Annotated in this window: 47 protein-coding genes, 1 tRNA gene and 1 pseudogene (2 of these 49 cut by a window edge); 25 read left to right on the plus strand and 24 right to left on the minus strand. The window is 54.5% G+C overall.

From position 1 onward, the window contains the following. From JFN91_RS12035 to holA, 9 genes are all read left to right on the plus strand, one after another. Positions 1–848: the 3' portion of a response regulator gene (locus JFN91_RS12035; RefSeq protein ID WP_199389430.1), read on the plus strand. 328 nt of this gene lie to the left of the window's left edge; only the last 848 of its 1,176 coding nucleotides appear in the window; its start codon lies off the left edge, out of view; it ends in the stop codon at positions 846–848. 31 nt (positions 849–879) lie between these two features. Continuing rightward, positions 880–2,868 carry a HEAT repeat domain-containing protein gene (locus JFN91_RS12040; RefSeq protein ID WP_328746908.1) on the plus strand — a complete coding sequence of 663 codons (1,989 nt, stop codon included), beginning with the start codon at positions 880–882 and terminating at the stop codon, positions 2,866–2,868. Then, positions 2,868–3,737: a CheR family methyltransferase gene (locus JFN91_RS12045; RefSeq protein WP_199389432.1), complete on the plus strand. Its 870-nt coding sequence runs from the start codon at positions 2,868–2,870 to the stop codon at positions 3,735–3,737. The genes JFN91_RS12040 and JFN91_RS12045 overlap by 1 nt, the downstream gene beginning before the upstream one ends. Beyond that, the gene (locus JFN91_RS12050) at positions 3,734–4,801 is read left to right on the plus strand and encodes a protein-glutamate methylesterase/protein-glutamine glutaminase (protein WP_199389433.1); all 1,068 of its coding nucleotides are present in this window, start codon (positions 3,734–3,736) and stop codon (positions 4,799–4,801) included. The genes JFN91_RS12045 and JFN91_RS12050 overlap by 4 nt, the downstream gene beginning before the upstream one ends. A 27-nt stretch (positions 4,802–4,828) precedes the next feature. Beyond that, a complete protein-coding gene (locus tag JFN91_RS12055) occupies positions 4,829–5,647 on the plus strand; it encodes a GAF domain-containing protein (protein WP_199389434.1) in 819 nt (272 codons plus the stop codon). Between the two features lie 29 nt (positions 5,648–5,676). Next, entirely contained in the window at positions 5,677–6,054 is a 378-nt protein-coding gene (locus JFN91_RS12060; RefSeq protein ID WP_183345812.1) for a response regulator, read from the plus strand. 241 nt (positions 6,055–6,295) lie between these two features. Then, positions 6,296–8,770: a leucine--tRNA ligase gene (gene leuS / locus JFN91_RS12065; protein ID WP_199389435.1), complete on the plus strand. Its 2,475-nt coding sequence runs from the start codon at positions 6,296–6,298 to the stop codon at positions 8,768–8,770. Positions 8,771–8,784: 14 nt separating this feature from the next. Beyond that, positions 8,785–9,309 carry an LPS assembly lipoprotein LptE gene (gene lptE, locus JFN91_RS12070; protein ID WP_199389436.1) on the plus strand — a complete coding sequence of 175 codons (525 nt, stop codon included), beginning with the start codon at positions 8,785–8,787 and terminating at the stop codon, positions 9,307–9,309. Positions 9,310–9,389: 80 nt separating this feature from the next. Continuing rightward, positions 9,390–10,379 (plus strand): DNA polymerase III subunit delta, encoded by a 990-nt coding sequence (gene holA / locus JFN91_RS12075; RefSeq protein ID WP_199389437.1) that lies wholly within the window; start codon positions 9,390–9,392, stop codon positions 10,377–10,379. A 129-nt stretch (positions 10,380–10,508) separates the two neighbouring features. Here the strand turns inward: holA and rpsT are convergent, their stop codons facing one another. Beyond that, positions 10,509–10,772: a 30S ribosomal protein S20 gene (gene rpsT, locus JFN91_RS12080; RefSeq protein WP_199389438.1), complete on the minus strand. Its 264-nt coding sequence runs from the start codon at positions 10,770–10,772 to the stop codon at positions 10,509–10,511. 368 nt (positions 10,773–11,140) lie between these two features. Here rpsT and JFN91_RS12085 point away from each other — a divergent pair, with 368 nt between their 5' ends. Further along, positions 11,141–11,770, plus strand: a complete 630-nt coding sequence (locus tag JFN91_RS12085) for a class I SAM-dependent DNA methyltransferase (RefSeq protein ID WP_199389439.1) — start codon at positions 11,141–11,143, stop codon at positions 11,768–11,770. Positions 11,771–11,920: 150 nt separating this feature from the next. Here the strand turns inward: JFN91_RS12085 and JFN91_RS12090 are convergent, their stop codons facing one another. The 4 genes from JFN91_RS12090 to JFN91_RS22035 form a co-directional block, all read right to left on the minus strand. Beyond that, a complete protein-coding gene (locus JFN91_RS12090) occupies positions 11,921–13,312 on the minus strand; it encodes a cytochrome C (RefSeq protein WP_199389440.1) in 1,392 nt (463 codons plus the stop codon). Positions 13,313–13,574: 262 nt separating this feature from the next. Next, on the minus strand, positions 13,575–15,035 hold the full coding sequence (locus tag JFN91_RS12095) for a tetrathionate reductase family octaheme c-type cytochrome (protein ID WP_199389441.1): 1,461 nt from the start codon (positions 15,033–15,035) through the stop codon (positions 13,575–13,577). A gap of 144 nt (positions 15,036–15,179) precedes the next feature. Next, positions 15,180–15,509, minus strand: a complete 330-nt coding sequence (locus JFN91_RS12100; RefSeq protein ID WP_183345828.1) for a hypothetical protein — start codon at positions 15,507–15,509, stop codon at positions 15,180–15,182. A gap of 80 nt (positions 15,510–15,589) precedes the next feature. After that, positions 15,590–17,626: a DUF3373 domain-containing protein gene (locus tag JFN91_RS22035; RefSeq protein WP_236015105.1), complete on the minus strand. Its 2,037-nt coding sequence runs from the start codon at positions 17,624–17,626 to the stop codon at positions 15,590–15,592. 458 nt (positions 17,627–18,084) lie between these two features. Here JFN91_RS22035 and miaB point away from each other — a divergent pair, with 458 nt between their 5' ends. The 8 genes from miaB (at position 18,085) to JFN91_RS12150 (ending at position 26,111) form a co-directional block, all read left to right on the plus strand. Further along, on the plus strand, positions 18,085–19,410 hold the full coding sequence (gene miaB / locus JFN91_RS12115; RefSeq protein WP_199389442.1) for a tRNA (N6-isopentenyl adenosine(37)-C2)-methylthiotransferase MiaB: 1,326 nt from the start codon (positions 18,085–18,087) through the stop codon (positions 19,408–19,410). Further along, the gene (locus tag JFN91_RS12120) at positions 19,403–19,936 is read left to right on the plus strand and encodes a bifunctional nuclease domain-containing protein (protein WP_236015106.1); all 534 of its coding nucleotides are present in this window, start codon (positions 19,403–19,405) and stop codon (positions 19,934–19,936) included. The genes miaB and JFN91_RS12120 overlap by 8 nt, the downstream gene beginning before the upstream one ends. A 181-nt stretch (positions 19,937–20,117) precedes the next feature. Further along, the gene (locus JFN91_RS12125) at positions 20,118–21,188 is read left to right on the plus strand and encodes a M42 family metallopeptidase (RefSeq protein WP_199389443.1); all 1,071 of its coding nucleotides are present in this window, start codon (positions 20,118–20,120) and stop codon (positions 21,186–21,188) included. Positions 21,189–21,527: 339 nt separating this feature from the next. Next, on the plus strand, positions 21,528–22,997 hold the full coding sequence (gene guaB / locus JFN91_RS12130) for an IMP dehydrogenase (RefSeq protein ID WP_199389444.1): 1,470 nt from the start codon (positions 21,528–21,530) through the stop codon (positions 22,995–22,997). A 136-nt stretch (positions 22,998–23,133) separates the two neighbouring features. Then, complete coding sequence (gene guaA / locus JFN91_RS12135) at positions 23,134–24,684, plus strand: glutamine-hydrolyzing GMP synthase (protein WP_199389445.1); 1,551 nt, start codon at positions 23,134–23,136, stop codon at positions 24,682–24,684. Between the two features lie 164 nt (positions 24,685–24,848). Beyond that, positions 24,849–25,511, plus strand: a complete 663-nt coding sequence (locus JFN91_RS12140; RefSeq protein ID WP_199389446.1) for an HAD family hydrolase — start codon at positions 24,849–24,851, stop codon at positions 25,509–25,511. Between the two features lie 82 nt (positions 25,512–25,593). Next, entirely contained in the window at positions 25,594–25,884 is a 291-nt protein-coding gene (gene flgM / locus JFN91_RS12145) for a flagellar biosynthesis anti-sigma factor FlgM (protein ID WP_199389447.1), read from the plus strand. A 152-nt stretch (positions 25,885–26,036) separates the two neighbouring features. After that, a tRNA-Gly gene (locus tag JFN91_RS12150) sits at positions 26,037–26,111 on the plus strand. A gap of 1,019 nt (positions 26,112–27,130) precedes the next feature. Here the strand turns inward: JFN91_RS12150 and JFN91_RS12155 are convergent. The 5 genes and pseudogenes from JFN91_RS12155 to JFN91_RS12175 form a co-directional block, all read right to left on the minus strand. Continuing rightward, positions 27,131–27,496: pseudogene (locus JFN91_RS12155) on the minus strand (JAB domain-containing protein); the annotation flags it as partial. Positions 27,497–27,660: 164 nt separating this feature from the next. Then, on the minus strand, positions 27,661–28,005 hold the full coding sequence (locus JFN91_RS12160; RefSeq protein WP_199389449.1) for a hypothetical protein: 345 nt from the start codon (positions 28,003–28,005) through the stop codon (positions 27,661–27,663). Positions 28,006–28,320: 315 nt separating this feature from the next. Continuing rightward, complete coding sequence (locus JFN91_RS12165) at positions 28,321–29,229, minus strand: ArdC family protein (protein ID WP_199389450.1); 909 nt, start codon at positions 29,227–29,229, stop codon at positions 28,321–28,323. A 538-nt stretch (positions 29,230–29,767) separates the two neighbouring features. Continuing rightward, entirely contained in the window at positions 29,768–30,139 is a 372-nt protein-coding gene (locus JFN91_RS12170) for a BRO-N domain-containing protein (RefSeq protein ID WP_199389451.1), read from the minus strand. 1 nt (position 30,140) lies between these two features. Beyond that, complete coding sequence (locus JFN91_RS12175) at positions 30,141–30,320, minus strand: helix-turn-helix transcriptional regulator (RefSeq protein WP_199389452.1); 180 nt, start codon at positions 30,318–30,320, stop codon at positions 30,141–30,143. 570 nt (positions 30,321–30,890) lie between these two features. Here JFN91_RS12175 and JFN91_RS12180 point away from each other — a divergent pair. From JFN91_RS12180 to JFN91_RS12200, 5 genes are all read left to right on the plus strand, one after another. Then, positions 30,891–31,799 (plus strand): restriction endonuclease, encoded by a 909-nt coding sequence (locus JFN91_RS12180; protein ID WP_199389453.1) that lies wholly within the window; start codon positions 30,891–30,893, stop codon positions 31,797–31,799. 92 nt (positions 31,800–31,891) lie between these two features. Then, on the plus strand, positions 31,892–32,458 hold the full coding sequence (locus JFN91_RS12185; RefSeq protein WP_199389454.1) for a hypothetical protein: 567 nt from the start codon (positions 31,892–31,894) through the stop codon (positions 32,456–32,458). Beyond that, a complete protein-coding gene (locus JFN91_RS12190) occupies positions 32,436–33,029 on the plus strand; it encodes a hypothetical protein (protein ID WP_199389455.1) in 594 nt (197 codons plus the stop codon). The genes JFN91_RS12185 and JFN91_RS12190 overlap by 23 nt, the downstream gene beginning before the upstream one ends. A 385-nt stretch (positions 33,030–33,414) precedes the next feature. Next, the gene (locus JFN91_RS12195) at positions 33,415–34,239 is read left to right on the plus strand and encodes a trypsin-like peptidase domain-containing protein (protein ID WP_199389456.1); all 825 of its coding nucleotides are present in this window, start codon (positions 33,415–33,417) and stop codon (positions 34,237–34,239) included. A gap of 115 nt (positions 34,240–34,354) precedes the next feature. Continuing rightward, on the plus strand, positions 34,355–35,437 hold the full coding sequence (locus JFN91_RS12200) for a PIN domain-containing protein (protein ID WP_199389457.1): 1,083 nt from the start codon (positions 34,355–34,357) through the stop codon (positions 35,435–35,437). A gap of 382 nt (positions 35,438–35,819) precedes the next feature. On the opposite strand, the gene JFN91_RS12205 is transcribed toward JFN91_RS12200, so the two are convergent. The 11 genes from JFN91_RS12205 to JFN91_RS12255 all read right to left on the minus strand — a co-directional run bounded on the left by JFN91_RS12205 (position 35,820) and on the right by JFN91_RS12255 (position 52,795). Further along, positions 35,820–37,541: an ATP-binding protein gene (locus tag JFN91_RS12205; RefSeq protein ID WP_199389458.1), complete on the minus strand. Its 1,722-nt coding sequence runs from the start codon at positions 37,539–37,541 to the stop codon at positions 35,820–35,822. Then, on the minus strand, positions 37,538–38,758 hold the full coding sequence (locus tag JFN91_RS12210) for an SIR2 family protein (protein WP_199389459.1): 1,221 nt from the start codon (positions 38,756–38,758) through the stop codon (positions 37,538–37,540). Before JFN91_RS12210 ends, JFN91_RS12205 begins: the two co-directional genes overlap by 4 nt. A 66-nt stretch (positions 38,759–38,824) precedes the next feature. Further along, a complete protein-coding gene (locus JFN91_RS12215; protein ID WP_199389460.1) occupies positions 38,825–41,812 on the minus strand; it encodes a type I restriction endonuclease subunit R in 2,988 nt (995 codons plus the stop codon). Between the two features lie 2 nt (positions 41,813–41,814). Beyond that, a complete protein-coding gene (locus JFN91_RS12220) occupies positions 41,815–42,972 on the minus strand; it encodes a restriction endonuclease subunit S (RefSeq protein ID WP_199389461.1) in 1,158 nt (385 codons plus the stop codon). Further along, positions 42,969–44,462, minus strand: a complete 1,494-nt coding sequence (locus JFN91_RS12225) for a type I restriction-modification system subunit M (protein WP_199389462.1) — start codon at positions 44,460–44,462, stop codon at positions 42,969–42,971. Before JFN91_RS12225 ends, JFN91_RS12220 begins: the two co-directional genes overlap by 4 nt. After that, positions 44,463–44,930: a HEPN family nuclease gene (locus tag JFN91_RS12230; RefSeq protein ID WP_199389463.1), complete on the minus strand. Its 468-nt coding sequence runs from the start codon at positions 44,928–44,930 to the stop codon at positions 44,463–44,465. After that, the gene (locus JFN91_RS12235) at positions 44,927–46,417 is read right to left on the minus strand and encodes a type I restriction-modification system subunit M (RefSeq protein WP_199389464.1); all 1,491 of its coding nucleotides are present in this window, start codon (positions 46,415–46,417) and stop codon (positions 44,927–44,929) included. The genes JFN91_RS12230 and JFN91_RS12235 overlap by 4 nt, the downstream gene beginning before the upstream one ends. Before the next feature lie 166 nt (positions 46,418–46,583). Beyond that, positions 46,584–47,357: a radical SAM protein gene (locus JFN91_RS12240; RefSeq protein ID WP_199389465.1), complete on the minus strand. Its 774-nt coding sequence runs from the start codon at positions 47,355–47,357 to the stop codon at positions 46,584–46,586. 58 nt (positions 47,358–47,415) lie between these two features. Then, positions 47,416–49,284 (minus strand): hypothetical protein, encoded by a 1,869-nt coding sequence (locus JFN91_RS12245; protein ID WP_199389466.1) that lies wholly within the window; start codon positions 49,282–49,284, stop codon positions 47,416–47,418. 902 nt (positions 49,285–50,186) lie between these two features. Beyond that, entirely contained in the window at positions 50,187–51,530 is a 1,344-nt protein-coding gene (locus JFN91_RS12250) for a hypothetical protein (RefSeq protein ID WP_199389467.1), read from the minus strand. After that, complete coding sequence (locus JFN91_RS12255) at positions 51,527–52,795, minus strand: tyrosine-type recombinase/integrase (protein WP_199389468.1); 1,269 nt, start codon at positions 52,793–52,795, stop codon at positions 51,527–51,529. Before JFN91_RS12255 ends, JFN91_RS12250 begins: the two co-directional genes overlap by 4 nt. A 993-nt stretch (positions 52,796–53,788) precedes the next feature. On the opposite strand from JFN91_RS12255, the gene JFN91_RS12260 reads away from it, so the two are divergent. Next, positions 53,789–54,073, plus strand: coding sequence for a helix-turn-helix domain-containing protein (locus JFN91_RS12260; protein ID WP_199389469.1), 285 nt, complete (start codon positions 53,789–53,791; stop codon positions 54,071–54,073). 122 nt (positions 54,074–54,195) lie between these two features. On the opposite strand, the gene JFN91_RS12265 is transcribed toward JFN91_RS12260, so the two are convergent. Beyond that, entirely contained in the window at positions 54,196–54,963 is a 768-nt protein-coding gene (locus tag JFN91_RS12265) for a hypothetical protein (protein ID WP_199389470.1), read from the minus strand. Beyond that, positions 54,960–55,640: a M15 family metallopeptidase gene (locus JFN91_RS12270; RefSeq protein ID WP_199389471.1), complete on the minus strand. Its 681-nt coding sequence runs from the start codon at positions 55,638–55,640 to the stop codon at positions 54,960–54,962. Before JFN91_RS12270 ends, JFN91_RS12265 begins: the two co-directional genes overlap by 4 nt. 252 nt (positions 55,641–55,892) lie before the next feature. Between JFN91_RS12270 and JFN91_RS12275 the strand changes: the two genes are divergently transcribed. After that, positions 55,893–57,170: an Hsp70 family protein gene (locus tag JFN91_RS12275; protein ID WP_199389472.1), complete on the plus strand. Its 1,278-nt coding sequence runs from the start codon at positions 55,893–55,895 to the stop codon at positions 57,168–57,170. Positions 57,171–57,207: 37 nt separating this feature from the next. Here the strand turns inward: JFN91_RS12275 and JFN91_RS12280 are convergent, their stop codons facing one another. Continuing rightward, positions 57,208–57,671, minus strand: the 3' portion of a protein-coding gene (locus tag JFN91_RS12280; protein WP_236015107.1) for a transposase. 373 nt of this gene lie beyond the right edge of the window; the window shows 464 of its 837 coding nt (coding positions 374–837); its start codon lies off the right edge, out of view; the stop codon is at positions 57,208–57,210.

Consider the following 57,671-nt stretch of genomic DNA (forward strand, 5'->3'; position numbering starts at 1 on the left):
AGGTCTGCGAGCGGGTACGCCAGGACCCCGCGCTCGCCAAGACCAAGATCGTGCTCATCGCCTCGATCTACGACAAGACCCGCTACAAGCGCTCCCCGAACTCGCTGTACGGGGCCGACGACTACATCGAGAAGCACCACATTCCGGACTCCCTGGTCTCGATGATCTACCGTCTCACCTCGGGTGATGTTCCCCCGGTGGTGAGTCCGACCGAAAGCGAACTGGCCGCCCAGGAGGAGAGCCGCAGCGAGATCAGGCAGGTGGAGGTCGAAGAGACCTCGATGCCGCAAGCCGCCGCACCCGTACCTGCGGCGCCGGAAGCACCTGCGGCACCTGCGGCGTCGGCACCCGAAGTCACCCCGGCAGCGGCACCTGCGGCGCCCGTTGTCGCCGCGCCGGAAGCCCCGCCTGAAGCCGCGCCCGAGGCACCGGCAGCGGTCCCCGCGCCCCCCGAGGTTCCCGTTATCGAGGCAGCCGAGCCTCCTGTCGTCGAGGCGCCCGCCGCCCCGGCCATGGCGGCACCCGAGCTGCCTGTCGTGGCGCCGGCCGCTCCCAGCGCCCCGGCAGCCGCCGAGCCCGCCGCGGCTTCGGCCCAGCTTCCCGAGGAACAGGTAAAAGCACGGCGCCTGGCCAGGATCATCGTCTCCGACATCGTCCTTTACAACCAGGCGAAAGTGGAGCAGGGGGTGCGCGAGGGGAGCTTCTACGAACTGCTGGCCGACGACATACGCGAAGGAGAATACCTGTACCAGCAGAGGGTGTCGCAGCAGGTGCGCGATACCACCTCCTTCTTGAAAGATGCCTTCGACGAACTGATCGCGAAGAAACGAGCCGAACTGAGCCTTTAGGAGAGAGACCCTGTCCAACGATCTGCTTGAAATCTCGGAGAGACTTGCCGACACCGACGAGGAGCAACGGCGCCTTGCGGTAATGTCCCTGCGCCGCCGTCCCTTCCCCGAGGTCATGGAACTGCTGTTCCGTGCCATGGGGGACGAGAGCTGGCGGGTGCGCAAGGAGGCGGTCAGCGTGGTCCTGCAGGCGCAGCCGCTGCAGGTTGCGGAACTCGAAGCCCTGATCGCACTATTGCGCTCCGCCGACAACGCCGGGCTGCGCAACTCCGCCGTCGAGTCGCTGGAACGGATCGGCGTGCCCGCCGTGGAGCCGCTCTGCGCCCACCTGGGCGATCCCGACCATGACCTGCGCAAGTTCATCATCGACATCCTGGGCAACATCCGCTGCGCCACCTGCCTGCCGCTTCTGGTGCAGGCGCTCGACGACGAGGACATGAACGTACGGGTGGCCGCCGCCGAGAACCTCGGCAAGATCGGCGACGCCCAGGCGCTGCCGCACCTTTTGAAAGTGCTGGACGGAGGCGAGGTCTGGCTGAAGTTCACCGTGCTGGACGCCCTCTCCTCGATCGGGGCGCCGGTGCCGCTTGCCAAGCTCGAACCGCTGCTGCAGGAAGGTCTCCTGCGCCGCGCCACCTACGACTGCCTGGGCATCCTGGGGGACCGCAAGTGCCTCCACCTGCTCTTGGAAGGGCTGCACGACAAGGCGAAGAACGCCCGCGAGGCGGCCGCCATCGCCCTGATGCGCCAGCGCGGGCGTCTGAGCCTGCAGGAACAGGAAGAACTGGTGGACCGTCCGCTCCGTGACCTGGCCGGCAGCGCGACCGCCAAGAAGCTGATCGACTCGCTGCACGGCGAGGAGCCGGTGATGATCTCGGCGCTGGCGCAGCTTTGCGGCATCATGGGGGACGAGCGTGCCGCGCTGCCACTGGTGCGCGTGGCACGCGCCGACCGCCTGAGAGGGGTCTGCCTGGAGGCGCTGCGCCGTATCGGCGAGCCGGTGATGCCGCTGCTCCTGGAGCACTTCCCGTTTGCCATCGCCGCCGAACGCGCGGTCGTCGTCCATCTCATCGCCGAAACCGGGCGCCCCGGCAGCGACGACCTCCTCTTTGCCGCCCTCGAGGACGAGGGGGCGGAGGTGAGGCGTTGCGCCGCAGTCGCCCTGGGGCGGCTGGCGCCGCAAGGGGCCGCGCCGCGGGTGGCGCGCCTTTTGGACGATGAAGAGCCGCAGGTGTGCGAAGGGGCCCTGGACGGGCTGCAGCACCTTGCCGCCAGGGATGCCGAAGGCGTCAGTGCCATCTGTTCCGAGCTCTTGCGCAAACGCGATGCGCGCAAGCGGCGCGACGCCGCCATCATCCTCGGTGCCCTCGCCGACGGAGAGCGGCTCGCCCGGCTGGTGAAGGACGAGGATGCCACCGTGCGCCGCGCCGCGGTCGCCTCGCTGGCGCGCGTGGACCTGCCCCAGGCCCTGGGGGCACTGACCCTGTCGCTGTCCGACGAGGAGCCGGAGGTGCGCGCCGCTGCCGCGCAGGCCCTTGCCGAAAAGGGAGGGCACGAGGTGCTGGCGCCGCTGTGCCTGGCTCTGTCCGATGATGATCCCTGGGTGCAGACCGCGGCCCTCAAGGGGCTCACCGCCGTAGGTGACCCCGAGGCGCTGCCGGGGGTGACCGCCCTGCTGGAGCAGGCGCAGGGGCCGGTGCTCATCGCCGCCCTGTCCACCCTGGCCGCCCTGGGCGGCGCGCAGGCGCTCGGCCCGGTACGGCAGGCGCTGTACCACGACGACGAGGAAGTGGTAGAAGCCGCCATCGGCATCCTTGCCGCTCACGGCACGGACTGGATCGCGGAGCACGGCCAGGCGCTTTTGGAGCACCGGCACTGGATGGTGCGGCGTTCCTTCGTGCGCGCCCTCGCCCAGCTGCAGGGGGGCGATGCGTTGACGGTATTGGATCAGGCGTTGGCCCGGGAGTCGGACCCGCTGGTCAAAGGCGAGATCGTTGAACTGCTCGACAGGCTGCGCTAATGCCATATTTCGAACCTGAATTGCAACTGACGGAAGAAGAATTCCGCCTGATAAGGGACCTGATTTACAACCACTGCGGCCTCTTCTTCGACGACGACAGCAAGTACCTGCTGGACCGCCGACTCGGGCAGCGCGTGGCCCATCACAACCTGTCGGGCTTTCGTGAGTACTACCAGTTCCTGAAGTACGATCGCAGGAGGGACCAGGAGATCGCCGACATCATGGATCTCCTCACCACCAACGAGACCTACTTCTTCCGCGAGGCGTTTCAGCTGCGCGCCTTCACCGACGAGATCGTTCCCGAGGTGATGAAGCTCAAGCAGCGCGAACGTACCCTGCGTATCTGGAGTGCGGGGTGTTCCACCGGCGAGGAGCCCTACACCATCGCCATGCTCCTCCTGGAGATGGGGTGCCTCCACGGCTGGCGGGTGGAGATCGTCGGCTCCGACATCAGCCAGCGCGTGGTGCAGCACGCCCGCAAGGGGATCTACACCAAGGCGTCCTTCCGCGCCACCGACGAGCGCTATCTGAAGCGGTTCTTCACCGAGACCGACGAGGGATACCGCATCTGCGACGAGGTGCGCGAGCTGGTCACCATCAGCCAGATGAACCTGTTCGACGCCAACCGGCTGGCGTTGTTGGGCAAGATGGACGTCATCTTCTGCCGCAACGTGATCATCTATTTCGACCAGGCCTCGAAGAAGCGGGTGATCGAGTCGTTCTACAACACGCTGCGCGGCGGGGGCTACCTCCTTTTGGGGCACTCGGAGTCCCTGATGAACCTGTCCACGGCCTTTGCGCTAAGGCACCTGAAAAACGACATGGTCTACCAGAAAACGGATACGACCGGCGGCGGAGTGGCCTCGTGAAAAAGATACGGGTAGTAGTCGTAGACGATTCGGCCTATAATCGGCGCGCCATCACCAGGATGCTGGAAGAGCTTCCGGGGGTCCAGGTGGTCGGCTACGCCACCAACGGCGAGGAGGGGATCCGCAGGGTGATCGATCTCACCCCGGACCTGGTGACGCTCGACCTCGAGATGCCGCGCATGGACGGCTTCACCATGCTGCGTATCCTGATGGCGACTACGCCGGTCCCGGTGATCGTGATCAGCTCCACCTCCGGCGACGAGAAGGTGTTCAAGGCGCTGGAGCTGGGTGCCGTCGACTTCATCGCCAAGCCGACCAGCGTCATCTCCGACGAACTGCTGAAGATCCAGCAGGACCTGCACCAGAAGGTCCAGGCGGTCTTCAAGCTGAACATGGCCCGGGTGCAGAAACGGACCGAGCCGGCCCCACCTGCGGCCGAGGTTGCCGTCCCCACGGCTCCCGCCGGGACCGCGAGCACCATAGACATCGTCGCCATAGGCTCCTCTACGGGCGGCCCGCCGGCCCTGCAGCGCATCTTCTCCTCCTTCAAGGATGCGCCTCCCTTCGCCATGGTGATTTCCCAGCACATGCCGGCCGGGTTCACCACCGCCTTCGCCGAGAGGCTGAACCGCAGCACCGGCTTCGAGGTGCGCGAGGCGAAGGACGGTGACGAGGTGCTCCCGGGACGTGCGCTCATCGCCCCCGGCGGGCACAACCTGGTCTTCGCCAGGCTGGGCGACAAGGTGGTGGCGCGCATCGTGCCTCCCGGCCCCAAGGACCGTTACATCCCGTCGGTGGACGTCATGTTCCGCTCCTGCGCCGAGCTCTACAAGAACCGGATGCTGGCCGTGGTACTGACCGGTATGGGCAACGACGGCGCCCTCGGGGTGCGCGAGGCGAAGAAGGTGGGTGCCCAGGTGGTGGCCGAGTCCGAGGACTCCGCCGTGGTTTTCGGCATGCCGCGCGAGGCGATCGCCACGGGCGTGGTGGACCGGGTGGTGCCCATGGACGGCATGGTGCGTGAAATAGTGCTTCGTTGCGGCCTCTTGCCGCGATTCGCTTGATCAACTAGACGTAAATTCGGGGTGCGCATGCAAAAGGACGATGAACGGCTGGTTCATAGCAGGGGCGAGGAGTTCCTGCAGGTTTTCAAAAAAGGGGCGGAGTTCACCCAGGAACTTTTGAGGGAGAACGAGCGTCTGAGGTTCCGGCTGCTGGAACTGGAGAAATCCCAGATGTCGGGTGAGCCGGCGCCGGCCGCCGAGCTGAAGAAGCTCAACGAGCGGATCGCCGATCTGGAGCAGGAAAAGCAGGAGATCCTGGACCGCATCAAGCACGTCGAGGAAGAAAACCAGGATTTTGCCGCACGCTACCTGGAGATCGAGGATGAGAACAACAACCTCGCCAATCTCTACATCGCGAGCTACCAGCTCCACTCCACGCTCGACTTCAAGGAAGTGCTCCAGATCATCACGGAGATCATCATCAACCTGATCGGTGCCGAGGAGTTCGCCATCATGCTGCTCGACGAGAAGAGCGACGAGCTGCAGGCCGTCTCCACGGAGGGGATAGAGCGCAGCGAGATCCCGTCGTTCCGTCTCGGCAAGGGGATCATCGGGAGCGTGGCGCAGTCCGGCGAGAATCATTTCGCCAGCGACTTCGACAGCTACGAGCGTGACTTCAGCGCCCCGATGGTCTGCATCCCGCTCAAGATCAAGGAGCACGTCATCGGCGTGCTGGCCATCTACAAGCTGTTGATGCAGAAAAAGGAATTTGCCGCCGTGGATTACGAGCTTTTCACCCTGCTGGCCGGCCATGCCGCCACCGCCATCTTCAGCTCGCGTCTCTACAGCGATTCCGAGCGCAAGTTGTCGACCATCCAAGGGTTTATCGATCTATTGACGAAATAGCCAGCAGTGCAATGGGGGATACAGTTCAGATGTCAGATTACAACGTATTGATAGTTGAAGATTCACCCACCATGAGGCAGCTCATCGCCTTTGCGCTGAAGCGGATCCGGGGGGTGCGCATAGTCGAGGCCAACGACGGTGTCGACGGGTTGAAGAAACTTTCCTCGGAGCGTTTCGACCTGATCCTGACCGACATCAACATGCCGATCATGGACGGTCTGAAGTTGGTGAGTCTGGTGCGTAACGACGCCAACTACAAGACCATACCCATTGTGGTCATCACCACCGAGGGGGCCCAGGAAGACCGTGAGCGTGCCCTTGCGCTGGGAGCCAACGACTACATCACCAAGCCGATCCAGCCGACCAAGATTCTGGATGTAGCCAAGAACCTGCTCCGGATCGTCTAACCGGTTGCACCGGTCCACGCATCCCCCCGTCCCGCTCCTCCGCGAAGAGGGCGGGGAGGGGAGTGCCCTCGGCACCGTCCACCGTTGTCACGCCCGAGGTGTCGCCGCGTCCCCCGGTTTCGCCGGTCCACACGGCCACCGGCTCCACCGGGTCCACCGGGTCCACCAAGTTTTCGCAACCAGAGGTTGCCGACTATAAAATATTGCGCGTCCCGTCAGGGGCGCTGGAAGGCGGGGTTTAATGGAAGAAAAATACCTTCCCTCAGCAGTCGAGGGCAAATGGCAGCAGTACTGGGCTACCCACAACAGCTTCAAGGCAACCGTAGACGCCAACAAGAAGAAGTACTACCTCCTGGAGATGTTCCCCTATCCCTCCGGCAAGATCCACATGGGTCACGTCAGGAACTACTCCATCGGCGACGTCATTGCCCGCTTCAAGAGGATGCAGGGCTACAACGTGCTGCACCCGATGGGTTGGGACGCCTTCGGCATGCCGGCTGAAAACGCCGCCATCCAGAACAAGAGCCACCCCGCCAAGTGGACCTACGAGAACATCGCCTACATGCGCGGCCAGTTGAAGCGCCTGGGCCTTTCCTACGACTGGGACCGCGAGCTCGCCACCTGCGACCTCGACTACTACAAGTGGGAGCAGAAAATCTTCCTGGAGATGTACAAGAAGGGGCTCGCCTACAAGAAGTCCTCCGCCGTCAACTGGTGCCCCAAGTGCGAAACGGTGCTCGCCAACGAGCAGGTCGAGGACGGCTGCTGCTGGCGCTGCGACTCCCTGGTCGAGCAGAAGGAGCTGGAACAGTGGTCCTTCCGCATCACCAACTACGCCCAGGAACTTCTGGATGACACCTACAAGCTGACCGGCTGGCCCGAGCGCGTGCTCACCATGCAGCGCAACTGGATCGGCCGCTCGGTCGGCTGCGAGATCGACTTCCCGCTCGAGAACGGCCTCACCAAGATCAAGGTCTTCACCACCCGTCAGGACACCCTGTTCGGCGCCACCTTCATGTCGCTGGCCGCCGAGCACCCGCTCGCCCTCGACCTCGCGACTGCCGGCCAGCGTGCCGCCGTGGAAGCCTTCATCGACAAGGTGAAAAAGACCGACCGCATCAAGCGCTCCGCTGAGGACCAGGAGAAGGAAGGCGTCTTCACCGGCTCCTACTGCATCAACCCGGTCACCAACGTCAAGATGCCCATCTACCTGGCCAACTTCGTCCTCATGGGCTACGGCACCGGCGCCGTCATGGCCGTACCGACCCACGACCAGCGCGACTTCGAGTTCGCCAAGAAGTACGACCTGCCGCTCAAGGTGGTGATCCAGCCCGAAGGTGAGGCCCTCGATCCGGCCACCATGATCGAGGCCTACACCGCCGAAGGGACCATGGTCAACTCCGGCCGCTTCGACGGTATGGGCAACGACGACGCCAAGGAAGCCATCGCGGACTTCCTCGAGAAGGAAGGGATCGGCAAGAAGACTGTCAACTTCCGCCTGCGCGACTGGGGTATCTCCCGCCAGCGTTACTGGGGCAACCCGATCCCGGTCATCAACTGCGACCTGTGCGGCGTCGTCCCCGTTCCCGAAGCGGAGCTCCCGGTCGTGCTCCCGATGGACGCCGAGTTCACCGGTGAGGGGGGCAACCCGCTGGCCCGCGTGGACAGCTTCACCACCTGCACCTGTCCGCAGTGCGGCGAGGCCGCGCGCCGCGAGACCGACACCATGGATACCTTCGTGCAGTCCTCCTGGTACTTCCTGCGCTACTGCTCGCCGAAATTCACCGCGGGCCCGCTGGACCGCGAGCAGGTCGAGCACTGGATGCCGGTGGATCAGTACATCGGCGGCATCGAGCATGCCGTCCTGCACCTGCTCTACGCCCGTTTCTTCACCAAGGTGCTCAGGGACCTGGGCTACTGCAATGTCGACGAGCCGTTCTCCAACCTGCTCACCCAGGGGATGGTGATCAAGGACGGCGCCAAGATGTCCAAGTCCAAGGGGAACGTGGTCGATCCCAACGCCCTCATCGAGCGCTACGGTGCCGATACCGCAAGGCTCTTCTCCCTGTTTGCCGCGCCGCCGGAGAAGGACCTCGACTGGAGCGACCAGGGCGTGGACGGCAGCTACCGCTTCCTGAACCGCGTCTGGCGCCTGGTCTACGACGTGCTCCCCGCAGTCAAGGGCGTCGGTGCCGTGCAGCCCGACCAGCTCTCCGCGGAAGGGAAGAAGCTGCGCCGCGCGGTGCACAAGACCATCAAGAAGGTCTCCGAGGACATCGAGGACCGCTTCCACTTCAACACCGCCATTGCCGCGGTAATGGAGCTGGTCAACGCCATCCAGGGCTTTGCCGCCAAGGACGCCCCGGAAAACGTGGCCGTGGTGCGCGAGGCGGTGGAGTCGGTGGTGCGCCTGCTGGCTCCCTTCGTCCCGCACTTCGCCGAGGAACTCTGGACCGAACTCGGCCATGAGGTTGCCCTGGAGCAGGCCGGCTGGCCCGGCTACGACGCCGATGCCGTGGTCGACGAGGAAATCACCGTCGTCATCCAGGTCAACGGCAAGCTGAGAAGCAAGCTCACCGTCGCCCCTGACGCCAAGGAGGACGATGTCCGCGCCGCCGCACTGGCCGACGACAAGATCATCCCCTACCTGGAAGGGAAGAACGTCAAGAAGGTGGTCTACGTCCCGGGCAAGCTGGTCAGCATCGTCGTCGCCTAGGCGTGAGGAGAACAATGACAGCCACCAGGCTCTTCACAATGCTCCGTTGGCTCACCCTGCTCGCCGCACTATTCGCCGGCGGTTGCAGTTACAGTCCGGTGATCCAGCATGGCCCCCTGGCCGGCGCCAACGGCGTCAACGTGGTGCTCTTCGCCAACAAGAGCTACCGCGCCGGCGTGGAGGCGGTCTTGGCCCAAGAGATGATCAACGAGTTCAACTTCCGGACCGGCGGCAAGGTGCTTCCCGGGGATCGGGCGGACTACGAGCTGTCCGGGGTAGTGCTCTCCTACAACAGCGTCCCGGTCTCCTATACCGCGGCCGATGTCATCAGGGAGTACAACGCCATCCTCTCGGTGCAGGCCACCCTGCGCGACCAGAAGTCGCATCGGGTAGTCTGGAAGGGGGATGTCACCGAGCAGCAGGTCTATCCCGTCAACGCCAACATCGCCCTGCAGCAGGATGCCGAGGAAGCCGCCATCGAGAAGATCAGCCGGCGCGTTTCCGAGCGGATCTGGCAGAAGCTCGGCGAGCGTTTCTAGGGACCGACGACAACTGCGAAGACCGACGCCGCCCATTCAGCATCAGGCTGGGTGGGCGGTTTTTTTGAGATGAGGTAGAGATGAAACCGGAAGAGTTCAACAAGGCGGTGGAAAAGGGAGAGCTGGCATCGCTGTACCTTCTGTACGGCGATGAACCGTACCTCGTGGAGCGGGCGGTCAAGAAGCTGATGGACCGGGCTGTCGATCCCGGCTTTCGCGATTTCAACCTCGACATCTTCTACGGCAACGAATGCAAGGGAGAGGAGGTTTTCAGCGCCGCTCAGACGCTCCCCATGTTTGCCGACCGCCGCGTCGTGCTGGTGAAGAAGGGGGGCGATCTTTCCGCCCACGCCATGGAAGTGCTCCTGCCGTACCTGCAGGATCCCTCGCCCGGCACCTGTCTCATCCTGCAGGCCGAGAAGGTCGACGGCCGCAAGAAGTTCTACGCCGACTTCAAGAAGCGCGGCGAAGCCGTCGAGTTCAAGCGCCCCTACGAGAACCAGCTCGGCCCCTACGTCCGCGACGAGGTGCGCGCCGCCGGCAAGAAGATCGAGCCTGCCGCGGCCGAACTGCTCGCCTACCTGGTGGGCAACAACCTGCAGGAACTCGTTTCCCAGATCGAGAAGCTCTGTATCTACTGCGGCAAGAAGGAAACGGTAGCCGTTGCCGACGTCAAAGCCATCGTATCCGACACCAAGGTGGAAAGCGTCTTCGAGTTCACCGATGCCCTGGGCAGTAAGGACCTCCCCCGCGCCTTGAAGATGCTCACCGCGCTCTTGCAGGACGGCGAGGTTCCCCTGCGCATGCTGGGAGCCGTGGCGCGGCATTTCCGCCAGCTCTGGCAGGTGCGGGAGCTTCTGGACAGGAAGGTGCCCCAGTCCGAGCTCGCCAAGGCGTCCGGGATCAATCCGTACTTCCTGGGCAAGGTGACGGCGCAGGCGCGCAACTACACGACAGCGGAGCTGCAGCGGATTTTCGAGCGGATGTTGGAGTTGGACCTGGCCTTCAAGTCCGGCGGGTTGGAAGAGCCACTCTTCGAGCGTTTCGTGATGGAGGCGTGCCGGCGCTAGGAGTCCTCTCCCCCGGAGGGGGAGGGGTTAGGGAGGGGGCTTTTTCTGCAGAAGCGAGAAAGCAGAAACTAGAAAAGGGAATTCCCGGCGGGAATTCCCTTTTTTGCTTTCATGTAATCCGCTACCGGACTAGGCCAGGGTGTTGACCAGTTTGGTGAGGCGGGAAACGTTCCTGGAAGCGTTGGAGGAGTGGATGATCCCCTTGGTTGCAGCGCCGTCGATGACCGGGATAGCAGCAGCCAGAGCAGCCTTTGCAGCATCCTGATCCTTGGTGGCAACCGCTTCGCGGACGCGCTTGATGAAAGTGCGCAGGGTAGAACGCTCGTGTTTGTTGCGCTCAGTCCTCTTTGCGGTCTGCTTGATCCTCTTCATTGCCGATTTATGATTTGCCAAACTGCACCTCCGGTATTTTAAATGTAGCTTTTAGGTTTTTGGAAAGAGGAATTATATATCACCCGGGCGGCGCAGAGTCAAGCACAAATCCGCCCGCAGCCGAAAAATACTTCCCGCCACGCGAACAGGCGACCATACCATTCTTTGAGAGCTAAAGCCAGCAAAAAACACCCGTCCAAGCACCCCGCATCACCCCGTCACCCCGTCACCCCGCAACCCGCAACCCGCAGTCCCAGTCCCAGTCCCAGTCCCCATTCTTCCCATTCTTCCCGAGTCCACCGAGTCCACTGTCTACTTGACATTCGACTATTCGAATACTAAGCTGCCCTACCACCAGGGCGTCGCCCTGCACAACCGGAGGTAACAACATGCCCCCAGAAAACAAGCGTGACTTCGATGCAGTAGCCAACCAATGGGACCAGGAGCCGCGTCGTCTAAAGCTGGCCCAGGAGGTCGCGGCCGCAATGCGCGATACCCTCCCCCTGAACCCCGGCATGAAGGCCCTGGACTACGGCTGTGGCAGCGGTCTGGTCACCCTTGGGCTGCAGCCTTACGTCGGCCACATCACCGGTGCCGACAGCTCTGCCGGTATGCTGGACGTCCTCAACCGCAAGATCCAGGCGCAAGGCCTGGCAAACGTAGGCACCCTGTTCCTCGACCTAGAGCACCAGCACCTGCAAGGAGGCTTCGACCTCATCGTGAGCAGCATGACCCTGCATCACGTCCAGGACGTCCCTGCCCTGATCGCCGCCCTGTCCCAGGCGCTGAATCCCGGCGGCTGGCTCGCCCTGGCTGACCTCGAAAGCGAGGACGGGCGTTTCCACGACGATCCCACCGGTGTTCTGCATCACGGTTTCTCCCGCGAATTCCTCACCGGCGAGTTTGCCGCCAACGGCCTGGCCGATGTTGCCGTCGTAACAGCCGCCGCCATCGACAAGCCCGGAGCCGACGGCACCCCCCGCCGCTACCCCGTCCTCCTCTGCGTCGGCCGCAAGTAACCCCTTTGCCGAAAGAGGAGTAGGTAGCCACGCAGCGCTGAAAGTGGCCGCAGGTACCCCCCTTTGCGAAGGGGGGCTACCCACAAAAAAGCCCCCCTCTCACGAGGGGGGCTTTCCTGTCTCAGCAACTCGTAGCCGCGGTTATCGCCGTTACCAGTCTTCCTTCTGCTTCTGGGCCAGCTTCTCCATGAACAGTTCCGGAGAGGTCAGCTTCAGGATCTCCTTGTCGCTGTATCCCAAATCCTTGAAGTTGAGCACCCCGTTGGGCGCGTGGCAGTTGGCGCAGTAGAGTGCCTTGGTCTTGGTCACCAGGTGGTTGCTGCCGAAATAGATGGTCTGCCACCCCGGCACCGCCTCTTTGGCGATCTTTTCCGGGTTCTTGAGCCCCAGGGTCTTGGCAGCCGACAGCACGCCGGCGCGGGTGTCTCCGTCCGACATGGGCTGGGCGAAGTCCATGGAGAGGAGCTCGCCGGTCTGCTTGTTGTAGTAGGCCTTACCCTGGAAGATCTTGAAGGGCGTGATCTTGCTCTTGCCGTCCTTCTTGCTTCCCTTGGGACCGATGAAGTGCGGGGTGTTTTTCACGGTGCCGTTGTACCAGGCGTAGACCGGCGTGGTCTCGTTGGCTTCCTTCTTCAGCGTGGTCGGCTCGTAGAACTTGTCCGGCGTCTGCTCCCACACGGTGAAATCCTTTGCGAAGGCGCCGCCGGTCCGGGTGATATGGCAGGTCTGGCAGGCGATCTTGGCGCAGTGGCGGTTCAGGTCGGCATCCTTGTGCGGCTTGACGCCGTGGCAGGAGGTGTCGGAGCAGGAGACGAAGACGCCGTCGTTGGCCCAGTTGTTGGGATCGTGGCCGGTGGGCATCTTGTGGTTCTTGGCCTTATGGCAGTCGACGCAGACCATCCCCTTGGCTGCGTGGGCATCGGTGTCCTTGGTGAAGGAGAACCCGCGCTTGACGATGACGCCGCCGCCGGCTGCCTCGTGACAGACCATGCAGTTTTTGACCGTGGGTTTGCCGATGGCGAGGGCCGCCTTGGTGCTGCGATCCTGCCCCATGACCACCTCACCCTTCTCGTTCTTGAACGGCTTTCTCTGCCGGAAGTCGTAGTCTGTGGAGTGGCAGACCAGGCAGTCGACCGCCGCCTCGGCTGCGGCGCCGGTGCTGCCGACGTCGGAGAGGTGGTTGCCCGGGTGGCAGGTGTTGCAACCGGAGAACTTGCTCTTGCCTGTCACCGGGCTCTTGGGGATCTCCTTCAGGTTGTTGACGATGTCGTTGCCGTTGCACATGACGTAGATGCGGTTCTTCATGCCGTATTCTTCCTTGGCATTGATCCCCTCCACGTTGGTCACCTTGGAGGCGTGTTTCCAATGCACGGTATCCAGGAATCCCTTGGCGCTGCCGGGGTGGCACTCCTCGCAGGTCTCAGGCCCCTTGTAGCCGCTTTTCTCGATCGATTCCTTGCCGGGATGCATGCCTGCCGCCCAGGCAGTAGTTGCTGCCAAGGCGAGACCGAGCACTGCCGCTGCCGTGGTTTTCTTGCTCATCGAAGCCCTCCTGTTGTCTTTGGTTGCTGTTCTCTTACTCACAGATCGTTATCGGCAGAATGAGGTAATAGTTTAGTATTCTGCCGATGTATGTCCAGACGGTGTTGAGTCGATTTTACGGTTGCGTTTGTGTCTATTCGGGGCGCCCTGAGTCAGCTGTGTTAACAGTAATGCTCCGCAACAGATAGCGCAGCACCCGCGTCGCTTCCCCTGCAAACGGAAAAAGGGGCGGATATGCTCCGCCCCCTCCTTGTTCCATCCGCTACTTCTTGGCCACCTTCTGCGCCGCTTTGGCGAACCTGCCGCCTTTCTGCATCGGATCGCCCTTGTAGCCGAGCGCCTTCCAGTCCAGACGGTTGCCGCCCATGTGGCACTCGCCGCACTGCAGCGCTTCTTCCTTGGGCGCCACCTCGTGCTGGGCGGCGATGTAGGCCACTGTGTTCACGAACTGGTACTTGCCGCTGTAGGGGAGGCCGGTCCCTTCGGCGCCCAGGCGGCACGCCTTATCCCAGTCGTAGTCGACCCACAGCGATTTGTACTGCTGGAAGATGATCAGGTTCTTATACTTGGCGTCCATGGGCTGGTCGCCCTTGTAGAGCTTGTACGGGTAGATCTTGGACTTCTGGTCCTTGATGTCCCCCACCGGGCGCATCATCACCACCGGCTTGGTCGGATCCTTCACCTTGTCGCCCACCATGTAGCGCTCGACCATGCCGCTGTTCCAGGCGTAGACCGGCTTCACGTTCATGCCCCAGACGAAGGTCCCCTTGTGCTTGGCGTAGGTTTCCTTGTCGAACTGCTCCTCGGCGGTGATGTTCTTGCCCACATCGGACCATTTCCACGCCATCTTGGTGGCCTGCCCCTTGGCGAAGAAGGGGATGTGGCAGGTCTGGCAGGCGACGGTGGCGAGATGCTTGTTGATCAGCGCGCCGTTTTTCGCCTTCTGGTGCGGGGCCTTGGCGCCGGAGTGGCACTGCTCGCAGTTCACGCGGGTGTCGTAGTGGGCCATCATGCTCGACGCGCCGCCGATCTTGTGGTTCTTGGTGACGTGGCAGGTCTGGCAGCTCATGTCCTGGCCGCCGCTTTCCTTGCTCCCCATGTGCACGTCCTGGGACTTCTTGGTCTTCTCCAGGGTGGAGTCGAGACCCGCGTTCTTGACGGCATCGCCGCCGCCGCCGAAGAAGTGGCAGGCGCCGCAATTCTTGCGGGTGGGCAGGCCGACGCTCTGGGCGGCGACGTTCAGGTCCATGGCCTTCTTGTCGATGCTCTTCTTGTCGATATCGCAGCCCACGGTGGCCCTGGTGTAGTTCCCTTTCTGGGCATGGCAGATGAGGCAGTCGACCTTGCCCTTGTCGGTGAAGTCGAAGTCGGTACGGGTCCAGCCGTAACCGGCATGGCACTTGCCGCAGGACTCGTGCACCACGCCGTCCTTGCCCCCCTGGATCGAGGTGCAAAACGAGTTGATCATGTTGGACTTGCCGTACTTCTTGGTGCTCTTCTCCATCCCCTTGACCATGTTTGGGGTCCCCGCCCAGGTCCAGTGGGTGGTCTTCATGAAATCGGCCGCCTGCTGCTCATGGCACTCGAGACAAACCTTGGTGACCTCGCTGCCGCTTTTAAACGGCCCCTTGACGAACTCGGCGTGGTCGACCGCCGCCATCCCCTGAGCGGCGGATGCCACCAGCAGTACTACCCCCGCCAAAATTCCCAGCATACCTCTCATTCAACAACCTCCCGTAGTAAATCGGCTTGCGCCGTCACAGCTATATCCATGCCTTCATATATACTAAAAATAGAATATGACCGGGCAAAAAGAAGCGCTGCAATCGTGATAACTACAGCGCCACCTACGAGGAACGGCCCCGGCTTAACAGCCGGCGGTCTTCCTGAACAGTTTGGAGACGTTCTTGCCGTCGATAACCTCGTACTTGCAGCGGATCTCGTCGCCTTCCACGATCCTGTGGTCCTTGAACTTGTCCAGGGTCAGGTCGTCTTCCACGGTGATCACCACGAGCTGCTCGGTCTTGTTGTCCTTCAAGGTGGCGGTGGCGGTTTTGGCGTCCTTGCCGGCGATGTCGATTTTGGTGATTACGCCCACCATTTTGATCTCTTCACCCGCACTGGCGACGCTGCCGAAGCAGAAGATGGTGAGCGCTGCGACTGCTACCAGGACCATTACCGAAACTGCTTTTTTCATCTTCTTTCTCCTTTTGGGGGTGGGGTGGCGGCTGGTGCCGCCACCCCGGTTTTTGCTGTGCCGCATCCGCGGCACGGTTTCTAGAACTTCACTTCGAAGGTCGCGTAGATGTCCTGCGCGCTCTTAAGCGGCTGGAGCAGCATCAGGTCGGTGGACTTGATGTCGGAGATCTTCTGCGGTGCGCCTACCCAGTTGTTGCTCCCGGTGTAGGCGAAGTCGTAGTACTGGTAACCGATCTTGAAGAAGGCCTTGGACAGGTGCGAGGAGACCGGTTTCAGGTTGAGCTCCTGGATCAGGTACGCCTCGTAGACGTCGCCGCGGGTCCCCAGCTTGGAGGTCCACATGTCGTCGGCGGCAGGTGCGAAGGTGATCCAGTTCTTGGAACCGTGGTTGTACTCGATGCCGAACTTGGTCTTGCTCGGCTCGTAGTCGTAACGCGCGCCGGCGTAGGCGGCCCAGCCGGTCTTGTCGGAGGGTGCCTCCTGGTTGAAGAAGGAACCTGTCATGAGACCCTGGAAGCCCGCGTTGTTGGAGACGTTGCCGTTGGGGTGGGTGACGCTCAGTCCGGCATCGGCGAAGAAGTTCAGCTTGCCCGGGCCGATGTTCTTCAGGGTGCTCATGAAGCCTGCGCCGTACCAGTCGATGTCGCCCAGCGAGGTGGCCGGACCGGTGTTGCCGAAGGCGGTGTTGGACATGACCGGGAAGTCGAAGATGTTGAAGCCGCGGTTCCACTGCAGCCAGACGCGCAGCGGGTCGGTGTCGACCGGGATGATGGCCACACCCAGCATGTCGGTATCTTTCAGGCTGTTGCTCGGGGTCTCGAAGCCGGACTCGAAGCCGCGGCCGTAGCAGACCTTGGCGTAGGCGCCGGGGAGCGCCTCGATGTCGGGAGCCCAGCCGAGGGTCATGCCGTCGAAGGCGTAGTCGACCAAGAGGGCCGGGGTGCCGCCGTTGCCCGGGCGCTCGTTGTTCAGGCGCAGGTTCGAAGGAGCGCCGTTGGTGGAGGGCCTGCGGCCCACGGAGAACCAGACCGGCTGGTCGGCGATGTTGGACCAGGTGGCGTAGGCACGGTCGACGTCGAGGAGGCTGGAGGAGGGGACGTGGCCCAGGGTGCCGTCGAAGGCGCCGACGCGGTCGGCGAAGAACGGGGTGTTGCCGTTGTTGGTGACGGCGGAGTCATCCTGCGAGCCGAAGGTCTTGTAGGCGACCAGGCGGACGTTGACGGTCACGTCCTTGGTGGCTTTCGCGTGCATGTCGATGCCGAGACGGTTGGTGTACAGGAGGTCGTTTTTGGCCTTGTAGGACTGGGTGGTGGCCAGGTTGGAGGCGTTGTTGTTCAGGGCACCGGCCTGGCCGAGGAACGCCTGCATCAGCATCTGCTGGGCAAGTTGCTGCTGGGCTGCCGGAAGTCCGGCAAAGACGTCGCCTACCTTGGTCGTTGCAGTTGCCGCCGGGTTCATTGCCTGGACCAGGCCGAGCATGTTGGGGATGCTGCCGATCTGCATGTTCATCACCGCCGGCATTACCTTGGCTCCCAGGGTGTTGAGGATCCCTTGCTGCTGCGGGGTGAGGGCGGTGTTCTGCAGGGTGAAGTTACCGCTGCCCATGGCGGTGAAGATGCCGGGGAGGGCTGCAGCCATGGCCTGCGGCATGTAGCTGTTGAGGATGGTGTTGAACTGGGTAGGCGTGAACAGCGAGCCGGATTTGCCCATCATGATGAACTGCAGCGCGGTCGGGCTATTGGTCCCGTCTGCCGAGCCGATCGGGGTACCTGCCACGCCGTTGGGGCCCAGAAATCCCCCGACCAGGTTGTTCATGGTGCCGATGGCGTCGGAGTGGGCCGCGACGTCGCCCCTCAGGGAGTCGACGCGGAAGCGGTAGTCGCCGCCGATGGTGAGCCACTTGCCCAGCGACTTCTCTTCGATCCTGTCCACCTTGCGGGTCAGGTCCTCGACCTTCTTCTGGTCGGATCCCTTCTGCTGCTCCTCGAGCTTCTGCACCTTCTTGGTCAGTTCATCGATCTTCTTCTGCATGTCCTGGTCGTCTGCCTGCGCCACGACAGGGGCAGCCAGGGCGCATACGGCTGCGCCGATCAACAGCTTCTCCAGTTTTCTCATTCACTTCTCCTTTTTGTTTCGCTGGTTTTTACACCAACCTTTGGGTCGAAGGTATTTCAGTAGTACCGCCTGGTCCGGTCCTAACTCATTAAATCCTGGGCGTTACTGTGTTAATCGGTGCATTCACCGGTAGATTTAGGGAAAATGTCGTGTGTTGGGAATTTATAATCGAAATGAAGAGTCCCAATCATTAGCACTGTTTAGCTTGGGGAGGTGATGTATCGTGGCAGAGACGTGAAGCCGGCCTCGAGGCCGCCACGCTAATGAGTCTTATAGATCTTTGAGCTGTCATATGTCAATATATTTTTTATTGCATATATCGGTAGCTCAATGATTTATGACGGTTAATGTGCGTTTTGTCGCCCTTGCGGGGAAGAACCGGCGCGGCAGCTAATAGATGTTGACTGGGCGCGGCCAATTTTCGTACTATTCATGCATTTAACCATCAGGATATAGACGTGAATAAGGCAAAAAAGCTTTACCTGGAAACGTTCGGCTGCCAGATGAACGTGAGCGATTCCGAGAAGATAGTGACATTGATGAAGGGGATAGGGTACCAGCAGACGGCCGATCCGGTGGAAGCGGACCTGGTCCTTTTGAACACCTGCAGCATCCGGGCGACCGCCGAACAGCGCGTCTATGGGCACCTGGGCAAGTTCAAATCGATGAAGAAGCAAAAGCCCGGCCTGATCATCGGCGTGGGCGGCTGCGTGGCACAGCAGGAAGGGGAGCGGCTGCTGAAGAAGGCGCCCTTCGTCAACCTGGTCTTTGGCACCCACAATCTGCACCTGCTGCAGAAGATGGTTTCCGGTGCCGAGCAGGGCAAGCAGAGCGTCGCCACCGATTTCCTCGATGACGAAAAGCGTTTCGACCTGTTCCCGCACGCCGAAAGCGAGGGGGGCGTCTCCCGCTTCGTCACCGTCATGCAGGGATGCGACAACTTCTGCGCCTACTGCATCGTGCCGCACGTGCGCGGCCGCGAGATCAGCAGGAGTGCCGACAAGGTGGTCGAGGAGGTCGCCGCCCTGGCAGCCGCCGGCGTCACCGAGGTGACCCTTCTCGGGCAGAATGTGAACTCCTACGGCTTCAAGGAACCGGGTGCTCCCGACTTTGCCGACCTCTTGCGCCTGGTGGCACAGGTGGAGGGGATAGAGAGGCTCCGTTTCACCACCTCGCACCCCAAGGACATCTCCCCGAGGCTGATCGCCTGCTTTGCGGAGATCGGCAAGCTGGCGCCGCACATCCATCTGCCGGCCCAGTCGGGAAGCGATGCGGTGCTGAAGGGCATGAACCGCGGCTACACCCGGGCCCAGTACCTGGAGAAGGTGCGCGCGCTCCGGGATGCCTGCCCCGGGATCCAGTTCACCGGCGACATGATCGTCGGATTTCCCGGCGAGGACGAGGCCGCCTTCGAGCAGACCATGGAGCTGATCGAGGAGGTCCAGTACGCCGACCTCTTCTCCTTCATCTACTCGGCCCGTCCCGGCACCAAGGCGGCCGAGTTCCCGGACGAGGTGAAGCGGGCCGAGAAACAGGCGCGCCTGGAGCGCCTGCAGGCGGCGCAGAAAAAGATCACCCTGGCCAGGAACGAGAGTTTCGTGGGGGGCGTGCAGCAGGTGCTGGTGGAAGGGCCCAGCAGCACCGGTGACGCGCTCTTCGGCAGGACCGGCGGCAACCGCGCCACCGTCATGGACGGCGATCCCGCCCTGGCCGGGCGCCTGGTCGAGGTGAGGATCACGGAAGGGCTGCAGACGCTGCTCAAGGGAGAGATCCTCGATGTCTGACAACGAAAGGGACGAGGCACCCATGTACGTTGAAATGAAGGTATTCGGCTTTGCCCTGGACGCCATCGCCCAGATGCCGGTCATCATCCTGAAGGACGCCGAGGAAAAGCACGCCGTCCCGGTATGGATCCACGCCTCCGAGTCGGTCTCCTTCGCCGCCCAGTTCGTCGGGCGCGAGATGAGCGCGCGCAACAGCCGCAAGGACGTGTTCACCGCCCTTATCGAGCAGTTGGAGATGACCGTCGCCGGGATCTACGTCGAGAGCCTCAATGACGGCGTCTTCACCGCCTCGGTGCGCCTCAAGCCCGCGCACGGCGAAGAGCTCCGGCTCGAGGTCCACGTGGCCGAGGCCATGCTCATGTCCCTGAAGTACCACTTGCCGGTGCAGGTCAACGACGAAGTCCTCACCCGCGCTTCCAGTCTGGACATGAACGAGGAAGGGTTCGCCCAAGAGAACAACGCCCGCCGCTTCGTCGATTTTCTCGACCACATGGACCCCGCCGCCATGGGCAAGTACCCGATGTAGCACACCACACAACGAGATAAAGATTAAGACAAAGATTGAGATGAAGACTGTAGGCCGGCCCACCAGGTTTCCCGTTGCGCAGGGCAAGCAGAATTGAAAAAAGTGGTCGTTGGGCGTAGTGTGAGAACAGGCCCTGCGCCTTCTTAATCTCAATCTCAATCTGTTCCTACGAGGTTCCGACATGCGCGAAGCATCCTTTGACTTTCTGCAACAGCTTCTGGCCGCGCCCAGCCCTTCCGGGTACGAGCAGCCGGCCCAGCGGGTATTCCGCTCCTATATAGAACCCTTCTGCCAGGTGGCCACCGACGTCATGGGCAACGTCTTCGGGATGATCCAGGGCGAAGGGAAGAACCGCCCCCGCGTCATGGTGGTCGGCCACTCCGACGAGATCGGTCTCCAGGTGCGCTACCTGGACGACAACGGCTTCATCTACTTCTCCGCCATCGGCGGCGTCGACCCGCACATCACCCCGGGCATGCGGGTGCACGTGCACACCTCCCGCGGCCGGCTGAACGGCGTCATCGGCAAACGCCCCATCCACCTCATCGAGCCCAAGGAGCGCGACACGGTCATCAAGCTGGACGCCCAGTACATCGACATCGGCGCCGCCAACAAGAAAGAGGCCCAGGAGTGGGTGCGCGTGGGGGATCCCATCACCTTCGCCAGCAACCTCGAGCGCCTCTTCGGCGACCGGGTCAGCTCGCGCGGTCTCGACGACAAGGCGGGGAGCTTCGTGGTGGCCGAAGTCCTGCGCCGGGTCTCCGAGCTCCCGGCCCCGCTCCCGGTGGACCTCTACGGCGTCTCCTCGGTCCAGGAGGAAGTGGGCCTCAGGGGGGGCACCACCAGCTCCTACTCGGTGAACCCCGACGTCGGCATCTGCGTCGAGGTGGACTTCGCCACCGACCAGCCCGACGTGGACAAGAAGCACAACGGCGAGGTGGGGCTCGGCAAGGGGCCCATCCTGCCGCGCGGCGCCAACATCAACCCGGTGCTCTTCGACCTCCTCTCCGACACGGCGACCAGCAACGACATCGCCGTACAGTACACCGGCATCGCCCGCGCCACCGGCACCGACGCCAACGTCATGCAGATCTCCCGCGGCGGCGTCGCCACGGCGCTGGTCAAGCTGCCGCTGCGTTACATGCACACGCCGGTCGAGACCATGTCCCTCTCCGACCTGGACCATGCCGTCGAGCTGATCGTCGCCTCCCTGGGCCGCATGGGGAGCAAGGACGCCTTCATCCCGATGTAACCAAGCAGGAGCCGCCGCGGATGTGTAGGGGCGAATAATCATTCGCCCCATCCATGCACCCTCGTCCTGCTGTCTGCTCCTCCCCCCGGAGGGGGGAGGCCGGGAGGGGGGAGGCCGTGTCCCCTAGCCCTCCGGAGAGGGGCAGGGTTGAGGGCGTTTTTCCCCTCACTGCACAGCGGATAACCGCTCCCCATGAGCCCCGGTTGTGTAGACGCTAAGGCTGGGAAACCGCTACGGTTTTATCTCTGTCATTAGCCTAATTTTAGTTGACTTGCCTTCCCCCTTGTAATAAGTTTTCCGGTTAAAACCTGCCTCGAAACAACAAAAGGAGTTTCCCTAATGTTAGAAAGCAGCCTTCCCGAAGGTCTCACGTTTGACGACGTCCTGCTTCTCCCTGCCCACTCACTCATCCTGCCCCGCGATACCGATCTGAGCACCCGACTGACCAACAACATACAGCTGAACATCCCGCTGGTGAGTGCCGCCATGGACACGGTCACCGAGTCGAGGGCCGCTATCTGCATGGCGCGTGAAGGGGGCATCGGCTTCATCCACAAGAACCTCACCATCGCCGAGCAGGCCATGGAAGTGGACAAGGTGAAGAAGAGCGAGTCCGGGATGATCGTCGACCCGATCACCATGCGCCCCAACCAGCGCATCCGGGAAGCGCTGGAGATGATGGCCAAGTACCGCATCTCCGGGGTGCCGATCACCAAGGCCAACGGGAAGCTGGTCGGCATCCTGACCAACAGGGACCTCCGTTTCGAGACCGACCTCGACCTCCCCATCTCCGCCCGCATGACCAAGAGGAACCTGGTCACCGTGCCGGTGGGTACCACCCTGGAGCAGGCCAAGGAACACTTGAAGCACACCAGGGTCGAGAAGCTCCTGGTGGTGGACGAGGAGAAGAACCTCAAGGGCCTCATCACCATCAAGGACATCGAGAAGATCAAGAAGTACCCCAACGCCTGCAAGGACTCCCTCGGCCGCCTGAGGGTCGGCGCGGCCGTCGGCCCGACCCCGGACGTCGACGCCCGCATCGAGGCGCTCATGAAGGCCGGCGTGGACGTCGTCGTCATCGACACCGCCCACGGCCACTCCCAGGGCGTCATCGACGCCATCGCCCGCATCAAGAAAACCTACCCGACCCTCGAGCTCGTGGCCGGCAACATCGCCACCGCCGCTGCCGCCGAGGCCCTGATCAAGGCCGGCGTCGACGCCATCAAGGTCGGCATCGGACCGGGCTCCATCTGCACCACCCGCGTGGTCGCCGGTATCGGCGTACCGCAGATCACCGCCATCGCCGAGTGCTCCAAGGTGGCCAAGAAGCACAACATCCCGCTCATCGCCGACGGCGGCATCAAGTACTCCGGCGACCTCACCAAGGCCGTTGCGGCCGGCGCCGACGTCATCATGATCGGCTCCCTGTTCGCCGGCACCGAGGAATCCCCGGGCGACACCATCCTGTACCAGGGGCGTGCCTACAAGAGCTATCGCGGCATGGGCTCCATCGGCGCCATGAAAGAGGGGAGCAAGGACCGCTACTTCCAGAGCGACGTCGACGCCGACGTGAAGCTGGTCCCGGAAGGGATCGAGGGCATGGTGCCGCTCAGGGGACCGCTCTCCGCCAACGTGCACCAGCTGATGGGGGGACTCCGGGCCGGTATGGGCTACACCGGCAGCCGCACCATCCTCGACCTGCAGCAAAACGGCCGCTTCGTCCGGATCACCGGCGCGGGCCTGAAAGAATCCCACGTCCACGACGTCATGATCACCAAAGAAGCCCCGAACTACCGGGTGGAGAAGTAACGGCAACACCTACAACGCAAAGCCGCGGAGGCGCGGAGACGCCAAGGAAGACTCCTTCCCGGTTTCTCGCTCCTCTCTGCGGCTTTGCGCCTTTGCGTTACAGCCTTTGACTTTCAATAGATAAGGAACCAAGACAATGACCGTAGATATCCACTCAGAAAAGGTGCTGATCCTCGACTTCGGCTCCCAGGTGACCCAGCTCATCGCGCGCCGGGTGAGGGAGCAGAGCGTGTACTGCGAAATCCACCCCTACAACATGGCGCTCGAGAAGATCAAGGCCTTCGCCCCTAAGGGGATCATCCTCTCCGGCGGCCCCTCCAGCGTCTATGACAAGGATGCCCCGCACTCCGACCTCGGCATCTACGACCTCGGCATCCCGGTCCTGGGCATCTGCTACGGTATGCAGCTCATGACCCAGCAGCTGGGCGGGCGCGTCGAGCGCTGCGACAAGCGCGAGTTCGGCCGCGCCACCCTGGTGCTCGACGGCGAGAGCGAGATCTTCGCCGGCTTCGAAGGGGGCGCCGAAGTCTGGATGTCCCACGGCGACCGCATCGAGCAGATGCCGGCCGGCTTCAAGCTGATGGCCCACACCACCGGCTGCCCGGTGGCCGCCATGAAGGACGAAAAGCGCAACTTCTACGGCGTGCAGTTCCACCCCGAAGTGGTGCACACCCCGCGCGGCGACGAGATGCTGGGCAACTTCCTGTTCAACGTCTGCGGCTCCAAGCCGACCTGGACCATGGCCAACTTCATCGAGACCGAGATCGAAGAGATCCGCAGGAAGGTCGGCACCGGCAAGGTGCTCTGCGCCCTCTCCGGCGGCGTCGACTCCTCCGTCGTTGCGGTGCTGATCCACAAGGCGATCGGCGACCAGCTCCAGTGCGTCTTCGTCAACAACGGCCTGCTCCGCAAAGGCGAGGCCGAGAAGGTGGTGAACCTCTTCACCAAGCACTTCAAGATCAACCTCGACTACGTCGACGCCACCGACCGCTTCCTCAACATGCTGGACGGCGTCTCCGACCCCGAGCAGAAGCGCAAGATCATCGGCAACGAGTTCATCTACCTCTTCGAGGAAGAGGCCAAGAAGCTGGGCCAGGTCGACTACCTGGCGCAGGGGACCCTCTACCCCGACGTGATCGAGTCCGTCTCCACCAAGGGCCCCTCCGCCGTCATCAAGAGCCACCACAACGTGGGCGGCCTCCCCGAGAAGATGAACCTGAAGCTCCTCGAGCCGGTGCGCGAACTCTTCAAGGACGAGGTGAGGCTCCTGGGCAAGGAACTGGGCATGCCCGACGAGGTGGTCTACCGCCAGCCCTTCCCGGGCCCGGGTCTCGCCATCCGCTGCATCGGCGAGCTCTCCGTCGAAAAGCTCGACATCCTGCGCGAGGCCGACGCCATCGTCATCGAGGAAATCCGCAAGGCTGGGTTATATCGCGACATCTGGCAGTCCTTTGCCGTGCTGCTGCCGGTTAAAACCGTCGGCGTCATGGGGGACGCCCGTACCTACGAGTGGACCGTCGCCCTGCGCGCGGTCAACTCCCTGGACGGCATGACCGCCGACTGGGTCAAGCTTCCCTACGAGCTGCTGGGGAGCATATCCTCGCGAATCATCAACGAAGTGAAGGGTGTCAACCGCGTGGTGTACGACATCAGCCAGAAGCCGCCGGCAACCATCGAGTGGGAGTAATTCCCGCGCTTCATTTTCAGCAGGTTCGTTTATTGCACAAAAACACCGCGGTGGCCGGCGCAAGCCGGTTGCCGCGGTTCTTTCGTATCTAGGGGGGCAAGGGGACTGGCTCCGCAGGTGCCTGTCCCCTTTGCTTGGCTACTGTCCCCTTCACTGGAGAGATAATGGATCCCATCCGCCTGCTCATCTTCGACCTGGACGGCACGCTGATCGACTCCCTGCCTGACCTGACCGACGCCACCAACCTGATCCGCGAGCGGCACGGCTTGCCGCAGATCGGGATCAGCGATGTGCGCAAGCTGGTGGGACAGGGGGCGCGCTCCCTGGTGGAGCGGGCGCTTCCCGGCGTGAGCGAGCCCGAGGTCGAGCAGGCGCTGGAGCAGTTTCTCGCCTACAACCTGGCCCACATAGCCGACAAGACTCGTCCCTATCCCGGCGTCCCCGAGACCCTGCAGGAGCTTGCGGGCCTGGAAATCCCGATGGTGGTCCTCTCCAACAAGAACGTCGCCCTGTGCCGTGAAGTGCTGGACAAGCTGGGGCTGGAGCGGCATTTCACCGACATCTTCGGCGCCGACTCCTTCCCGTACCGCAAGCCCTCCCCCGAGCCCGTGCTCGCCGTGCTGAAGGAATTCGGCGTTGCCGCCGGTGCCTGCGTCATGGTGGGCGACAGCGTCAACGACATCGCCGCCGGCGGCGGTGCGGGAGTCTGGACCGTCGGCTGCTGCTACGGCTACGGCGACCAGAGCGAACTCGATGCCGCAACGTATCGGGTTAGCGAATTTCCGGCGCTGCTGCAGCTCCCCTTTGTAAGAAAAATCGACGTGTGATGAAAAAAAGCTAAAGTTATTAAAAACGGTGTCGAAACGGTACTAAACCTAATCCTACCTGACCTACTGGGGGCGATATCAGATGAAAGTAGAAGACCTCAATTCCAACCCGGCCGTTTCCCATCTTGCCGTCGTGCGTAACGACAAGCCCGACACGGGCGAGGCGCAAGCGGAAGCAGCCAAGCAGCAGGCAGCCGCCGACAAGGTCGAGCTGTCCAGCTACATGCCCGTGGTTCCCACCTCCAAGCAGAGGCGCGATGACATCCGGGTGGACCGGGTCGAGGAACTGCGCACGCAGATCAAGAGCGGCAACTACGAGGTTTCCAGCAAAGACCTGGCGGAAAAGATGCTCAGCAAGCTCGTAGTGAAGTAGTTTCCAGCGGTCATGCGGGCCTATCCAGCCCAAGAGGCTGCCCCCCGACTCAGTCCACCGGTTCAGTCCACCGAAGCGGCAGGTGCGGCGGTGGAACCCAACAAAACCATTGACAAGATCCGTCTGATGGGGTAAAAGTTTTCTTCCACCAAGCGGGAATAACTCAGTGGTAGAGTGTCAGCTTCCCAAGCTGAAGGTCGCGGGTTCGAATCCCGTTTCCCGCTCCATAAAATCAATAGGTTAGCCGATCCTGGCTAACCTTTTTTGTTTTTTTGTAGCAATATTGTAGCAGATTGCAAGATATGAGGCCGGTAAAGCCCGATAGTATCGGGAACCACACAGTCATAAAATCACCCTCGACGACGAAATGCAAATAGCCTCATCGTTTGCTTTGAGGAGCGAGGCAACAAGCGAAGCGCGTTAGTGGTGCCATTACCTCTTACCTTGAATCCTCCGCTGCACAGACCCCATTCAACCTAACTGCCGATTTTGGTCCCTTTCCGAAGCAAATCCCGTCTATAAGACAATAACATGGGACCACGATCCAAGATGATATATAGGGGTATTGGGACTGGAGCGCCGGGAGATGGATATTATGGTGCTGCTAGTCAAACGAGATCAATTTTCAGCAGACAGACAGTAACCTCTTAATATTACACACTTACCCCTTCACAGTGGTATCCAATTGCACCAAGGCCACAATATGTAGATTTAGCGCACTACATATAGTATTTATGCTCAAAATATCGACCTCCATATTGGTCCGTACGGCCCTCTTTACTAGTTGGGCATGGGTAGCCTGCCCTTGAACTAGCCACGGCATTCTGGGGGTACGGCGGTCTAGCCATTTGCAGGTCTAAATGCTGGCGATGGGAGTATTCTGTGCGGACTTGGTGCAGGCGGGTCGTATGGAAGGGTTACCTTGTTTCCTTGCATGTGGCGACTAATCGTCTCAGAGCGGCCTGTTCACGGGCAGGTAACTTCGATATCGACTGGATCACCTTGTACCCGTTCCGCATGAGCACCGTAAGCTCGTTGTATAAGTTGAAGATTACCGGATATTGCAGTTTACCCTCATCGAGCGAGGCGTACACAAAGCGGTATACCTGGTTTCCACATGGACCACATATTACGGTCACAGCGGAATCCTTGGCCGGTATGAATCCACTACTTGCCAGAGAACCATATTTGATGCCATGAACCGTGTCACCCTGCCTCAGCGTATTGCCGCAGTATTCGCATCTCATCAGATCACTCCCCTTTCCACGAACGAGTAATATGTTGACCCGATTATGATGTGGTCCAAGACCTTGATACCAAGGAGATCACCGGCCTCCCTCAGTCGCCTTGTTACCTCCAAATCCTCACTGCTCGGTGTCGGGTCCCCGGTCGGATGATTATGCATGAGAATGATGGCTGCTGCGGAACTGAGCAAGGCGGTCTTAAAAGTTTCGCGAGGGTGGACGATTGACTGATTCAACGATCCTGTGCTGACGATATCCACACATACAATTCGGTTCTTACCGTCCAGATGCAACGCAATGAAATATTCCTTAGTCTCGTCTTGAAGGAAACCGAACGTGTCGAATATCTGGGTTGGTGACGTATACCTGATCTTTGGTGACAAATAGCTGTCAGCTCCTTCCTGAACTGTGAGCGTTTCGTAAACAGCTCGAATCTGACGGAATTTTATCTGCCGTGGTTTGGGTTCTGCGATCTCCATAGGTCCGAACAGGGTTTCAATCGTAGGCATGGTGGTTCCTCCTTGTAGGTTGGTTAAATCAGGTAATCGGTTAGTTTCAGGGCTATGGTCTTAGCGGAGAGTTGCCTCCAGGCTCCGAGTATTTCAGTTGCATCGTGTTCGGAATGCAGGAAGACGGTATTGACCGGGTCCGGTTCATTAGGCATGTAAGCGTCGAGCCCGATATATCCGAGGCCACGGTTTATGGTCAGCACGTAGAGGACGACACTCCTGGTGAAGACGGTGATGGTGTCACTGGTACCGGCATTGAGACGGTAACTCTTGCCCTGGTGCTCCAAAATCAAGCCCCTGGAATGCAAACCGGCCTCACTGGCTTCATTGAACGTCATTCTCCTGATAGTTGGTCTGATTGCGGTCATGGCAGTTTTCTCCTCTTGTGGTGTGGTGATTCGGATGCGTCCCTTGTGGCACTTGATGCAAGTGTCGTCGGGCTGGTAGTAGTCGGAATAGACGGAATGGCAGGTTCCGCATTTGAATAGTGCAATGGCGATTTCTCCTAAACTAAGGGATTAAGGGGTTAGCTTGTCTTTGACGGAGAGGAGCTGTTGTAGGGCTTATTTGGGGCTTGCAGGATGGTTTTTTGCTGCAAGATTAATGAGAGTTTGTTTGTTGCGGGTCCAAAGGACTGTGCTAGATGGGGTGGATGCTACAGGTAGGTTGTTTTGCTGGGGTGGCTATTCAGCGGAGCCTTCTGTTACATCGGTTTCACTGTTTTCACCTGGTCTCATGTTAAGTATTAGGTCTGCTGCGGCTTGCGCTCTAGCGGCGGCAACTACGAGCATCTTCTTGTCTCCCTTTGGTCCCTTAAGCACTGACAGCCACCCGTCTATGTACGAAGCACTCATGTCAATGGTCTCGCTGCTGATCCCAGCATGAGCACAGAGGAACGATGCAGTAAACTCAGCTACCAGCTCTTCAACCCCTCGTTCATGCGAATCGAACGTGTTCAGCTCAACAACCTCCTTTCTGGCAAGACGATGCTTAGCGCCAGTACTGTGACCCAGTTCATGGTAGAGGACGGCATAGAAGTCTTCGTTATGCTCAAAGGTGTGCTGGTACGGCATCTGTACGAGGTCATCCGCAGGGCGAAAGAACGCTCTGTTGCCACCGTACCTGATGATCGGTGCTCTCTTGTACCCTTGGACGATTTGCTCTGCTTTCTCGATAGGAGTGAACTCGTTAATCGTCTCCTCGGGGTCAGGGGGTAAGGTCAGGCCCTCGCACTGCTCGATGGAGAACACGTTATAAAACTTCAACATGGGTATCTTGCCGTGCTTCGTGTTAGCTTCTTCGATCTGGTCAGTAGAAGCCTTCTTGTCGAGCATCTTCCAGAAGACCACCATTGTTGACTTCTCACCACGCTTCACATGCCCCCCGAGGGACGCGGCTTGGCGATATGTGAGCCAGTAGGGCGACGAGTACGGCATTGCCCCCAAAATGAATGGATTTATCCCGCGATACTCCTTCTTACTGACGAGATTACGTGGCATTCCACTGCCTGCCGACCAACTCCGCTTCCAGGGGCAGGTTCCAGCTTCGAGTAGTGCTACGATACGGTCTGTAACGGTCTGATAGATGTCCATTTGCTTCCTCCTTGAGTTGAAACGACAAAAGGCACCCTCCGCTGTGGAAAGCGCCTTTCGTGTTGTGGTTTCAGAGAGTGTGATGGTCGTTGGTCTGGTGTTCGGTTACGAGGTGTCGAACATGGTTCTGCTCCTTTCTCTGTTGGAGGTGGATTGGTGATTGGCGGTGAGACACCTGAGACATCTGAGACATCGAAAGAAACAAGAGGGTTGAGTTAAGCTGTCTGAGGCGGTTAGTACTTGTTGCCCCTGGCATTGCAGTTTATTGGAGGGCTATTTGAAATGCGTGTCACACGTGTCACAGAGGTCACAGGCATAGGACGACATTCCCGTTGGCAGGGTCGGCACTGATCCCTTGACGCAAAAAAACGCAGCTCCGTAATGGAAACTGCGCCCTATGCTTGTGTGTATGGCGAATATTGACCCCGGGGTTCCGGCTTTCACTTCTGGGTCCCATATTTCCTTTTCTACCCAGTCCGGACTCCTGTATATATAAAAAATGAAATAGAAACGAGTCAGGGATAATAATATTAGAATATCATGCGGTTCCCGGTGCAACTATCGTTTCGGAAAACCCTCCTTGTCTCATAATCTCTGGCAGTACGCTTTGGCTTAACTGAACTTTGATCATGTACGCCGCCGGTTTCCTGCTCTTGAGTATCAGCTTGTACACGCCAGCCTCGGATATATACAGAGTTGAATTCTTATGGGGGCTTAGACGAAATATATCGTTTTGATCGATGCCGAAGTACCCTATCCTGACGTTGTTGCCCTTAACTGCCACGCTGGTATTCCTGAGACCCAATATGGTGCAAACGTCTTGGGCCTTAAACCACGTCTTTCCTGCACTCTGAAAACTGGTCAACTTGCTGTAATTACATCCTAAGATATCCACTAGTAATGATTTCATTTTAAATCCCCTCCACTGTTAAATTTTGAATGAATGCTTCTACTTCTGATTTCTTGAACCGTACCATCCTGCCGATCCGTACAGGCAAAGGCGCTTTTTGTTTCTGAATCCAGATGTCGAGTGTCTTGACTGAAATGTTGAGTAGTTCAGCCACCTGCTTCTTGTCGAGTAGGGTTTCCATGCGGAACCTCCGCTGATTTGATTGCACAATTCCGTGTGCATGTATGTTAATAACGGAATGTTGTTCGGCATCGGATGGAATATGGTAGAAGGGGTTGCTATTTGGCGGTGTCGATACGGAGGAGGTTACACCTGGTGACTCTCTACAACTTGCTACTACATGGGGGAACTTGCTAAAATTATAGGACTGGGATCTTATGAGAGTCCCTGGCGGGTTGCCGTGTTGCTTTAACTCTCTACCTGACTTACGAGCGTGTAACGCTCTGTTCTAACGATGTCTATGGAGAGTGGTAGCGAGTGGTAGCCTTTACGAGGCTGGCCTGATGCTGAGCGATGTAATCACGCTCAGCCTGACATACCGTTTTCGTGTGACTTGAGCTGATGGCCCGGGTGGCGCAATGTCGGGCTGAATGAATTCCTTTTTCGGCTTTGCAATAGACTTTTCTCATAAAAACCTGTATATCCTTCCACGTACAGACTAGAAAACGAATACATCTTGCGTCAAATATCATTCGTTCTTCGGCTGATTAGTCGCCTACGACGGAGCCTACCGATCTGAAAGAGGTTTAACATGTTCGATATTTTCACTGAAGAGCTTGAGGTCCTAATTAAAGATGGAGTCTCCAATCTCTATTGGTATCGTGCTGATCTCCATAAGGCCTGGCTTCGCTCAGGTGTACCAGCAAAGATGGCAGATAAGGTTTACAAAGCAGTCGATGGGGAGGGTAAAAAACTTACCAAAAGGCAGCAAATGGACCTGCTGTACGGGGAATTGCGAATAGGAGACTACAACCGTAGACTGGAAGTTTCGCGCAATTTTGTTCGGTTACTTGTAGAGCAGAGGATATTCACACCTCAGGATGAAAAGCATAGGATTGATCGAGCTGAGCATTGTGCTCTGAAGCTACGTGAGGTTATACGTGAACAACAAGAGCAACGAGAGTACCGAGAATCAATTAAAAGAAGAGCCAAGGAAGCCTCTAAAGAGACATATGAAGATCAATTACTACGTCTTCGCGAAGATTTTATGAAATATACGGAGTTGGCCCCACAAGAGAGAGGTTACTCACTTGAAAGGTTGTTTCCTCGGCTGATGAGTATCAGTGGAATACCAGTACAGGAACCTTTTAAGATAGTAGGTGAGCAAATAGATGGTGGCATTAAGTATGACGGCCATTATTATCTGATAGAACTAAAGTGGACAGAAAACAAAGTTGGACCGAAGGACATTGGCAGTTTCTACTACAAGGTAGACGGGAAGCTCGATTCACGTGGAATTATTATCTCCATGGGCGGATATACCGATGGGGTGGTCGAAGGACTACCACATGGTAAAGAGATTAAAGTGCTACTGCTAGATGGAGTGCATATTTCCAATGTTATTTTTGGGTTGTATACCATTCAGGAATTATTGGAGCATTGTATTAGTCACGCGGCATATAAGGCAGAATTATATTGCCCACATTCAATAAAGAAATAATTCGACACTTAAACCTATAAAAAACCGTCATTCCAGCTATTTATCCAGTGGTGTTTAGGCTGGCGTTATCTTGTTGGTGGAGTTAAACGAAATTGGAATTCTTGATTTATCTTAAAAAGTACGCAGAAGTTGCTTCAGCGGGAGCTGCTTGGCTGGCGCTTTTGTTGTCAGTATTTAGCATCCTTGCTGCCTGGAAGGCGCTGAGGATAAGCGAGCGACAGGAGGAACGGCGGAAACCACTATTAGTGCCCTACCTTCAAGATGGTTATATCCGGCGAGAGGGTGAGTCTATATTTTACGCATTTTTGCTATCAGTTAGCAATCCTACTGATTCAGACAATGCGGTTGCTGTAGCAGATTTACACATTACATATATAACCAAAGGCAATGTCCTTATGACAATCAAAGTGCCTTGGTATAACAAAGGTGCAAAAGGCTTTCACGATGAGAACATTTCCATTTCCTTTACCATCCCTCAAAGACTGGATGCGCATCAAACAGTTACCGGTTGGTTGTTTTTTCAAGTGGAAAAACTCCTTATTAGAGGTTACACGATTGAAGAGTACAGGATTGTTTTAACCGACAGCCACGGGATGAGGGCTCAATTGGAACCAATCCTAATTCGGGAGTATGGTGATGAGACTGAAGCCGCGCTATGACTTTTTCCCACTCTTTAACTCGCGTGAGGCGTGCCCACTTCGAATCGTTGCCGATGCTGCAATAGCAACTGTTACCGTAGGTGAGGGTCGTCTTGTCCCCCTCGTCATACTTGATACTACGGAGCGGTCCGATGTTGAAGAATTGATTCGCGTCCATCAATACCTAGCTCCAGGCGATGTTGCTTGCCAATGGGGATCATTGGATAAATTCAAAGACAAGGTTGCGCTACTCCTCACCTTTAAAAAGCCGGCTGAGCTCGTCATCATCGTTGAATTTGACATTCCAAAACAGGGAATCCTTGTTGACCAAGCTGTTAGTGCAAAAGGCATCTATTTGCAGGCTGGCCGAGAAGGCGACAGGTTCATAAATAACCCTGATGCGCCGAAGATTCTTCTTGAAATTCCTGATACAGGATTCAGGGGCATTTGGAATGAGATTTTCTATAAGTGTATGGTGACAAAGATGCGGGATCGTGGCCTCGGTCGAAGACAAGCAAAAGTAGCTGCAAGTGATGTAATTGAAAAAATGAGAGAATTTGGAAAGTTTCGAATGGGGCATTCGGACAGATAGAGGAGTGTAGCTGGCCTGCATACTCTCTACACCTCGCTACCACATGCCAAAACCGCTGATATGATAGAGCTTTGTTCTAGGAGAGTCGCTAGAGAGTCGGCGTGTTGGCTTGACACGCTACCAGACTCGCTCCCATGTAACAACTTAGTTTAAAAGGATTTAGGAGAGTAGTAGAAAGTGGTAGGGTTTTTAAGAGGGAACCCATTGTACGTCGGTGTCTGATGTCATAGGCGGGAATCTATGAACATAAGGCTCTGAAATCCGATTAGAAGAAGGTGTTATCCGTAGGCGAAGATTTTTGAACCTGGGCTCAAGATTTGGTTTGATGCAATATGGATAAATATTTGCCCCACTCTAGTCAGGGGGATGGGCGTTAGAGGAAAATATGAATCTTGTAAAATCCTACAAAGAAATTGTGCATGAGCAAATCAAAAATGGTGCAGCAAATGCGGGTAAGAAATATAAAAATGCTATAAGGCCTATATACGGTAGCGAGGAGAATGGAAAGCCCGTACACATTGGCACATGTGTGTTAGTGGAAATAGGGGGTAAGCGGTATCTCATAACAGCAGCTCATGTTGTCGATGAGTCTCGGCTCACGTCTTTGTATATAGGAGGGACAGTAGGGTCAAAGCTGCTCTTGATTGAGGGCGAGTTCATGTGTACGACTAAGCCCAAGGGTGACCGTGACTTAGATCATTATGACTTTGCTTGGCTAGAGCTATCACAACAGCAACTTAAACAACTGGAGGGTGTGAGCTTCGTAGCTGAGGTTGATATCGCCAGTCAACGAACTGACTCTGAAAAACGTGCGTATGTAGTGATGGGGTATCCCAACACTAAAAATAAAGAAGTAGATTTTACCAATATGTCCATCACTCCAAGATTCGCAAGGTACACGGCAACAGGCAAGAAAAAGCCAAAAATGTACAACAAACTGAAAATTTCTGGAGAGAGTCATATTGTTGTTGAACATAAAAAACGGTCAGTTGATTCTGACGGTAATATTACAGCCTCTATCCATCCGCGTGGAATGAGCGGTGGAGCCTTTATTGATCTTGGCGGTTTGGTCTCACTTGAAGAGCTTGCAAAACAAGATGTTAATCCTGGATTGCTCGCCGGTATTTTTATTGAGAAGCATCGGGAATTTAATGCAATGTTGTCAGTGAGAATTGAAATTATAATAGACACTATAAAAGCTAACACTTAAGTAATTGCATACCAGTTGCGCTTCTTTAGCTACTACATGGCGTTTACCTTATCGTAGAAACTATCTGACCTTGCGCGGTGCCGGTGTCTGGAGAATATGTGGAAATGGAGCCTTGATGAAAGTATTTCTTGATACAAATATTTTTTATAACGACTGGTTTATGAAAAATGCAAATTTTAGGTACCTCTTCCATTTTTTGAATAATGAAGGGCATTCCTTATTGATATCTAAGCTAGTAATTGAAGAAGCCGAAAACATTAGGAATAGAGAGCTGTCGGAATCTTTGTTAGACATAAAAAAATCCATTAACAGGATAAACAAACTTAATTATAATGACGTGTATTTTGCTCAAGAAAGCCTAGGTGTCGAAAAGTTTGAACTTTTACCCATGATTAGAAGTAGAACTGAGAATATAGAAGAGATCGAATATGAGGGTATCCCGCATTCAGTCGTGGTTGGGAGAGCCCTGATAAACAAAAAACCATTTATTGAGGGGGAGAAAGGGTATAGGGATACGCTTATATGGCTTTCATTTATGGACTATCTGGCCAAAAATGACATTGAAGAGGATGTCGTTTTCATCACCCAAAATAAGTCCGACTTCTTCAAGGTCAAAGATAAAGTCCTGCATTTCCATCAAGACCTTTGTAGTGACATAGAGCATAAAACTCTCAAAGCTAAGATAACTCCATATGCCTCACTTTTTGATTTTGTTAATAGTGCTATTGATAAGGACGTTCATGCTATTGACCATTATGCATCTGAGAAGTTATTTGAACAATTTATATTTGAAGAAAGCTCAAAGTTTATTACCGAAATGTCAAATGTTGATCTCAGTAAACATTTTGGATACACAATATTCGAAACTAATGTAAAAACCATTCTGTCAACTAGGGTTGAAATATACGAAGGTCTTGAAGATATTGACATACTGCAGACACAAAGACTTGAAGGGGACGATGTTTATGTCAGTTATAGCTACAACCTACGCGGGGTAACTGTCGAAATAGACATACCAGAAATTGATTACTTCATGAATAAAATTGAAATTCTTAAAGTAGCAGACGATGTTGATGTTATTTCTGAAGTTGTAACGTTACATTTTTTTATGCGGCCTTATTTTGATGTTAGCTTCATATATAACGCAAGGCTTGACACTCTTAAGAACTTCGAGGTGGCAAGGATTTGGTTGCGCTGACAATTCTGTGATTTATGGGAAAGCATTTAGACGTTGTTGTTTGCCATATTATATACTCTCTACAACTCACTACTAAGCCAAACCCAATATGTTTACAATATGGTGGCAGACGCGCCATTAGCGAGTGGCTGTCTACCGGACTCCTTACAAGTTAAGGGCCTAAAGTTGTGCAGTATTTGGCGAAGGGTTGAAGGCGTTGTGGGGTAATTTTTAGTGCAGAGTGCCGGGTCGGCGGGGATTTGTTGATTCGATCACACCTTGCAGCCATGATCGCTGAAGAATGTGAAAATCTCCCGTTTGGGCCATTTCAAGCATAGGATGCAGTCTTTCATGCAACCTTTTATGTCAGCCGAGAAGCTGATCTATTCCTCGCTATCAGATATTAGGGAGCCCAATATTTTTGGAAATTAGCTCCGTCAGATTTGGGTCTTGTGGTCGGTTTTTCAATCTGAATTGTCAAGGGGATCGGAAAATCTACTCCAATAATTGCCGCTTCGCCGGGCTTGAGGTTCGGAAGAAATGCAGAAGCGGAACGATCAATTTCACCGCAAGCACGCTCGACGACTTCACGATCGCGGTCATTGGTAAGTCTATGAACAATAAGGGTTCCCATCTGACTGAGGACACCTTCCGTTATGTCGCGCGGCCGCTGCGTCGCTAGGCATATATTGATACCGTATTTTCGGCCTTCTTTGGCAATGAGTTCAAAGGCATCGAGCCTTTCACTGTAATCCTCACTCCCAATATGGCGACCTAAAAAATTGTGAGCCTCATCAACGATCAGCACGAGCGGAGTCCCCTTAAAGAATCTCTCTCGTGCTTTATTAAGCAAATAACGGCCTATAACATTAGCTATTATCTCACGAGCGTGAAATTCGTATGCAATTCCGCTCACATCTATTCGAATTAAATTTTCACTGCCCGCTATAAACTCGTCTATTTTGGTGGTCAATTTAGGCTCAGCATCAGCTTGGAAAACGCAACTGAAGGCAGACGACGTTATGATTCCATTGATTCGTGTTAACAATGAAGCACAGTAACCTATTTCCGCTTCGTTTGCTCCTTTCCACTTAGGATCGCCATAGTCTTGGACACATTCATTTACAATTTGCTCTGGTAGTTTACTGATGACAATTGGCTCTCTTGTGTCGTTTATTTGAGAAGCGTGTTTTGTCATTGCATCATAGAAAGGTCTTTTATCTTTAAAAGCCTTAACAATGACACCGTTGACCGCTAATCCAGGTTCTAACCTTGCTAACCTGAGGCTTTGAATTGCTGCTCGTAGCTTTGGGCCTTGAACCTTTCCAGAAGGTTCAAAAAGTGCAACAAAATCTGATTCAGTGAAACAGGTTGAGGGTAATGAACATGATTGAGAGTTGGCTGCTTTTTCTACGGGGTCACCGAGATGGCAATGTACTATATTGGTATCAGCAAAACCGCGGTATTCACCAGTGGCATCAAGAAGAATCATTTTTGAATTAAATTTAAGGCATTCCTCAATTATCCGTGAAGTTGTCCAACTTTTCCCGCCACCAGTAGAACCAAGTATGGCACAATGACGCCCAAAAAGCTTCTCAGGCTTGATGAATACTTTGCTCTCCTGAGCAACGTCGACCGAGCCAAGGGCGAGCAGCACAGGGCTTCTCTCTTCACCGTTTTGTTCCATCAACAATGGGAGATCTGCTATAAATTTATGAGGTGCAGCGTAAACTCGGTCTCCTAAGCGAGGGTAGGATTCAACACCAGCCGTCACTTTAAGGTCATCCATCGCAACAGAACCGAGCAACTGAATCTGTCCTATAGCATCCAACACAGGCAAACTGGAGTGATCCTGATTGATTGTACGTCTTTCGTGTTCTGGCAGCCGAACTTCAACTATCCGGCCCAGAAGTAGGGTCTGCTGGCCTTCGATTAAAACAAACTCGCCTACCTCACCTTTACCATATCGTCCACCAGAGAAGTGCGAGCCACTTGGATTCCCTGCTTCAGTAAGATTGACCCTCACAGCATATGCGTTTATAGATGACAGTATTCCAATAAACAATTCATGGCGTAACAATCCATGAGGAAAGCTATTATCTCTGGTCTCAGCAACAAAATTCATCTTCCACCCGTAATATTCTTGATGTCTTTCATGAGTTTATCAGCTGGAGATAATGATTTGAGATCTGGTACCAATTTCGTGAAATCCGAGAAGGAAGCATTGATGAACCAAATGTCTTCACCCTCTCGCGACAAATCTGCTAATTCTTTCCAATATCGACTTGGACCACTTTTGCCATTGATGAAATCTTCTGCGGCATAGTCTGCAATTATTAGGCGAAGGTGTGGGTTTGATCTGACAGCAGACAAAATTGGCTCAGCTAGATGGTCATCATTAAAACCGAAACCGGTGACTATTAGGCAGGTGTTAGGTTCTCGTAAAGCAGCAAAGTATTGCGATACCATTTCCAAATTTGGCTGTAGAAAACTCTGCTGGTATTTACCTTTTGCAGGATAGGTCAGGCAGGCCTCGCTTGGTTCTGGGTTTTGTTTTTCTACGACGCGTCCTTCTGGGGTATGTGCCCAGTTTACGGACCCATGCAGCTTGTAAAGAAGAAAAACCCCTTCGAGATAGCTACCTTGATCCTCACTTGATCTCGGCCTTCGGACTATATCATAGCAAAAAAAGCGCGGATCAAAGAAGCGTGGCTGGGTAAAGGAAAACCCGTCTATAACTACGAGCCCTATTTCACCGGCAGCCCTCTCAAAGCACAAATCATAATTGGTGCTGAAAATCTTTAAGCGTGAGTCTCGGACTCTGCGCCTGGAGAGACGGTGCAAAAAAGTTTTGTGACCATCTAATTCTTTATTTTCTAAGAAAGAAGAGCATTTCTCTAATATTTCTTTTTTGGAATGTTCAACAAGGCCTTTTACGGCTAAGTCATCTTCAATTTGCAAGTAGGCATCGCAGCGAGAAAGAAAATCTTCAATATTGGGAGCGGGAGTGGCCAGATCGTATTTGATAGTTCCAGCTACTTGGACTGCAATTTCACTCGGAGGAGTCCCAATAGCAGCCTTCCACAAATCAAGCATAGTTGGGCCACCAGCTGATCGAGATGTCCCACAACCCGTTAAGATAATGAGGTTTTGCATCTGCAAAGAGGTCAGTAACGAATCCTTTAATGCCTCAAATGATGCTTTTACATTTTTATTCTCCAGTTCCTGGTTTTCAGCTTTGGCATCAACAAATAGATTTCGCCATTCCGCTGAGGACGGTGCTTTATATTTTAGCTGTCCTGCTGAAGTGGTAACTCTTGCCGCGGGTGTAGTCCTCGCCATACGTTCTCCCCAATACCTGGTAACTTATTTTCCCGGCAAGAAACAAATACTTGAACGTCTTTCGGATTAATAGTACTGCCGTATATATTCATAGGCCTTTTCAAATAGCTCCTCATCCTGGTGAAGGCGATATTTAAAGAGCGACTTCCGCAGGGCCTTCTTGACTTCTCGTTCCCCAGCCAGAGTATGCTGCCAACCAGGGAAACTCACTAGCCGCACAATTTCATCAATATCCGCAACGATTCGCTCAACAATTATCGGTGTTGATTCGCTCTTCACTTCTTGAAACAACTCGGTTAGTGCAGCCTTGCCACGATCCTCGTCTTCTTCAGGTGGGGTATCCTTTTCTGTTTTGAGCAGGTCTTCGGCTATTTGTAACAGCTGTTTCAGAAAATCAATGCTGGTAATGAGCCCTTGTTCTTGGCGGTTCTTCAAATCTTCCAGTCGTTCCGAAAGCAGCTTGAATTTGGGATTACCGATATGTTTACGTAGGCGGCGAGCAATCTTTATCTCTATCTCTTTAGTCTTTTTCGGGTCGGGGTTACTCAGCACAGCTTCCAGTAAATCAGCATCAAGAATCAGGGTTTCGAGGTCGTCCCGTAACGTCTCCACGTGCACATTCTGGTGGATGAGTTCGATTGTCTTGGCCCCAAGGGAGTGCCAAATTAGCTTGCCATGCCCGCTAGACGGCTGAACTGACTGGTACACCTGGGATAACCAACGGTAGTCGGTTTCATACTGGTTAAGGATCGGGTCTGGAGAAATTGCCTCCCACAGCTTGTTGAGGACACTGAAATCAGCAGCGAAATTATCCCGCACGGTGTTGTTCGGTAGACATTCTTGGGCTGCGATCAGTCCTTCGTACCCCTGAACGGTTCGATCTATGCCTGGAAAGAAGACGAGGCACTTCTGCATTGCTTCAGGGAGTTGGCTCTGTAGCTCCTGAATATTGGAAACCACCTTGAGGATATTCTTGTCATCGAACTCTAGCGCCTTTGCAACGTCATCGAATACGCCCAGATAATCCACGATCAGTCCGTGGGTCTTAGTGTCGCAGAAGGTTCGATTTACCCGACAAATAGCCTGAAGCAGGGTGTGGTCCCGCATAGGCTTATCGAGGTACATTGCTTGAAGGATCGGGGCGTCAAAGCCCGTCAAGAGCTTCGCTGTAACGATTATCAGCTTTAGCGGGTCGTTTGGGTCACGGAACCTGTCCAACAGCCGGGTTTCTTCGTCACGTGTACGGCTGTAGGGCTTGTATTGCGGTTCATTCCCGTTGACGGTCATGACAATCTCGCTTGCCTCCGGAGACAAGAGCTTATCGATTTCGTTTTTGTAGAGTAGGCAACACTCCCGGTCAAAAGCAACAATCTGGCCCTTGAACCCATTCGGTTCTATTTTACTCTGGAAATGCTGAATAATGTCGGCACAGATCCTCTGAACTCGCTCCGGTGTCTTTACCAGGACGGCCATTTTTGATGCTGCCTTGCTCAGATTGTCTTTATCTAGGTCGGACAGTTCTCCGGTTAGCTCGGCATAGGCTTGGTCTATCGCTTCCTTGTCGATGTGCAGTTCAACAAGGCGTGGTTCAAAGTGCAGGGGTAGCGTAGCGCCATCGCGTATCGATTCTTCAAACCCGTATCGGCTCAAATAGCCACCGGTATCTTCCTCGGCACCGAAGGCGTAGAAGGTATTGCGGTCACTGCGGTTGATCGGCGTCCCGGTAAGGCCAAAGAGGAAGGCATTGGGGAGAGCCTGTCTCATTTTGCGGCCAAGATCCCCTTCTTGGGTACGATGGGCTTCATCCACTAGGACAATGATGTTGGACCGGTCATTTATGACCCCATCAGCCTCGGCAAACCTGAAGATGGTGGTAATGATAATCTTTCGGACATCCTGAGCTAACACGTTCTTCAACTTTTCGCGGGTTCCAGCCTTTTCCAGGTTCGGAATATCTGCCGCCGTAAAGGTGCCTGTAATCTGCGCGTCGAGATCGATGCGGTCTACCACGATCAGCACTGTCGGATTTTTAAGTTTCGGGTGCATTCGCAGTTTCTGAGCGGCAAACACCATCAACAAGGACTTTCCTGAGCCCTGGAAGTGCCATATGAGTCCCTTCCGTGGATACCCTGACAATACGCGCTCAACAACCAAGTTGGTGGCTTCGTACTGCTGGTAACGACAGATGACTTTGCTTCGATGTTGTTTCTTATGGGTAGCGAATAGCGTGAAGTTAGCGAGGATATCAAGTATGATATGTGGACGCAGCATGCTTTCAACAGCAGCCTTAAGGGAATGAAGCGGGTGGTGCTGGTGATCGTCATTCCCGTTATCCAAGTTCCATGGCCCCCAGTCTTTTACCGGCAGTCCAATTGAACCGTAGTGGTATTCCTTACCCTCTGTCGCCACCGAGAAAACGTTACAGACAAACAGCTCCGGTACAAACTTCTCGTAATCCTCATGCACCTGAAGAGCACCGTCAACCCAGCTTGTGGCCTTGCGTACCGGCGTTTTTGCCTCGATCAGCACCAACGGCAACCCATTCACCAACAGGATCAAGTCAGCACGTTTTTCAACCGCACCGGCACGAAAGGTGTACTGCTGGGTCAGTATGAACTGGTTGCGGTCCAGGTTTTCAAAGTCGATAAGTCGTACCGGAACATGCTCGTTGTTCGGACCGAACGGCATGGAACGTTCACCACGCAACCAAGCAGTCATCTCCTCATTGGCGCGAATTAGCCCGTCAGAACGAACCGAGAGCACAATGGCCCGCAGCTTATAGATCACCTCGTCAGCAAGGCAGGGTTGCTCTTTGATTTCAGGATTGAGATGAATGAGGGAGTCGCGTAAATAGGATTCAACGAAGACTTCATGGCTCTGGCGAGGAAGCTTGCTTGGCGAAACATACCGCCAGCCGATACCCTTTGCTGCCCGCCCAACAACGTATGCAGGTGTCGGTTCGTTAACCACTCCTGGCGTGGCCTCTTTGATTGGGCCAGTGAGTAGATCACGTAGGTAGGCTTCTACAGTGTTGGACTCTGTGAACGAAGTCATTTTTAACTCCCTGCCAGCCTTGCTAATAGCAGCTGCTTCATTTGGGCAATTACTGCTCGACGCGTTACTGTAGCGTTACTCACCATATTTGTTTGTTCAATCTGTGTCAAAAGCTCTTTTTGAACGTCCAATGATGGAAGCGGTATTTGTACTTTGAGAAGATTGCTAGCATTTACGTTTGCCTGGCTGACACCTTTTGTTGCAAACGAAAGAACCTGCCGACGACCATAGTCGGAATTTAAAAATAACGTCAAATACTTTGGCTCAAGTTTTGCCGGGTCAGTCTTGATCCGCACAAGATATGATGCAAATACATGCTCTCCTTGGAGAGAATATACCCCAGTTCTACCAACTAATTCATAACTATTAGTGCGATTAAATAGAACATCGCCAGCGATAAGCTTGTATGATTCAAAGTCCTTGCTGCTTAAGTCAACGTATTTGATGTCATTTTCGACACATAGTCCGTTTTCTAAGTTCATCATTCGAAGAATGGGATATTGGCCCTGATCATTTGGATTAATAGAAAGTCCATATTGAGTGTTCAGAACTGCGGCCCCAAGACTGACAATTGGTGACTTTTGCACCAAAACATTGCCAAGAAAAGCACATGACAGTTGCGATGCCTGTCTCATTAACTTGTCATATTCGTTGCTTGTATTCTCGATTTCTATTAACAAATCAGCAATGCGTCGCTGCTCCTCGGCCGGCGGCAGAGAAAACTCAAAATCCGCCAAACTCGTCCAGTTAGTTCGAGGGCTTAGACTGCCCGCAGATGTCCCTACTGCATATTGTAAAAACTCTTCGGTTTGACAGATGAAAGGCAGCAACGCAGGCAACAGTTTTTTGGAATCCTTACTTTCAAACACATAGATATCGCCGGAGCAAACTCCGGAAAAATCTGCTACCGCCACCTTGCGCTGATATGCCCGACGCTTGCCGAATAGCACCTGCCCCGGCTTGAACACACTTGTGAAAGTAACTCCATCCGCAACATTACCCCAACGGCGAATACGCAGGTCTTCAGGATCGATGTGCTCAAGTCCGATATACCGGTCAAATCCGTCAGCCAGAGGATCACTGCTGCGGACTTTGGAGAGGCGAACGACCTCACCGAACTTCACTTGTTGCCAACCTGATTTTAGGGTTTGTTCAATCATGCATCCACCCCTTCGACAATTAACCCATCTAGTGTTTTTGTCAGCTCATCCATCTCCTTCCAGAACTCATAACCACCACGATTCCACTGTTTCCATACTGACATCAAACTTTGAGATCCATCCAGGGCATCGGTAGTTATTTCAGTTCTCCGCACATAAAGCGGGATTGATAGGTTTGAGCTATTGGCGGTAATCTCGTCGAGAGTGGCAACCTTCGCAAACCCTGAAATATCCTGAAACGCTTGGTAGGCGGAAAGGATACTTGCCTGATGCTCCTGTTTGAGAAAGCTTTGCGCCCGCTCGCGTGTTACTTTTTCCAAGGCATCAATGAAAAGGACCTTACCTTGGCGCTCTTTTACCTTATTCTGACGACAGACAACGATACATGACTCCATCGGAGAGTTATAAAAGAGGTTTGGTCCCAGGCCGATTACAGCCTCAACCAAATCAAGCGTAACCATCTTAGCCCGCATCGCCTGCTCTTCGTTGCGGAACAACACCCCGTGTGGCCAGAGAATGGCACTGCGCCCCTTCTTGCTTAGACTCTTTAGGATATGCTGAAAAAAGGCATAATCGGCCCGCCCTTGTGGAGGGACTCCAAGAATATTGCGGCCCCACTTGTCCGACTCAAACGCTGCCCTATCCCATTGCTTTATGGAATACGGTGGGTTTGCCAGCACCACATCAAACTTCTTGAGCTGGTCGTTTTCGATAAGCTTTGGCTCAGCCAAGGTATCACCGCGGACGATCTGAAAATCTTCGATGCCATGCAAAAATAGATTCATTCTTGCAATACCAGATGTCATCAAGTTCCGTTCTTGCCCGTAGAGCTTCAAGGTACGGTACTCGCCACCGGTCCTCTTTACCTCAGACAGAGCTGACAAAAGCATCCCCCCTGTACCGCAAGTCGGATCATATATCGACTCACCAGGTTGTGGGTCTACCAGTTGTGTCATCAGGTGAACTACGGTGCGGTTGGTATAAAATTCTGCCGCCGTATGACCGGAGTCATCGGCAAACTTCTTGATTAAGAACTCGTAGGCGTTCCCCAACTCGTCTTCCGGTACATTGGCAACCGAGAGAGTCTGTGTTGAGAAGTGCTCGATGAGGTCCTTAAAGGTCTCATCCGGTAAACGTTCCTTGTTGGTCCAGGGAGCATCACCAAATATTCCGGTAAGCATATCGGGGTTTGCCGCCTCAATCGCTCTCATAGCGGATTGGATTGTCATTCCGACATTTTTTGGCGTTTGGCGGACATCGTTCCAATGGGAACCCGCAGGTAGCAGGAAACGGTGGTTTTCAGCAAAATCTCCACCAGATTCCACCATAGACTGCTGGTATTCTTCGTCAAAAACGTCCGAAATGCGTTTAAAGAACAGCAGCGGGAATATGAATTGCTTATAGTCACCGGCATCGATCAAGCCGCGCAAAAGGGTTGCCGCGCCCCACAGGTAGGATTCCAGTTCTTGTTGAGATATCCTAGAACTCATTTATTTGTCCTTGAGCAGGAGGGCTATAAATCGATCTGTAATTTTTTCTAGATCGTCTATCGACAATTCTGCCATCCATGTAATTTTGAAAGGTTTTCTTAGCTCTGTATTCCAAACCCTAAGCCCTGAAATCTCTCCATTGTTGTCTGGTAAAAATTCAATGTTGAAATGAGACACAGCATTCCTAAGCAGTCGAAGAAGCATTCGCAAGTCTCTTGGTTGCCGGTAGTCTCCCACAACACGAGGAATTGGCCAGCCAGTGGCAGCAAGCTCCTTGAGAGGCGTATTGGGAATTTCATCAAAGTATCGTTGCTGCGGGAATACCAGCAAGCCGAGCATTGAATTTATAAGCTGAGTAACTTCAAATACTGATAGCCCAGAATCATTTTTTATCTGTAAAAGCCGCAACGTCTCAAGATTTTGGCGTGTTCGTTTTGCAAAATCAGCAACAAGCTCCTCATACATCATTTTACCCAACCTCCAGCGGTCATGAGCTTATCCAATCGGGCATCAGCCTCGCGACAACGCTCAAGTGCAGACTTAAAATCTTCAATCGCCTGCGGCAAGGGCGGAATATCCTCGTTTAGCGGCGGCAACACATACCGAGAAATATTGAGAGTCCAGTCCTCTGTCTTTATTTCGTCCGTTTTTACGATTCGCACACGGTCCTGTACATCTTTGAACTCTTGAAACCAGTTCAATATCTCCGCGCCGTTTTCCGGCTCAAGATAGTTTTGGGCTCTGCCACGACGGAATAAGCTAGAGGCATCAGCTATCATCACTCTGCCCTTGCGGGTAGTAGGTTTGCGCTTTCTTAGGACTAGGATGCAGGCGGCAAGGCTGGTGCCGTAAAAGAGATTTTGAGCAAGGCCGATAACCCCTTCAATAAGGTCCATTTCCAGCAGCTTGCGCCGGATTTCGCCCTCAGCTCCTTTACGGAATAATGCCCCCTGCGGCAGGACAACTGCCATGCGCCCGGTTCCTTGAGCCATGGACTTGACCATATGCTGTACCCAGGCAAAATCACCACAACCTGAAGGTGGCATGCCTGCAAAGTTACGTCCAAACGGGTCATCAAGCCACACTTCCTCGCCCCATTTTTCAAGTGAGAATGGCGGATTGGCGATGACGCAATCGAATTTGGCAAGTTGATCACCCTCGAAGAACGCAGGGTTCCGAAGTGTATCACCGCGAACAATCTTGAAATCTTCAACCCCATGCAAAAACAGGTTCATGCGGGCAATTGCAGATGTCGTTAGATTTTTTTCCTGCCCGTACAGCTTTCCCCAAAGCCGCTTAGTGTCGCCATGCATTTCGTGCACATGCTGAAGTGCAGCGAGTAACATCCCACCCGTCCCACAAGCAGGGTCGTAGATGCTCTCATTCTCCTTGGGATCTAACATGTCCACCATGAGCCGCACTACACTTCGAGGCGTATAGAACTCACCTGCCTTTTTGTTGGTAGCGTCGGCAAACTTCTTGATCAGGAATTCATAGGCGTCACCCAAAACATCTGTGGCGACGTGGCTGTTGCCAAGAGGAAGGCTTGAAAAATGCTCAAAAAGGTCTTTCAGCAATCCGTCGGTTAGACGGTCCTTGTTTGACCACTGTGCATCACCAAAAACGCCATACAGCGTCTCTGGATTGGATTTTTCGATCTCCCGCAAAGCTCGCTGTAGCGCAGTCCCAACATTGGCAGGTGTCTCTCTGACATCTTGCCAGTGACATCCCTCCGGGACCTGGAACCTATGTGACTCGGGAAACATAGCAAGCCCAGGGTCGCCCATCTCTTCGGATATTTCTTGAAACTCCTCATCCCAGACATCGCAAATGCGCTTAAAAAATAGGAGCGGGAAAATATAAGTTTTGAAGTCGGCGGCGTCTACCGTTCCACGAAGGATATTGGCCGATTCCCACAAATGGTTCTCAAGTTGGTCAAGCGAGGTAGTTGTCATCGTTTCGGTTACGACCTTTAGGGATTCATTAAAACATAATTACGCTGGCAAATGGTATAGCCCGTTACCAGTACCAAAAAACCGGCTAAATAGCCATTGAAATCAGCCCTGCTGGCCGCAACGAGAAAGACCCCATTGACCGTTTCGGGTCGCAGGGGCCTCATTCTCAAATTCCTACCACTCGTCGCAATGACTTCTTCCACTGGACCTTGGGGAGGTCTTTGAGGTGATCGTACAGCAGCTTTATGTTTGCGTCGCTTTGAAACTCCCGAATGAACTGAGCTGCTTTCTCGTTTGCCGGCTCCGCCATGTCAACCCTGTCGTCGATGTCGTCCATTTTTCCGAACCAGATGGACTCGGTAATCGTTGGGGTAAGGGTCTCGTAAAGCGCAATAGCTTCTCGATAGCCTTCTAGCATAGGCTCCGCGCTCACACTTGTCTGAAACCCGGCATCAAATGCATATTTTAGAGCAGCGACCCGTTCTTGGGGCCTCGGAGCACCCGGTTCCCAGAATTTGCATACACGTTCATTTAAGCTGCCGATGGTGAACCGGAAAAGAATGCTGTCCTTGTACGCTGCAAACGAGTCGCATATCGACTGTATGCATGTCATACGTGGTTTGGAGACGATTAACACCCGATTCCTGGCATTAAGGATGTTTCGGAGCGTCGCCATGTATGTCGTCAGGTTGTTGTCGGTGATGTCGTGCATGGTCGGGAACATAACCATGTCGTCAACGGTCTCTTCGATCTTTACCTTTGCCGGGTTGACCTGCTCCTCCGTCCACTTGCTTTTGTCGGCGATCATCTCGGTTTTGACGGCTATGTCCCGTGCGTAGCAGTACTTACACCCGTTCAGGCAGCCGGTGCCGATATTGTAACTGTAAGGTGCCCATTCGCCGACACGGGACCCAGGTTTTGCTTCGTTGAACTTGTTCATATTCCCTCCATTGGGTTAGTTCGGGGAAGGAAGTTGCCTTCCCGCCCCTTGGGATGTTTCACTGCTTAGGTTTGGCCCACTTGATGAGAAGTCGTTTTTTGGGCGGTTCCGTATCGATGGCTTCCGTGATCTTTGCTGCCCCTTCACCACTGATGAGGTCGAGGTATTGCTTGTGCCGCTCTTCCTCTGTCGTGGCTAGAAATTCGCTACCACTCTCTACCAATTTCAAAACTGATTGTTCTGCCGCGTCATTTTCAGTAGGGAACCCAGTGTCGTCTGCTTCACTCTCGACCGACTCCCTACCTTCTGATATGCCGGTTTCATGCAATTCTTCGTCTGTTGTAGCGAGTGGTAGGGGATCCTCTGACAGTACCGGGGCAAGCAAACCGTACTGTTCCTTGAGTCGGTTTAGTTCTTGGATAGTGATAATTGCACGGGACCGCCCGTTTACTGCTTTGGTCTTTATACTCAACGATTGGATACGCTTCCCTACTTTCTGCGGCGATACCTGGTATTGCACCGGCTTACCAAGGTTGAGCTGAGTGCGAATTTCCTCAACCGGTATCTCTGTTGGTAGATTGCCGTCAAATCGGGCGATCTTGGCGATGGCGGCGATAAGCTGCCCTTCGATAGTATCCTTCTTGTCCTCAATCTTCTGCCCTGACATCTCCAGAAGGACGCGCTTCATCTGCTCGAAGGCTACTGGGGCAATCATTTGTGCCAACTGGAAAAGAGGTTCGCTGATGTCCCAGAGTCTCCCACTTATGCCGGGGATCGGCTCAACGTATGGTAGTTGCTTATCCATCATTCTGGCACGGAACGCCGTGAGGCTATCCCTGAAGGGTAATCCCATCGCAGGGGTTAGATTCTCGTACCGTCCCGGTTTGTTGGGCATAGATATTGAGAGGCACCTGCTCTCGAAGGTGATATTGGCTGGTTCGTTGGTCGCCACTATCGTGCTGCCGAAGACGTCAAAGTATTCCTGGTCGGCAATCGGCCCTTTGTCTGGATTGAGAACCCTGACAACTTGAGTACCCTTTTCAAACCGACCCAAAAGGATGTCCTGAGCGCCTTCGCCCTTCTCGGCGGATTTCCATAGGTCCGTAACATCGAAAAAGATGGTTGCGTTAAAGTGCTGGGCAAACCTGATAACGTTTGCTGGGCGAATATCTACCAAGTGCAGGCCACGATACGATGTAGCAAGCATGGTCTTGGCGGTACGGCTCTTTCCACGTTCGGCCACTGCATAAAAATAGATCACGGGGATATAACGCACATCCGGGTGGTCCTGCATATACGACAACAAAACGGAAAGGACGATTATCGGCCATACATCGTCTTCCAGGTAAGAGAACCGCTTGAAAAAGGCAAGAAGGTCCTCGTAAAGTTTGGTGTCGTCAGTGTCCTTGTATTGGCTGATTACCCGCTCGGCGTTTGGTATGGGGAACTTGATGTACCTCGTACCTGGTGGCTCATAGACTGTCCCGTCGTCATCGACCCAAGTGTTTTCCAGCCGCAATCCGCCGTCGTCCTTGACGAGGTACCGGACTTTCCCAGCCTCGTCCTTTACAAGGTCAACCAAACCGGGGAATACCGCCTTCAAAGGTAGATCTTCATCCATGTCGGCTTCATCCCCTGTCGGTGTAAAGGCGGCGACCTGCTTCATCTGCTTAGAAATAGCAGGCTTAGCCACACCAAGGACTTTAGCGAGCTTCCCGATATATGTGTCCTGTACGATGGCGCTCTTCTCCTCTGCGATTGCCTCAAGAACGGCCTGGTGGTCCTCAATCGTCGCAGCGATGATAAGGTCGTCTATGCTTGGTGCCGAGGCTGTGGTCGCCGTCGTTATCGCGTCCTCCAGCGGTTTAGTTGATTCAAGCGAGGCCGTCGGTGCGACCTGCTCAGTTTTCTGGTCTTCTATTTCCACTTATAAGCTCCTTTCAAGATATGCTGAGGTGTCGGTTGGGTAGGGTGTCTGTAAAAAATGTCAGAACTCTGGTTAGATCCCGGTGCTGATAAAATGATCGTTGATCCAACTCTGAACGTCGCTGGTTCGATACCTGATGGCCCTTCCCATTTTGACGTATGGTATTCCGGTACCCTTAAATCTGGACATTTCGAACCATGCTGCGCTCATGCCTGTCCATTCGACTACCTGTTGCTGTGTCATCAACCTGTCAATGTGTTCGCCCATGCTAAGTTCTCCCTTGTTTTGTTGGTTATTTAGTTTAAATACGCAAAAAGACCTTCCTGTTTCCAAGAAGGTCTCTCAACGCATCCACAAATAGCACCTATTTCATTTTATAAAGGTATTTGATAATATGAATAACTCGCAAAGCCATCCACGAATAACCCAAAAAATGTAGTTATGTTCAATGCCTTGCCACAGAAATCAATAAAACGGTCCCCAAATAGCACAAAAAAAGGCACAGCTGATTGGCTGCACCTTTTCTGTTGGATTTTGGCTTTCAAGTAACCCCAAATAGCACCGTTTAGTAAGAAAACATGGTTAAATCTCTGCCCCATAGGCCGATTTAAAAAATCCCCAATCCATATTCATAATTCTATATTTGTAAAAAATCCCCCGGGCAGCACGATTTGTTTGGATTTCTATTTTTTATTTGCTCCCAGATAGCACATGATCTGGTTTTGGGGATATGTGTTTCATATCTTACCACAAATAGCACAAACCCATTTGATAGAAATGAAAATCAAAAAACATGAGTAATTCATGTGTGTTAGTGTCCTTGCCATGGGTGTGATGCCTGGTGTCAAAATCAGAGCACGTAATGCATCTATCTCCATGCTGGTATAAATAACCCCATCCTCTCAGTATTCATCTACTTCCTCGATGTTGTAAGAATCAAAAGCTGTGATTTTATCAATAGTTGCTTGTGCTTTGCTGTGTGTTGCTAGCTCTTGATAGGATGCAAATGTCGGTGTGAGCACCCCTATGACATCTATGGCGTTTTCATCTGGCTCAAACCACCAATACGACTTGTAAAATTTACCTGCACGACTAGCAGGTTCAAGGCCACTACTCACGACCACATCCTCAACCTTCCTCGCTAGGCAGTTACTTTCGTTGGTAGCCTTTTTACCTGTAGATTTGTAATCCAAACGATAGACAAAGCATGAGTTTGTGGCTGAATATTGTGCCGGAAAGCAGGGTGGATTGTCGTACAATGGCGATCCAAACTTAATCACTGGAGTTGTTTTTAATACTTTTTTTAATCCGATGCTAAATGTTTTGTCACGTTTGTCCTTGCTATGCTTTATAGCCAGATTAAGACCAACACGTAAGTCTGGGTGGATCTTTTTCATGGCATTAAAAGCGGCCAGTCTGCTCATGTACTTTGATTGCGCATTTTTTTGTATTTCAGTTGGTTTCTTTTTTTGGATTTTTGGGGTTATATCAGGATTTTCATCGATTGCTGAATTATGCCTATTGCTAGCTGTGCTGCTGGAAGTCTCATAGTCGCCTATGGCTGATAATGAAACGTTCAAGAAACCACTCTTTTGTAAATCCGTCGATACTGCGATGGTCTCTCTTTCTGATAGATCTAATACATTAAGTAATTGGTCGCCCACGTGGTAGCCACTCATGCTACCTTTGCGGAAAACTACACCGTTGATCTTGAAGGTTGTATCAATCTGGGTCGTAATAGATGCAAATTTATAGTTGACCCCTGCGTGTTTCCTGTTGAAATATTTGTGCATTAGTAAAAATAACCGAGCATGATTGTCACGGTTAAATTTTAAAAAATATTTTAGAGGCGAGATTTTGTCTCCGTTACACCCCACAAGGTCATTCATAAGCCAAACCTGGTGATTATATTCAGACTCAAACCAGCCACGTACCCAGCCAACATCGTGTTTGTCAGCAGGCAAAGATCCAGTTTCCTTGAACATCCATTCGCCGCAAGAGTAAAGTAACCTTTGCTCGGCATGCTCCATATTTCTAAGCCGCTTTACGGCTTGATCAATTTTTGTCTGACCGACACCAAGCCGCTCTTTTATTGTCTTATGTCCGACGCCGGAATAAAATCCGTGTCTATCCGTATATTTTGAAATAACCAGATAGGTGCATATTTCCAAGGCTGTAGCTTGATGCATCAACAGGACATCGATAGCAGCTCTTTGAATGAAGAATACATTTTTCACTTTGGTCATTGGTTCCCTAACTGAGCCTCTGATGATGCCTGTGGTTGCATTAGCTCCAAAAGCTTTGTGCTGATACGTTCCATTGGTTCCCGCAGCCGGTCAGTGGTGATTTGCAGGTAACCACCGGTCACATCGTTGCCGTCGCTGTGGTTTAGTAGCCGCTTGAGCGCAGCATATGGGATGTCGAGGCTTTCGGCAACGGTAATGAACGTCCTTCTCAAGTCATGAAGGCAAAACTTGATTCCCGGCAATATGGTGTCTGGTGCCTTTTCAATTACCTGGTCAAGCTCGTCCTTGGTGGTAACCCCGTTCAGTGACAAATGGGTCTGGCGCTCAATAAAATCGAGTTGCTTCTTCGGTTCGACCAGGTGACCGGCGACTCCTGGACCGGGGAACACATACTCATTTGTGCGCCGACCTTGAAGCTGCTCAAATAATCCGTACAAGAAATTGCTCATCGGTAAGGTATGTGGCTTACCGTTCTTCGTATCTGTGATTGTGAAGGACCGGTCTCGCATGTTTACGCTGGCCCATTTTAGCTGAAGCCCCTCCTGTTTCCTGAGGCCGGTGAATACGGTGAGTAGCAGATAGTCCCGAATTACGGTGTTTTCAATCTGCATAACGGCCTGATGCCAAGGCTGGAGTTCATGGGGTTTAAGGAAGGTTTGGCGCCGTTCCGATTTAAACCATTGTCGTGCCTGGCTGAGGCGCCGTACCGGGTTGGGCGCGATCTTCTCGTCTGTCAAGATATAGGCAAAATTGTAAAGTGAACGGATGGTTCTCATGAGGTTGTTAGCGGCATTCTCTCCATGTTTGTCACCGACATCTCGATGCTTTTGGGAAATCATCTCCTTTGTGATGCTGCTGATTGGTTGGTCATGCCATTCTTTGACATAGCTGTTTAGCAAGTCGTCGTAGCATTTAATAGTTCGGGGCTTGAGTTGACGGGATTCCTTGTAACGCTCAAACGTTTGCATAAGGGTTAAGGCCATCGTCGCCGCCTGGCGTTTCTCTTCTTCAGGGTCAACCCCCTTAGCCATTTGTGCTAGAATTTCCCTCGCATCGGTTCGGGCGGCATCGAGTTTCATCAGGGACGCCTTTCCTATGGTCCGTTTAACCTCCTTGCCATTGACCCGCGCCTGGATAAAGTAGGTTTTCGCGCTCTTGGTGGTGTAGACACCGAACCCCTTGAGGTTCTGATCAAAATACATGACGGTCTTTTCACTTGAAGGCAGTGCATCGACTAACCTTTGGGTCAATTTCTCGGATGGCATCGCTGGCCTCCCTGTTTTTATTTTTGTAGCAGTATTGTAGCAGATTGTGGTAAAAGAGGGTAGGGCAAAGTAAGGGGCGATAAGGTTTTTTGTGGTGTAACATGCTGTATATATTGAGCTTGGTAGGGGAGGGTAAGTCGTGGTAAAAGATGCAACTTCAAATTCCCAAGCTGAAGGTCGCGGGTTCGAATCCCGTTTCCCGCTCCAAGAAAATCATGGGGTTAGCCAGTCAAGGCTAACCCCTTTTTCGTTGATTTTGGTCTCGTGTATATGGCCTTGATCTGTTCCCGGTAGATGGCCAACTGTTCGCTAGCCCGGGGGGCGGGGAGGGGGCTTCGGCCTTGTGGATCGCGCCGGTTTAGAATTGTGCGCCGAGTGTTTTGTCACTCCTCTATCTACCTGCAGGTCGGTCGCTTCGAGCTCGGATCTGCCCAGCCAGTAACATGCCAGGTGGGCGGGAATCTTCAGCGCCTCGATCTCGCCTCCTGCCAGACTAAGCACCCCAAAATCGGCAGCATCCTTGGTAATCACATAGGCACGACGTACCTTGTGCTCCCGGCAAAACTCGACCACTCCCTTAAGCTCTACGGCAATACAATGCTTGGTGGTCGGGTGGGCGGTTTCAGGATTTGCCAACTTGGCGTAGAGCTGCATTCCGAGAGGTCAATGACTGGCTCAAAGACCCGCCGGCGGGACGTGCGTTGCTTCTTTCCGGAACGGCGATAAGCTCCGCACTGGATGCTATCAAGCTGGTTTCTCCTTATTTTGCCAATTTAGATAATGTACACTTTACTTATTTGGCGGAAGCAAGCTTGAAACTGAAAAAACAGACACCTTTTCCGCTGCTCCACCGATCAAGGCTTACAGGTTTTTTCGACAGCATTTCATATGGGTTGTTCAGCACCATTTCATATGACTTTAGGCCCTGCAATGTTTCATATGTAATTCATTTCCCCGTTGCAGTTCAGTTATGTATCAAATACAATACGCGACATGTTATTCGAACTTGGCCAAGAGATCCGCAAAGTCCGCAAGCTCCGGCAGGTCACGCAAGAGCAGATCGCACGCGAACTCGGTATGAGCCGGGCTACCATCAGCCAGCTGGAGGCGGGGACAGTGCAGGAGATCGGGATCAGAAAGGTGATACGGGTACTCGACTACCTGGGGCTTGAACTGCAGGTTCGTAAGGCCGGTGCTCCCCCCACCCTTGATGAGTTGAGGGAGGAGAGGTGGGAAGCGGAATGCTCGCAAGTGGGGAAGCGGCGACAGACGCCCTGATGACCTAGGCGCCAACGCACCCTGCGGTGGGGCGCGCTACCCCGCCCCCTCCTCTTCCGCTTCGTTACGAAGTACTTCTGTTACATGGACCGACGTCACTTTCGATGCTGGGGCAACGTGGTTTAAAGTTGCTGTTCAAGTTTGCGAAGAGTAAGTCGCCCATCAGCGTTTACAGCCTCGCTTTCACAGCTCAGTTTTCTTGCATCCGTCAATACAGGGTGACGGCAGTTTTTCACTTCCTTAATTTTCCTACCATTCATGCTGAAAACGACCACCTTGTGTAGCAGTTCGTCCCCAGCCTGTTCAACCGCACACTGGCAAGCGAAAATGTTTTGACTCACCGTGAACCTTTCCGGAGACACACAATTTTCCTCCAAAAGGTGACGCTGACCTTTAGGCCCCACCAAAACGACCCGTTCTCTTCTGCCCTCGAGCGCGTCCTCGGGAGTTCCGCTGTAGTAGCGTGAAATGACGATATGTCTGATACCTTGCAGCGGTTGAATGGTCGATACGCGATCAACATCATCCCAGTTCACAGCAGAGGAAGGAACATCGGCAATTGACGGATCGACTGCGCTTTCCCTGAAGGCCAATAGAGTACCTGGCTTCACGCTACATTTCTTTACATAGCCCCCACCAAAATGCGATGCTTTGAGTGATTTGGCGGCGGCTGCTGCTGAAGACTCAATGTGTGCAGCCCACGCGAAGATGTTTTTGCTATCACCACAGTCACTGGTCTGCACGACGACTCCTTGGCGTTCGCCAGATCTTTTCCACTTTCGTGCGATTCCGGCAGGCGTGGAATCGCTAGCGCCAATGACAAGCCATACATTTTCTGCCAGCGCCGGAGAGGACGCTAGGATTAGGCACACCATTACCATCCATTTCATAACCCACTCTCCTGTTTGATGCTCTGTAAACGTGAGTTAGGCAGTAATTGAACATGAGCAACATCCCGAAAACTGCTCCAATCCCCACCCCAGATTAAGCCGTGCGACTTAGCGGCATTGCCGAGGGCACTCCAGAACCCTGCAATCTCGGCTTGGCCTGTCCACCCATAGCGTGAATCGATAATGTCCGCTGCATAAGAATTGGGAGTGCCATCGGGCAATTGTGCATTGTGGAAGCTGAACTTAACCTTTGACCGGCCAGAGGAGAACAAACCAAGCTGGACGGCTACTGACCTCCATCCGTAGTAGATATGGGGACGGAAGCCCGCAGAGCGTAGGTGTTCAATAACTGGTTGAAGTTTTGATCGAAGGTTGGGGGTAAGGCTTTTTAGCTTCTTTTCCTGCGACCATTGGGAACTGTCTCCGCTCCATTCATAAAACGCGTGGCTTTCATCGCTCAGTTTTCTCAAACTTTCACTATATGGTTCTATCAGGCCGGTAGGCTGAGCCATAAATGAAGCCTGAAATTTTTTTATTGCTGCGATGGTGTCTTCACCACATATGCCGCGACCTGGAGCAATTGTATAGCCTTTCGAGTTCAGGATGGTTTGTATTCTCAGGACATCGATGGTGTAATTTCTTCCTCGCTCGCCGACAGAATCCACCAGATGTACCATCTGCCCCTCCGTACTCTCCGATTTTTGTGTGATTGAAAAATACCAATCCGTGAGTTGAAGTCAAACCTGCTCCCCTGCTGGAAAGGCCGCGGCCCGAGTCTCGTATCGCATCTCTCAGATTTTCTCCGTGGCCAATGGTTTTGGGTTCGTTTACAACTTGCCACCGCCCGCACCTCTCTGTTACAACATCCACCTATTTTATTTCTCCGGGCGGGTTCCCAAGGGACCCGCCTTTGTTTTTTCGAGGTCTGCATGAAGGCTGTATTCGGCATCGATTTTGGCACTACCAATTCCGCTCTTTCCATCTACCACGACGGCAAAGTCGAAGTGGTCGACATCGATGAGACCAGCACCAACCCCTCCCTGATGCGCTCGGTCCTCTACTTCAACGAGGACGACGAGATCTTCACCGGCCAGGAAGCCATCAGCCAGTACGTCGGCGACGGCGCGACCGGCCGCTTCATGCAGTCCATCAAGAACTTCCTCCCCAACCGGAGCTTCGAGGGGACCGAGGTGTTCGGCAAGAAGTACGGCATCGAGGACCTGGTCGCCATCATCCTCAGGAGGATCAAGGCGAAAGGGGAGGCGTACGTCGGTGCTCCCGTGGACAGCGTCGTCCTGGGGCGCCCGGTCGTCTTCTCCGAAGACCCGGAAAAGGACGCCCTGGCGCAGCAGCGGTTGGAGAAGGCCGCGCGCAAGGCCGGCTTCCGCCACATCCACTTCCAGTTCGAGCCCGTGGCCGCCGCCCTTGCCTACGAAGAGACCCTTCCCGCCGGGACAGAGAAGCTGGTCTTTATCGGCGACTTCGGCGGCGGCACCTCGGACTTCACGGTCATCCGGGTCAAGGGGGGAGACTTTGGCAGGGCCGACCGGCGCGCCGACGTCCTCTCCATCGGAGGGGTCTATACCGCGGGTGACAAGTTCGACTCGCAGATCATGTGGGAGAAGGTGGCCAAGTATTTCGGCCGCGGCGTGCAGTACAAGGGGATGGGCAAGGACGAGCTGTTCGACATTCCGCACAGCATCATCTACACGCTGTGCCAGTGGCACCGGATTCCGCTCTTGCGGGCGAGAAAGACCCGCGAGCAGATCCGGCTCATCAAGAATGCCGCCACAGACCGACAGGCCCTGGAAAACCTGGAGCACCTCATCAGTGACAACTACGGTTTCTTCCTCTTCCAGTGCATAGAGAAGGCGAAGTGCGAGTTGTCGCAGCAGGACGCTACGCTGGTGAGTTTCCAGGAGCGCGGCCTGGTCATCGAGGAGGGGATAACGAGGGAGGAGTTCGAGACGATCAACCGGGACAACCTGGAGCGGATCTCCGGCTGCATAGACGAAGTAATCAGCAAATCCGGAGTCAGGAGCGATCAGATCGACACCGTCTTCCTCACCGGCGGCACCTCCCGCATCCCGATGATCCGTCGCCTCTTCGAAGACCGTTTCGGTCCCGACAAACTGGAGAACCGCAACGCCTTCACCAGCGTCGTCCACGGCTTGGGGGCCAGTGTTCCGCTCTTTGAAGGCAGTTAGCATTACCGCAGCGACACCGGTGCCAGGTCTTGAAAAATCACCTTTTATCAAGCAGCTTCTTTATGATCTTGCTGACCGATGTGTAGTGCATCCCCAATTGGTGTGCGATTTCCTTTAGCTCGTAGCCATGCTCAAGATGGGCCTGTCCAATCGCAGCATTCCTCTTGGATCTCGAGGCAAGTGTTTCTTGAGGGAACAGCGCCTCAAGCATGGGACGCCCCACATGCCGTTGTGACCTTGGAATCTCAGTGATTTCCTCCCCTTCCCCAATCAATGCGTGGATGCCTGCTGCAAATTCCTCTGTACCGAAAACCACTTCACCTATAAGTCTCTGCCAAGGTGATATGTTTTGCCTGGCGCCTTCCAGGACAAAATAGCGGTAATGTTTCTTTGCCTCGTACATCGTAGAACCAAATTGACCCAGGAGCCAGTGAGAGTTAAGGAAGGACTCGTGGTTTGATACACCTTGGGTAGACCGGTAACTGCTCCAGGGCCATTCTT

Source organism: Geomonas anaerohicana, from assembly GCF_016458305.1.
Taxonomy (GTDB): domain Bacteria; phylum Desulfobacterota; class Desulfuromonadia; order Geobacterales; family Geobacteraceae; genus Geomonas; species Geomonas anaerohicana.

Excerpts from the sequence above, each read along its gene's own strand:
- JFN91_RS12045 (WP_199389432.1), top strand. The coding sequence starts at position 2,868 with ATGCCATATTTCGAACCTGAATTGCAACTGACGGAAGAAGAATTCCGC.
- JFN91_RS12055 (WP_199389434.1), top strand. The coding sequence starts at position 4,829 with ATGCAAAAGGACGATGAACGGCTGGTTCATAGCAGGGGCGAGGAGTTC.
- JFN91_RS12060 (WP_183345812.1), top strand. The coding sequence starts at position 5,677 with ATGTCAGATTACAACGTATTGATAGTTGAAGATTCACCCACCATGAGG.
- leuS (WP_199389435.1), top strand. The coding sequence starts at position 6,296 with ATGGAAGAAAAATACCTTCCCTCAGCAGTCGAGGGCAAATGGCAGCAG.
- lptE (WP_199389436.1), top strand. The coding sequence starts at position 8,785 with ATGACAGCCACCAGGCTCTTCACAATGCTCCGTTGGCTCACCCTGCTC.
- holA (WP_199389437.1), top strand. The coding sequence starts at position 9,390 with ATGAAACCGGAAGAGTTCAACAAGGCGGTGGAAAAGGGAGAGCTGGCA.
- JFN91_RS12085 (WP_199389439.1), top strand. The coding sequence starts at position 11,141 with ATGCCCCCAGAAAACAAGCGTGACTTCGATGCAGTAGCCAACCAATGG.
- JFN91_RS12090 (WP_199389440.1), bottom strand. The coding sequence starts at position 13,312 with ATGAGCAAGAAAACCACGGCAGCGGCAGTGCTCGGTCTCGCCTTGGCA.
- JFN91_RS12095 (WP_199389441.1), bottom strand. The coding sequence starts at position 15,035 with ATGAGAGGTATGCTGGGAATTTTGGCGGGGGTAGTACTGCTGGTGGCA.
- JFN91_RS12100 (WP_183345828.1), bottom strand. The coding sequence starts at position 15,509 with ATGAAAAAAGCAGTTTCGGTAATGGTCCTGGTAGCAGTCGCAGCGCTC.
- JFN91_RS22035 (WP_236015105.1), bottom strand. The coding sequence starts at position 17,626 with ATGAGAAAACTGGAGAAGCTGTTGATCGGCGCAGCCGTATGCGCCCTG.
- JFN91_RS12120 (WP_236015106.1), top strand. The coding sequence starts at position 19,403 with ATGTCTGACAACGAAAGGGACGAGGCACCCATGTACGTTGAAATGAAG.
- JFN91_RS12125 (WP_199389443.1), top strand. The coding sequence starts at position 20,118 with ATGCGCGAAGCATCCTTTGACTTTCTGCAACAGCTTCTGGCCGCGCCC.
- guaB (WP_199389444.1), top strand. The coding sequence starts at position 21,528 with ATGTTAGAAAGCAGCCTTCCCGAAGGTCTCACGTTTGACGACGTCCTG.
- guaA (WP_199389445.1), top strand. The coding sequence starts at position 23,134 with ATGACCGTAGATATCCACTCAGAAAAGGTGCTGATCCTCGACTTCGGC.
- JFN91_RS12140 (WP_199389446.1), top strand. The coding sequence starts at position 24,849 with ATGGATCCCATCCGCCTGCTCATCTTCGACCTGGACGGCACGCTGATC.
- flgM (WP_199389447.1), top strand. The coding sequence starts at position 25,594 with ATGAAAGTAGAAGACCTCAATTCCAACCCGGCCGTTTCCCATCTTGCC.
- JFN91_RS12160 (WP_199389449.1), bottom strand. The coding sequence starts at position 28,005 with ATGACCGCAATCAGACCAACTATCAGGAGAATGACGTTCAATGAAGCC.
- JFN91_RS12165 (WP_199389450.1), bottom strand. The coding sequence starts at position 29,229 with ATGGACATCTATCAGACCGTTACAGACCGTATCGTAGCACTACTCGAA.
- JFN91_RS12170 (WP_199389451.1), bottom strand. The coding sequence starts at position 30,139 with ATGAAATCATTACTAGTGGATATCTTAGGATGTAATTACAGCAAGTTG.
- JFN91_RS12175 (WP_199389452.1), bottom strand. The coding sequence starts at position 30,320 with ATGGAAACCCTACTCGACAAGAAGCAGGTGGCTGAACTACTCAACATT.
- JFN91_RS12180 (WP_199389453.1), top strand. The coding sequence starts at position 30,891 with ATGTTCGATATTTTCACTGAAGAGCTTGAGGTCCTAATTAAAGATGGA.
- JFN91_RS12190 (WP_199389455.1), top strand. The coding sequence starts at position 32,436 with ATGAGACTGAAGCCGCGCTATGACTTTTTCCCACTCTTTAACTCGCGT.
- JFN91_RS12195 (WP_199389456.1), top strand. The coding sequence starts at position 33,415 with ATGAATCTTGTAAAATCCTACAAAGAAATTGTGCATGAGCAAATCAAA.
- JFN91_RS12200 (WP_199389457.1), top strand. The coding sequence starts at position 34,355 with ATGAAAGTATTTCTTGATACAAATATTTTTTATAACGACTGGTTTATG.
- JFN91_RS12205 (WP_199389458.1), bottom strand. The coding sequence starts at position 37,541 with ATGAATTTTGTTGCTGAGACCAGAGATAATAGCTTTCCTCATGGATTG.
- JFN91_RS12210 (WP_199389459.1), bottom strand. The coding sequence starts at position 38,758 with ATGGCGAGGACTACACCCGCGGCAAGAGTTACCACTTCAGCAGGACAG.
- JFN91_RS12215 (WP_199389460.1), bottom strand. The coding sequence starts at position 41,812 with ATGACTTCGTTCACAGAGTCCAACACTGTAGAAGCCTACCTACGTGAT.
- JFN91_RS12220 (WP_199389461.1), bottom strand. The coding sequence starts at position 42,972 with ATGATTGAACAAACCCTAAAATCAGGTTGGCAACAAGTGAAGTTCGGT.
- JFN91_RS12225 (WP_199389462.1), bottom strand. The coding sequence starts at position 44,462 with ATGAGTTCTAGGATATCTCAACAAGAACTGGAATCCTACCTGTGGGGC.
- JFN91_RS12230 (WP_199389463.1), bottom strand. The coding sequence starts at position 44,930 with ATGATGTATGAGGAGCTTGTTGCTGATTTTGCAAAACGAACACGCCAA.
- JFN91_RS12235 (WP_199389464.1), bottom strand. The coding sequence starts at position 46,417 with ATGACAACTACCTCGCTTGACCAACTTGAGAACCATTTGTGGGAATCG.
- JFN91_RS12240 (WP_199389465.1), bottom strand. The coding sequence starts at position 47,357 with ATGAACAAGTTCAACGAAGCAAAACCTGGGTCCCGTGTCGGCGAATGG.
- JFN91_RS12250 (WP_199389467.1), bottom strand. The coding sequence starts at position 51,530 with ATGACCAAAGTGAAAAATGTATTCTTCATTCAAAGAGCTGCTATCGAT.
- JFN91_RS12255 (WP_199389468.1), bottom strand. The coding sequence starts at position 52,795 with ATGCCATCCGAGAAATTGACCCAAAGGTTAGTCGATGCACTGCCTTCA.
- JFN91_RS12260 (WP_199389469.1), top strand. The coding sequence starts at position 53,789 with ATGTTATTCGAACTTGGCCAAGAGATCCGCAAAGTCCGCAAGCTCCGG.
- JFN91_RS12265 (WP_199389470.1), bottom strand. The coding sequence starts at position 54,963 with ATGAAATGGATGGTAATGGTGTGCCTAATCCTAGCGTCCTCTCCGGCG.
- JFN91_RS12270 (WP_199389471.1), bottom strand. The coding sequence starts at position 55,640 with ATGGTACATCTGGTGGATTCTGTCGGCGAGCGAGGAAGAAATTACACC.
- JFN91_RS12275 (WP_199389472.1), top strand. The coding sequence starts at position 55,893 with ATGAAGGCTGTATTCGGCATCGATTTTGGCACTACCAATTCCGCTCTT.